Source organism: Actinoplanes flavus (assembly GCF_017592555.1).
GTDB classification, from domain to species: Bacteria; Actinomycetota; Actinomycetes; order Mycobacteriales; family Micromonosporaceae; genus Actinoplanes; species Actinoplanes flavus.
On the sequence record NZ_JAGFNS010000041.1, the window covers coordinates 1 to 57,671 of the forward strand.

Below are 57,671 nucleotides of genomic sequence, written 5' to 3' on the forward strand. Positions count from 1 at the left end.
CCAAGCCTTGATCGCCCTGGCCCGCCGCCTGATCGACGTCATCTGGGCCCTGCTGCGAGACGGCCGTGAGTTCCATCCCTCACCGCCGATCACGCCGTACGCGGCTTGACATGGTCATTGAAACTCCCCCGTACCGAGAACTTCCATCGATGGCGCGAGATCAGCTGATTCGCGGTTGGCGATGGAAGCCCACCCCGGTCCGCGTCCAGCGCGAACCGGGGATGCTCAACCTGGCACGAAAGGATGACCTACCTGATGTCGAGATAGGACCGGGCGGTGGGATCAGCGCTCGCAGTACTGCTTCACGTCGTTGGTGTACGCGAAGCAGAGGTCCCCGGCCGGGGTGCCGTCCATGCCGCCGTTGAGCAGGTCGGCGTCGGTGTTGTCGCCGCTGTCCCGGCCGTCCAGGCGGTCGTCGCCGCCGTTGCCGTACAGCTTGTCCTTACCGGGTCCCCCCGACAGCACGTCGTTGCCGGCGCCGCCGGAGAGCTGGTCGTCACCGTCCCAGCCCAGCAGGCTCTGGTTGCCGTCGTAGCCGTAGAGCCGGTCGTTGCCCTCGCCGCCGTAGGCGATCTCGAAGTCGGCGGCCAGGGTGTCCTGCTCCCGCCCGTTGTTTCCGCCGCTGCCGGCGGTCGCGTGAAGGTTGACGACGACCATGGTGCGGTAGGTCCGGTAGCTCACGGTGTCCTGGCCCGGACCGCCGTAGACCTTGTCCCGGTCGCCGCTGATCCTGGTGTTGTGCATGTCGACGAGGTCGTCGCCGGCCCCGCCGTACACCTGGTCCTTGCCGTTGAACCCGATCAGGTGGTCGTTGCCGGCGCCGCCGTCGAGGTAGTCGTGGCCGGTGTCGCCGCTGACGAAGTCGTTGCCGACGCCGCCGTAGAGCTTGTCGTCCGCGGTGCCGCCGGAGATCCGGTCGTTGCCGCCGCCACCGGCGAGCACGTCCTTGCCGGACTGGCCGTACAGGTAGTCGCCGGAGGCGCCGCCGTAGACGGTGTCCGTGCCGGAGCCGGCCCAGGCGATCAGGCGCAGCACGGTGCGGTTGGTGATCCGGTCCGCCTTGTCGTACGTGAAGACCCGGACCCGCGCCGTCACCACGTCGGTGACACAGGTGACCTTGGTCTTGTCGCCCCGGACCGGCTTGCAGCCCGTGCCCGCCTTGATCGGGTACTTGTCGTCGATGACGACGGCCCGGTCGGTCGTGGTGACGACCACCCGGTTGGCCTTGCCGGACGCGGCCTTGTATTCAACGGTGGTGCCGACCGTCGACGCGACGCCGACCGAGGCGGCCTGCGCCGCCACCGGCGCGGCGAGCACCCCGACGCCGATGCCCGCCAGAAGCGTCATACCGATGCGGAACAGCTGCATGATGGTGCCTTTCATCCCCGTGGGCCGTTGCGGTCGATAGGTGCGATGCACTCGCCGCGACATCGGTTCGCGGTAACCGGTAACGACTGTGTAACGCCCACGTGGACCGTGGTCAACCCTCCGGACGGTGCAGCAGGCCGACCGCGACGGTGTGCACGGCGTCCAGGCAGGCGGCATCGGCGAGCGCGGCACGGCCGCCGGTGACCGTGTACCACTCGTCGGCGTCCTTGTACTGCACGCGCACGGTGACCTGACCGTCGGCGAACTCGGTGCGCAGGGTCAGGTCACCGGTCACCACCCCGACCTCGTCGGTCATCACGCCGCCCGGGCCGGGCACGATGTCGGTGGTTCGGCTCTGCTCGTCGGCCATGTCAGCAGGTCCCCAGCATCTCGGTCAGAGAGGTCCGCTCCTTCTCCGTGACCGTGAGTTTCCAGTAGGACTTCACTTCAATCCAGTCCTGAGCGTACGAGCACCAGCTGCTCCGCTCGGCCGGTTTCCAGGTCGACGGGTCCTGGTCGCCCTTCGACCGGTTGGACGAGGCGGACACCGCGAGAAGCTGCGGGCGGTCCAGATCGTTGGCGAAGTCGCCGCGTTCGTCGTCGGTCCATTTGTCGGCGCCGGAGCGCCAGGCGTTGGCGAGCGGGACCATGTGGTCGATGTCCACCTTGGTGGGCGAGGTCAGTACCACGCCGTCGTACCGGCTGGTCCAGGTGCCGGCCACGACGTTGCAGCCGGAGAGCTTGACCTTGTCGCCGTCCCGTTCCAGCACGGTGTCCCGGACGTCGCAGTTCGCACCGGCGTCGCGCCAGTGCGGGAACCTGTCCCGGCTGTAGCCCTTCATCGAGTGGGGCTCGGCGACGGTCAGCTCGGTCAGCAGATCGGCGGCCTGCCCCACCTGCCCGGACTCGGGGAAGGGTGCGGTGTTGCCGGGGGAGGAGTCGACCACCGTGCAGCCGGTCAGCAGGGCGGCGGTCAGGGTGAGGGGAAACCATCGAAAGGCGTTACTCGGGGGCACGTACCCCAGGGTAAGGGCGACCCCCGCGTGCCGCAGATCGCCGCACGCGGGGGAGTGAACCTCAGCTCGCGCGGTTGACCGCGCTGGTCACCGCTTTGATGGACGCGCTCACGATGTTGGCGTCGATGCCGACGCCCCAGACGGTCACGTCACCCACCTCGCACTCGACGTACGCCGCGGCCTGCGCGTCGCCGCCCGAGGTCAGCGCGTGCTCGTTGTAGTCCAGCACCCGCGCCTTGATCCCCAGCGGGGCGATGGCCTGCACGAACGCGTCGATCGGGCCGTTGCCGACACCGGTCAGCGACCGGCGTTCGGGGCCCAGCGCCACCTGGGCGTCGATCTCGACCTTGCCGTCCACCGTCGCCGTGCTGTAGCCGGCCACCCGGATCGTCGGGTCGGACTGGTGCTCGACCAGGTACTCCTTGGCGAAGTAGTCCCACATCTGCTGCGGGGAGACCTCGCCGCCGTCGGCATCGGTGTGCTGCTGCACCACGCCGGAGAACTCGATCTGCAGCCGCCGCGGCAGATCCAGCTTGTGCTCCTCCTTCATGATGTACGCCACGCCACCCTTGCCGGACTGCGAGTTGACCCGGATGACCGCCTCGTAGGTGCGGCCCACGTCCTTCGGGTCGATCGGCAGGTACGGCACGCCCCACGTGAAGTCGTCGATCGGGGTGCCGGCGTCGGTGGCGTCGGCCTCCAGCGCGGAGAAGCCCTTCTTGATCGCGTCCTGGTGCGAGCCGGAGAAGGCGGTGTAGACCAGATCGCCCGCGTACGGGTGACGCTCGTGCACCGGCAGCTGGTTGCAGTACTCCACGGTGCGCTTGATCTCGTCGATGTTCGAGAAGTCGATCTGCGGGTCGATGCCCTGCGAGAACAGGTTCAGCCCCAGGGTGACCAGGTCGACGTTGCCGGTGCGCTCGCCGTTGCCGAACAGGCAGCCCTCGATCCGGTCGGCGCCGGCCAGCAGGCCCAGCTCGGCGGCCGCCACCGCGGTGCCCCGGTCGTTGTGCGGGTGCAGGCTCAGGATGACGCTGTCGCGCCGCGGCAGGTTGCGGTGCATCCACTCGATCGAGTCGGCGTACACGTTCGGCGTGGCCATCTCCACCGTGGCCGGCAGGTTGATGATCAGCGGCCGGGCCGGGGTCGGGTCGATCACGTCGATCACCGCCGAGCAGATCTCCAGCGCGTAGTCCAGCTCGGTGCCGGTGTACGACTCGGGCGAGTACTCGTAGAAGATCTCGGTGTCCGGGGTGTGGATCTCCGCGTACTTCTGGCAGAGCCGCGCGCCGGTCGTCGCGATGTCGGTGATGCCGTCCCGGTCCAGGCCGAACACCACGCGCCGCTGCAGCGTCGAGGTCGAGTTGTAGAAGTGCACGATCGCGCGCTTGGCGCCGCGGATCGACTCGAAGGTGCGGTCGATCAGGTGCTCCCGGCACTGCACCAGCACCTGGATGGTGACGTCGTCCGGGATCAGGTCCTGCTCGATCAGCTGGCGGACGAAGTCGAAGTCGGTCTGGCTGGCCGCCGGGAAACCGACCTCGATCTCCTTGTAGCCCATCTTCACCAGCAGCATGAACATCCGGCGCTTGCGCTCCGGCGACATCGGGTCGATCAGGGCCTGGTTGCCGTCCCGCAGGTCGACCGCGCACCAGCGCGGCGCCTTCTCGGTGACACGGCCCGGCCACTGGCGGTCGGGCAGCGCGATGGAGAACTGTTTCTGGTACGCCTCGTAGCGCTGGAACGGCATCGGGCTGGGCTGCTGAGGGCCGTAAACGGACATGTGGGACTGCTCCAGTCAGGAAGAAGACGAGCAGGCGGCGTGCGTCACCTCCGCGACGAGGTGCCGACCTGGGATGGGGCCTCGTCGCGGCAGCGAAGGAGAAGGTTCACCTGCCACATGTCGCCAGCCACGTTACGTCAACCGTTTGCGTACGGCCATCCGAACGCCCGGATCGTGGGAAGGGCGACGGTCAGGACGGGGCCAGGACACTCGGCTGGACCACCGGCGGCGGGCTGCTCATACCCATCGGCTGACCGGCCACCTCCGGGCCGGGCAGTTGGAGGGTGGGCGGCCCGGCGACCTGACGGACCAGCTTGAGGACGCCGTACTCGACCCGGGCCGCGGTCAGCAGGCCGTCCGCCGAGTAGCAGTAGATGCCGACGTCCACCGGCGGGTCCAGGGCGGCGCTCACCGAGTCGACGGCGTAGCAGGAGCCCTGCGCGCCGGCCAGCGGCCGCACCGCGGAGACCGCCAGCGGCGCCTTCCGGTCGGTGAAGACGGTCAGCCACTGCCGGAAGAGGCGCTGCACCTTCGGGTCGTACCGGCGTGGCACCTTGTCGCCGCGCTCGGCCACCCGGACGCAGGTGGGGCTCACCGGCTGGGTCGGCGTGGTCAGGCCGCACTGGTAGACGCCGGTCGCCACCTTGATCACCGTGACGCCGGCCGTGCCGCCGAGCGCGCCGAGCGGGATGTCCACCCGCCAGGTGCCGTCGTCGGCGACCGAGGCGACCACGTCGCGCGGGCTGCCGTCGCCGACGTCGAACGTGTACAGGGCGGCGTACCGGCGGTCCAGGGCCAGCGCGGCCAGTCCGGCCAGCTGATCCCGGGCCTCGGGCCCCGGGTCGGCGACCGATGCGGCGGTCTCCGGAACCGCTTCGGGGGCACTCTCACTGCCGCAGCCGGCCAGACCGAACGCCAGCACGGCGACGGTGAACGCGGAGGGAAGGCGCATCGCGACATTCTCGCCCCATACCGTGCGATGCCCCCGGGTACGGCGGCCTGCCGCCCCCGGCGTGTCGCGCCGGCCCGGCCGGATTCTGGGATCGCCTGTCGAGGTGGACGAGTCGCGCGGCTAGGGTGGTGACGATCCGTTTAGCCGAAGGAATGGTTTCGCCGTGGCTCTAGTGGTGCAGAAGTACGGTGGTTCGTCGGTCGCGAACGCCGAGCGCATCAAGCGGGTGGCCGAGCGCATCGTGGCCGCCCGGAAAGCCGGCGACGACGTGGTCGTCGTGGTCTCGGCGATGGGCGACACCACTGACGAGCTGCTCGATCTCGCCAACCAGGTCAGCCCGCTGCCACCCGGCCGCGAGCTGGACATGCTGCTCACCGCCGGCGAGCGGATCTCGATGGCGCTGCTCGCCATGGCGATCCACAACCTGGGCTACGAGGCCCGGTCCTACACCGGCTCCCAAGCCGGCGTGCTGACCACCTCGGTGCACGGCAAGGCGCGGATCATCGACGTCACCCCGGGCCGCCTGCGGACCGCGCTCGACGAGGGCGCCATCGCCATCGTCGCCGGTTTCCAGGGCGTCTCGCAGGACACCAAGGACATCACCACCCTCGGCCGCGGCGGCTCCGACACCACGGCCGTCGCGCTGGCCGCGGCGCTGCACGCCGACGTCTGCGAGATCTACACCGACGTGGACGGCGTCTTCACCGCCGACCCGCGGATCGTGCCGGACGCCAAGCACATCAAGAAGATCACGTACGAGGAGATGCTCGACCTCGCGGCGGGCGGCGCGAAGGTGCTGATGTTGCGATGCGTGGAGTACGCGCGCCGGTTCAGCGTGCCGATCCACGTACGCTCTTCGTACTCGAACAAAGAAGGCACGCTCGTCACCGGCTCGATGGAGGACCCTGACGTGGAGAACGCACTGATCACCGGGGTCGCGCACGAGCGCAGCGACGCGAAGATCACGATCGTCGGCGTGCCCGACGAGCCCGGCGCCGCCGGCCGCATCTTCGAGACGGTCGCCAAGGCCGAGATCAACATCGACATGATCGTGCAGAACGTGTCGACCGAGGGCACCGGCCGCACCGACATCTCGTTCACCCTGCCGAAGGCCGACGGCCAGACCGCGATGAACGCGCTCGACAAGATCAAGGACCAGGTCAAGTTCAAGGGCCTGCTCTTCGACGACCACATCGGCAAGGTCTCGCTGGTCGGCGCCGGCATGCGCTCGCACCCGGGTGTCGCCGCCGAGTTCTTCGCCACCATCGGCGCCGCCGGTGTCAACATCGAGATGATCTCCACCTCGGAGATCCGGGTCTCGGTCGTCTGCCGGGACACCGACCTCGACACCGCGGTGCGCGCCGTGCACGCCGCGTTCGAGCTCGGTGGTAACGAGGAAGCCGTCGTCTACGGCGGTACCGGCCGGTAACCCGGGCGATGGCGCAGCCCACGCTCGCCGTCGTCGGAGCCACCGGCTCCGTCGGGTCCGTCATGCTCGAGCTGCTCTCGTCCCGGCGCAACGTCTGGGGCGAGATCCGGCTCATCGCGTCGGCGCGGTCCGCCGGCAAGACGCTGACCTGCCGCGGCGAGCAGCTCGACGTCCACGAGCTGACCGCCGAGGCGTTCGACGGCGTCGACGTGGCGATGTTCGACGTCCCCGACGCGGTGTCCGGGCACTGGGCGCCGATCGCGGTCTCCCGGGGCGTGACCGTGGTGGACAACTCGTCCGCCTTCCGGATGCGGCCGGACGTTCCGCTCGTGGTGCCCGAGGTCAACCGCGAGGCGGTCCACGACCGCCCGGTCGGCATCGTGTCCAGCGCCAACTGCACGGTGGCCGCGATGATCATCGCGGTGTCGCCGCTGCACGACGAGTACGGTCTCCGCGAACTCGTCCTGGCCTCCTACCAGGCGGCCTCCGGTGCCGGTCAGGCCGGTGTGGACACCCTCCACGACCAGCTCACCAAGGTGGCCGGGGACCGTCTCCTCGGCGGCCGCCCCGGCAACGTGCGGCAGGCCGTCGGCGACGATCTGGGCCCGTTCCCGGCCCCGCTGGCGCTCAACGTGGTGCCCTGGTCCGGTGAGCCGGCCGACCTGGGCTGGTCCTCCGAGGAGCTGAAACTCCGCAACGAGTCCCGCAAGATCCTCAGCCTGCCGGCGCTCAAGGTCTCCGCCACGTGCGTCCGGGTCCCGGTCGTCACCGGCCACTCGATCGCCGTGCACGCCGTCTTCGCCGCCGAGGTGACCGCGGACGGCGCCCGCCAGGTCCTGCGCAACGCCCCCGGCGTCATCCTGGTCGACGACCCGGAGGCCGGCGAGTTCCCGATGCCGATCGACGCGGTCGGCACCGACCCGTCCTGGGTGGGCCGCATCCGCCGGGCGATGGACGATCCTCGCGCCCTGTCGTTCTTCGTCACCGGCGACAACATGCGCAAAGGCGCCGCCCTCAACACCGTCCAGATCGCCGAGCTGATCGCCGCCGAGATCGCCAAGGGCGCCCCCGCGTGACCGGTATCTGCGAGGTGATCATCACGGCGGCCGATCCGGAGTGGCTGGCCGCCTTCACCCGCCGCCTGATCGAGGACCGCCTGGCCGCGTGCGGCCAGCAGATCACCGCGATCCGCTCCCTGTACCGCTGGGACGGCGCCATCCAGGACGACCCCGAGGCCCGGGTGGCCCTGCACACCCGCCTCGACCTGGTCGACCGGATCATCGAGCGCGCCGACGCCGAGCATCCCTACGACGTCCCCTGCGTTCTGGCCCTGCCGATCCTCACGGCCAACCCGGCCTACATCGCCTGGGTCCAGGCCGAAACCCAAACCCCTTAGACCCTTTCCCTGTACGCACAAAGCCGCGACCCCCTGCCGGGTCACGCCTGTGCCGCCCCCGCCGGGCGTAGATCGCCGGGCACGCCCCCTGTTTGTCGTGTCGGGCTTTCGCTGGCGCCGACGGCGTCCGTCAAGCTTCAAGATCGCGAAAGCGAAAGCGGGGTGGAGGCGGCGGCAGGTGGGTGCGGGGCGCCTGGGTGGGCCTGCGGGAGCGGCGACCTCAGCCCGGCGGGCGCGGCACAGGCTTGACCTGGCAGGGGAGCGCGGGGAGCTTCGGGACCGGGTTGCTGCGGTTGTCGGCGGCTGTGCCCGTACCGGAAAAGGGGGGTTTGCCCTGTCGCGGGCCCTGGGTGGGCCCGCGAGCATGGCGACGATCAGGCGGCGGCGTCCAGGTCTGCCCTGGTCAGCAGGGCTCGGAGGGTGATGCCCTCGGCGGCCAGAGCCTGGGTGCCGCCCTCCTGGCGGTCGATCACGCAGAGCGCGTGGTCGACGTGTGCGCCGAGCTTGCGCAGGTCGTTGGTGGAGAGGACGACCTGGCCGCCGGAGGTGACCACGTCCTCGACGATCAGGACGCGGCGGCCGGCCACTTCGGCACCCTCGGCGAGGCGGGCGGTGCCGTACTGCTTGGCCTGCTTGCGGACGAAGGCGGTGGGCAGCTTCGCGTGCCGGGCGAGGGCGGTGACCACCGCGATGCCGCCCATTTCCAGGCCGGCGAGCACCTCGGTGCCTTCGGGAATGAGTACGGCGAGGCGTTCGGCGAGCTGGTCGAGCAGGACCGGGTCGGCCTCGAACTGGTACTTGTCGAAGTATTCGGTGGCGGTCCGGCCGGAGCGGAGGGTGAATTCGCCGGTGAGGCGGCTCACGCTGCGGACCTGGCGGGCGAGGTCGATGGAGTCTGTCACAAGGTCCCAGCTTGTCAGGCCGGTCATGGCGGGTGGACGCCGCCCCTCGTGGTCACCCGTTGGCGTATTCGATCACCGATCCTACGCAACGTATGTCTGTTTGGTGTAGCTTTCGCCTGATTACTGGCTCGCGCCCGGAAGGATAGTTCTGTGACACCCTTCGCGATGCTCTTCCTGCTCGCCCTCGCCGGATCCTCGTGTTTCGCCCTCGGCCGCGCGCTGGGCCGTGGCGAGCGCTACGAGCGCGGTTACCGGGAGGGCTTCCGCGACGGCGAGACCGGCTCGCTCGCCCGCGCCACCCGGCTCATGCAGCTCTCCGATCGCCCGTCGATCGCCCCGGTGGTGGAGTCGATGATCGGGCCCTACGCCGTCCCCCAGCAGATGGCTCTGCGCACGGTCGGACCGCAGCTGGCCCTCTGAGCGTCACCGGCCGGGCTCTTCGGTGAGGGCCCGGCGTCAGCGAACCGCCCCCAGAACGGATCAGGGCCGGCTCTCCGTTTCCGGAGACCGGCCCTTACCTGTTGCAACTCTGGTCGGGGTGGCGGGATTTGAACCCACGGCCTCTTCGTCCCGAACGAAGCGCGCTACCAAGCTGCGCCACACCCCGTCGCTGCGAGATAAATACTAGCGGAGGCCGTCCGGGGTTCCACAACCGGTATCCCCGAAACGGGAAACCGCAGGTCAGCGCGGGATCAGGGTGAGCAGCGAGGCCTCCGGACGGCAGGCGAACCGGATCGGTGCGGTGGGGTGGGTGCCCAGTCCGGCCGAGACGTGCAGGAAGGCGTCCGACCCCGGCCAGCGGTGCAGGCCCTTGGCCATCGAGGTGGGCAGGTCGCAGTTGGTGGTGAGCGCCCCGTAGCCGGGCACGCAGACCTGGCCGCCGTGCGTGTGACCGGCCAGCAGGAGGGCGAACCCGTCGGCGGCCATCCCGTCCAGCACCCGCTTGGCCGGGGTGTGGGTGACGCCGAGGTGCAGGTCGGCGCCGTTGCTGATCGGGCCGGCCACCGAGGGGTAGTCGTCGCGCTCGATGTGCGGATCGTCGACGCCGGCCATCTCGATGGAGCGGCCGCCGGCCTTCACGACGGTGCGGGCGTTGTTGAGGTCGGCCCAGCCGGCGTCCACGAAGCAGGCGCGCAGGTCCTCGGCGGGCAGGTCGACGCCCTGCACGTACTCCCGGTCGGGCAGCAGGTACTGGAGCGGGTTCTTCCAGACCGGGCCGCGGTAGTCGTTGGAGCCGAAGACGAACGCGCCGGGCAGGCCGAGCAGCGGGTCGAGGGCGCGCAGCACGCCGGGGATCGCGTCCGGGTCGGCCATGTTGTCGCCGGTGACCACCACCAGGTCCGGGTCGGCGCCGGCCAGCGCGGCCACCCACTCCTGCTTGCGCCGCTGGCCGGGCATCATGTGCAGGTCGCTCAGGTGCAGGATGCGCAGCGGCTCGGCGTCGGGCTCCAGCACCGGTACGTCGAAGCGCCGGAGCGTGAACATGTTCCGCTCGACGAGTGCGGCATAGGCGAGCGTCGCGCCGCCCAGCGCGGTGAGAGTGGCGGCGGCCGAAATAAGGGAGCGCTTACGCATGCCCGCAAGGGTAGTTTCTCCGTCCATGGGAACGTTGAAAGACCGCCTGAACGATGACCTGCACGCCGCCATGAAGTCCCGGGACGACCTGATCACGTCGACGCTGCGGATGGCTCTGGCCGCGGTCCGGACCGCCGAGGTCGCCGGGAAGGAGGCCCGCGAGCTCACCGACGCCGAGGTGCTGGCGGTGCTGACCAAGGAGGCGAAGAAGCGCCGGGAGGCGGCCACCGCCTTCGCCGACGCCGGCCGGACCGACCAGGCGGCCAAGGAGACGGCCGAGGGCGAGGTGCTGGACCGCTATCTGCCGAAGCAGCTCACCGACGCGGAGATCGCCGATCTGGTGACCCGGGTGCTGGCCGAGGGCGGTTTCACCGGCAAGGCGCAGATGGGCCAGGCCATGAAGGCGGTTCAGGCGGCCGTGGCGGGGCGCGCGGAGGGCGGCCGGGTGGCGGCCGAGGTGCGGCGTCAGCTGGTCTGAGCGGCAAGCAGAACGGGCGGGAGAGTGACTCTCCCGCCCGTTCTCTGTTCCGCGCTAGTTACGCCTCGGTGGTGTGCTGGGGTTCTGGCCGGGAACCTGCGGTTCCTTCTCCTTCTTCCCGTTACTGATCTCCATGACCACCGCGCCGTTCTTGATGGTCCGGCCGGACGGGTTGGTGCCCGCGACGGTGCCCTTCGGGCAGTCCGAGTCGACCTCGGCGCCGGTCGAGACGTGGAAGCCGGCGTCCTCCAGGCGGTTGCGGGCCGACGAGACCGAGTCGCAGGTCACGTCCGGGATCGAGCGCTGCTCACCGAACGCGATCTTGGTGCTGCCCGGCTTCTTGAACTGCACCTTCTCCTTGCCCTCCATGTACTCCTTGACGGTGTACTGGACGGCCGGGTTGATGATGTCGTGGTCCATCTGGTCCTTGTGGTCCGGATAGTCCGGGTTGGCCATGTAGCCCGCGACGACGATCTTCGTGGTGCCGACGATCAGTGAGGCGGTCTTGGACGCGTCGGTGGTGCCGGACTTGCCGAAGACCGGGTGCCCCACGATGCCCTTGGTGGGACCGGCGGTGGCGCCGTTGCAGGCGCCGAGCTGGGCCGAGTCACCGACCGGGCAGCGTGCCGCGTCCAGGGCGGCCCGGGCCACGTCCTTCGGGGTGGCCTGGATGCAGTGCGGCTTGCCGACGTCGATCTTCTCGCCGTCCTGCGTGGTGATCTGCTCGACCGGGGTCGGCTGGCAGTACTTGCCGTCACCGGCGAGCGTCGCGTACGCGTTGGCCATGTCGAGCGGGGTCGAGGCCGAGACGCCGAGGGAGAAGGCGCCCCACTGGCGGGCCGACTCGGGGTCGTTGGCGTACTTCGCGTCCGGGTCCGGAACCCGGAACTGCACGCCGAACCGCTTGGCGACCGCGACCACCTTGTCGGCGCCCACCCGCTCCTGGAGCGGGATGAAGTAGGTGTTGATCGACTTCGCGAAGGCGGACCACATCGTGTAGACGCCCTCACCGCCGCCGCCCGCGTTCTTCGGGCAGTAGTAGCCGCCGCACGAGGCCGGGCCGGAGCCGACCGGATATCCGGAGTGGTAGACCTTCTCCGCCTTGATCGTGTAGCCGAGGGGGTAGCCCGCCTCCAGCGCCGCGATGATCGGGAAGATCTTGAACACCGAGCCGGCCTGGTAACCGGTGATGTCGCCACCACCGCTGAGCAGCGGGTTCGTCGTGTACGGGTGGGTGCCCCGGATGCCCTTGGACCGCTTCTTCGGATCCGAGGACATCTCGTTCTGCGGGTTGTCCGGGTCGTCGAGCTTGTACTTGCGGTTGGTCGCCAGCAGGCGCACCTTGCCGGTGCCCGGCTCGATGCCGGCCAGCAGCAGCGCGTTCTCGCTCTTGTCGGACTGCCGCTTGGCGATCTCCCGGCGGGCGCCGGCCTCACCCTTGAGGTCCATCGTGGTGACGATCCGGTAGCCACCGCTCTTGAGGCGGCGGTCCCGGTCGTACGTGGTGGCGCCGAACGCCTCCTGGCTCAGCCACCAGCGGTGGAAGTAGTCGCAGAAGAAGCCCCAGTGGTTCTTCGCCACCGAGACGCAGCCGCTGCCCACCTGGCGGACCTTGGTGGGGACCTTGGCCTTCTTCGACTCGTCGGCCTGCGCCTGGGTGATGGCGCCCATCTCGACCATGGCCGGGACGATGTAGTTGTCGCGGCGCGCGGTGATCTGCTCGTTGCCGCTCGGCGTGGTGGGGTTGAACGCGCTCGGCGCCTTCACCATGCCGGCGAGCATGCCGGACTCGGCGACGGTCAGGTCCTTGGGCTTCTTGTTGAAGTAGACCTGGCTGGCGGCGTAGACCCCGTAGGCCTGGTTGCCGAAGGGCGCGATGTTGAGGTAGCGCTCCAGGATCTGGTCCTTGGTGAGCTGCTTCTCGATCTGGAGCGCGTACTTCATCTCGGTGACCTTGCGCTTCGGGCTGTCCTCCGTCGCGTCGATCACCTCCTGCGGCTTGGTGGCCGAGTAGGCCAGCGACATCCGCACGTACTGCATGGTGAGCGTGGAGGCGCCCTGCTGCGAGCCGCCCTGGTTGTTGCTCACGAACGCGCGGGCGATGCCCTTGAGGTCGACGCCGTTGTGCTCGTAGAACTTGCGGTCCTCGGCGGCCAGGATCGCGGCCTGCATGTGCTTCGAGATGTCCTTCAGCGGCACGTCGCTGCGGAACTCGTCGTAGAACACGGCGATCTGGGTCTTGCCGTCGGACGCGTACACCCGGGTGATCTGCGGTGAGCTGAACTCTTTGAGCTCACTAGGCAGATTCGCGAACGTCTGACCGCCCGCCTTGGCCGCTAGGCCGGTCATCGCGGCGGCCGGGAACGCCGCCGCCGCCACGACCACGCCGGCCAGCAGGCCGCATATCAGAAGCGAGGTCGCGTTCGTGAAGATGTTGTGATCGCGTCTGCGAAACCAGGAGGACACGCGAGCAGGGTACGCGAACAACGCACGCGCGTGCCCCCCGAGAGAGCCACCCTCGCCCGATACGAGTGTGGCCTGTCCCCCCTGTCGGCGGAGCGATTTCCCACATCTGCACCAAAGATACCCCCGTTCGACCCTGGTAACTCAGCCGAGATGCCCGGAACTACCGGCCTATACGTATTTGAGGGACAACGTTGCGTAATCACCCAACTACAGAGCATGATGGTGCGGCGAGACACGGACGCCGGACCGGCATGGGGGAACAGGGAGCCGCCGGCGTCAGGGGGTGACAGCAAGGGGGGACGTTTACCGTGGGGATGATCAGCGACTGGCCCAGCATGGCGGCGTGTCAGAGTGGCGACCCTGACGCGTTGTTCGTGCAGGGCGCCGAGCAGAACGTGGCGAAAAGGATTTGCCGCAGCTGCCCGGTCCGCTACGAGTGCCTCGCCGACGCCCTGGACAACCGCATCGAGTTCGGCGTCTGGGGAGGCATGACGGAACGGGAGCGGCGGGCTCTGCTCCGCCGGCACCCGCATGTGGCGAGCTGGCGGAAGATGTTCGAGGCCGCACTGCGGGAGAAGGGCGCCGACAAGGTGCTCGTCTCCACCCGCTGATCAGGAGAGTGCGAGTAGAGCTCCGATCGTTCGCAGCCCGTCGACGTCGTGGACGTCGGCGGGCTGCGCCGCGACCGAGCCGGTCGGCACCGACGGGAAGGATCCGGTGAACTCGGCCGCCACCGCGGCCTCCCGCTCCGCCTGCCGCAGCAGCGCGGCGTGGATCCGCAGCACGTCCGCGGTGACCGGATTGTCGCCGGTGTCCGCCAGCCGTTCGGCGGCGGCCTCGCTCGCCTCGGCGGTCAGCCCGCCCGGCTCGGTGGTGTGCATCCGGTTGAGCACCAGCCCGCTGAGCGGCATCCGCTCGGCGACCAGCCGCTCGGCGAAGTAGGCGGCCTCCCGGATCGCGTCCCGCTCCGGGGCCGCGACCAGCAGGAACGCGGTCTGCGGGTCCTGCAGGATCTGGTACGTCTGGTCGGCCCGCTGCCGGAACCCGCCGAACATCGAGTCCAGCGCCGCCACGAAACCGGACAGGTCGGTGAGCAGCTGGGCGCCGAGGATCTTCTGCACGGCCCGGGAGAACAGCCCGAACGAGGCGGTGACCAGGCTGAACATGCTCCGGCCGCCGGATCGTGCCGGGGCCAGCAGCAGCCGCAGCATCCGGCCGTCGAGGAAGCGGGACAGCCGGGCCGGCGCGTCCAGGAAGTCCAGGGCGGACCGGGACGGCGGCGTGTCCACCACGATCAGGTCCCACTCCTCACCGGCGCGCAGCTGGCCCAGCTTCTCCATCGCCATGTACTCCTGCGTGCCGGCGAAGGTCGAGCTCATGGCCTGGTAGAACGGGTTCGCGAAGATCTCGGCGGCGCGTTTCGGCGAGGTGTGCTGCTCGACCACCTCGTCGAAGGTGCGCTTCATGTCCAGCATCATGGCGTGCAGCTCACCGCCGCTGCGCTCGACGTCGATGCCCTTGACCTGGCGAGGGGTGTTGTCCAGCTCGGTCAGGCCCATCGACTGGGCGAGCCGGCGGGCCGGGTCGATGGTGAGCACCACCGTGCGGCGCCCGTGCGTCTCGGCCGCGCGCAGACCGAGCGCGGCGGCCGTGGTGGTCTTCCCCACACCGCCGGCTCCGCAGCAGACCACGATGCGGATGGCCGGATCGGCCAGGAGACCGTCGACGTCGAGCCGTGGAGCGCTCAAATCAGCCACCATTTCAGGGTAGTTCGTCTTGATCGGACGTTCTTCTCGATCAAGCTCGCATGAGGAGTGCGGCCAGTTCGTCGAGAGCCGGGCGGTCGACCCCGTCCGGCAGCAGCGGCAGCTCGACCATCGGCCGGTTCAGCTCGGTCAACTCCATCCGCAGCGACTCCTCCAGCTCCCGCCGGGTGAGGTGGGCCTGCGCCTCGGCGGTGAGCTGACTCACCATCGCCGGCGACGCGGGCAGCCCGGCCGCGGTCAGCCCCCGCTTGATCTCGGCCTTGGTGACCTTCCCCTCGGCCAGCAGCGCCTGCCGCGCCCCGTTCACCACCACCCGGCCGATCGGGATGTGCAGGGCGGACAGTTCGGCGATGGCGTCCAGCGTCTCCTGGACCGGCATCTCCTCCAGCAGCGTGACCACGTGCACGGCGGTCATCGGCGAGCGCAGCAGCGACGCCACACTTTCGCTTTGGGTCTTGATCGGACCGACCTTGACCAGCCGGGCGGTCTCCTCGGTGACGTTGAGGAACCGGCCCACCCGGCCGGTGGGCGGCGCGTCCAGGACCACCGCGTCGTAGAACCGGCGGCCGTCCTGCGACCGGGTGGTGGCCTCCTTCACCTTCCCGGTGAGCAGCACGTCCCGCAGCCCGGGGGCGATGGTGGTGGCGAAGTCGATGGCGCCGACCTTGCGCAGCGCCCGCCCGGCCGCGCCGAGCTTGTAGAACATGTCCAGGTACTCGAGGAGGGCCTCCTCGGCGTCCACCGCCAGCGCCCGCACCTCGCCGCCGCCGGAAGTGGTCGCGACCCGGCGTTCCGAGTACGGCAGGGGGTCCAGCCCGAACAGCTGGGCGATGCCCTGCCGGCCCTCCACCTCGACGAGCAGGGTGCGGCGGCCGCCGGCGGCCAGACCCAGCGCCAGCGCGGCGGCCACCGTGCTCTTGCCGGTGCCGCCCTTGCCGGTCACCACGTGCAGCCGCTCCGGCCAGTTGCGGTGTTCACCCATGCACCCAACGGTACGGCCACCTGTCAGCCGGACACCTCGCACACCAGCCAGCCGGACTTGCGGATCACAGTGAAGCGGAGATCCTGGGCGGCCGCCCGCTCATCCTCGGTCGACATCTCGACCTGTACGTCCACCAGCGCCCGTTTGTCGTCCCGGTCCGCGACGGCCGGCTCGTCCCAGCGGAACACCGGGCCCGGGTAGCCGGCCGCGTACGAGCTGATCTGCCTGATCCGGGTGGCGAGTTTCGCCTCGTCCCGCGATTTGCGGCAGACCAGGTCCTGTGCGGCGGCCGCGTCCTGCTGGGTGTAGACCGCGGTGAGGAACCGGTCGACCGCGGTGGCGGGATCCGGCGCGCCGGGGTTGTCGGCGTCCCGGAGCAGGTAGTACGCGGAGACCGCGCCGCCGCCGCAGAGCGCCAGGGTGGCCACGAAGGCGATCGAGAGGAACACCGTCGGGCGCCGCCGCGGGTCGGTCACCGGGGGCAGATGGGCGGTCGGCGGGCCGACCCAGATCGGCTCGGGCGGGGGCTGGATCTCGGCGGGGGGTGAGTGCTCGTACGCCAGGTAGGCAGGCGGCTGGTGCTGCCACTCGCCGGGCTTCTCGTGCTGGGCGTGCCACGGACCGGACGGGGGCGGCTGCTGCCACACCGACACCGTCGGGTGCTCGGCGGTGTCGGTGCCGGCCGTGTGCGGCGGCTCCGGCACCGGGATCGGCTCCTCCGGCGGGATCGGCATCGGTGGTTCCGGCTCGGGGGTGGGAGGTGGTTCCGGGTGCCCGCCCGGCCCGCTCCAGGGGTCCTGCGTCATGTCATCCTCCGCTCATCGCTCTTGGTGATGGCATGTGTTCAATCCGTGACACAGTCCCGCTCAGCCTAGCCAACCGGCTGGTCGTCCGCGTCCTAAGCTGTGCGCGTATCCGACGTAAGGGAGAGCGCAAGCCATGCAGAAGTGGGAGTACGTGACCGTGCCCCTGCTGGTCCACGCGACCAAGCAGATCCTCGACAACTGGGGCGAGGACGGCTGGGAGCTCGTCCAGGTCGTTCCGGGGCCGAACCCGGAGCAGCTGGTCGCCTACCTGAAGCGGCCCAAGTCGTGAGCAGCCCGGCGCCCGTCGCGGGGGACGGCGCGGTCGACGCGTACGCCCGCCTCGCCGAACTCGGTCTGACGCTGCCGTCGGTGGCCGCGCCGGTGGCGTCGTACGTGCCCGCCGTGCAGTCCGGCAGTCACGTCTACGTCTCCGGGCAACTGCCGTTCGTGGACGGCAAGCTGCCCCAGGCCGGCAAGGTCGGCGCCGAGGTCACCGTCGAGGAGGCGACCGCCCTGGCCCGGATCTGCGCCCTCAACGCGCTCGCCGCCATCGACGCGCTGGTCGGCCTGGGCCGGATCGTCAAGATCGTCAAGGTGGGCGGGTTCGTCGCGTCGGCGCCCGGCTTCACCGCCCAGCCGGCCGTGATCAACGGTGCCTCCGACCTGTTCGCCGCGGTCCTGGGTGAGCAGGGCCGGCACGCCCGCGCCGCCGTCGGCGTGGCCGAACTGCCGCTCGGTGCGCCCGTCGAGGTCGAGGTCATCGCCGAAGTGGCCTGATCTTGCGGTGATTCGGCCGCATTTGCTCACCGAAGGTGACCGGATCGGACATCGTGTCTCGGTCATCGTCGCCGGGCCGACGTACGATTCGGGTCATGCGGGGTGCTGCTCCCGAGTCGGCCGAGGTCGACCGGCTACCGGGTTGGGTGACGTTGCTGCGGGCGCCCAACCCGGGGCCGATGACGCTGGACGGCACCAACACGTGGATCCTGCGGGCGCCCGGCGCCGATGTCGCGGCCGTGGTCGACCCCGGCCCGCTCGACGAGGGGCACCTGCGGCGGATCGCCGAGTTCGGGCCGTTCCAGTTCATTCTGATCACACACGGTCATCACGATCACGTCGAGGGCGCGGACCGGTTGTCCGAACTGCTCGGCGGCACCGCGGTGCTGGCCGCCGACCCGGCGTACTGCCGCAACGGTGACCCGTTGGACCCCTTCGAGTCCCTCGGCGGGAACGGACTCGAAATAAGCGTCGTCGACACTCCGGGGCACACGAGTGATTCGGTGTCCTTTCTCGTCGAGTGTGGGGACGACCGCGCGATGTTCACCGGCGACACCATCCTCGGGCGGGGCACCACGGTGGTCGCCCACCCCGACGGTGACCTCGGGGCATACCTGGACAGTCTGGAACTGCTCAGCGCGTACCCCGAGGTCTTGATGCTGCCCGGCCACGGACCGGCCCGCGCCGACACCGCCGAGCGTGCCCGTTTCTATCTGGACCACCGCCGGGAGCGCCTGGCGCAGGTGGCGGCCGCGATGGCCGCCGGGGCGGAGACGCCCGCGGCCGTGGTCGACCTGGTGTACCCGGACATCGACCCCGGCGTGCGCTTCGCGGCCGAGTGGTCGGCCGCCGCGCAGCTCGACTATCTGCGCCGGAAACGGATGACGCCGTGACCTGCCCGGTGTGCGGAACCGTCCCCGTCCCCGGCGCCCGTTTCTGCCATCACTGCGGCGCCGCGCTCCCGGTGGCCGCGCAGCTCCCGGCGGCCGAGCGGCGCATCGTCACGGTGCTCTTCGGCGATCTCTCCGACTTCACCTCGTTCTCCGAGGACCTCGATCCGGAACGCGTCGGCGCGGTCACCGACCGGGTGCTGGCCGCCCTGGCCGGCGCCGTGAAGACGTTCGGCGGCCACGTCGACAAGCTCACCGGCGACGGCATCATGGCGGTCTTCGGCGCCCCGGTGGCCCATGAGGACGACGCCGAACGGGCCGTCCGGGCCGCGCTCAGCATGCAGCGCGCGGTCCGCCGGGTGCTCGACGACGAGCGCGGCGGCGGCGCCCCGCTCGGCCTGCGGATCGGGCTCAACACCGGCGAGGTGGTCGCCGGCATGCAGGCCGGCATCGAATACACGGTGATCGGCGACACGGTGAACACCGCGGCCCGGCTCGCCGACGCCGCCACCATCGGCGGGGTCTACGCCGGTGAGCGGACCAGCGGCGGCACCCGGCACGTCGCCTCCTGGCGGCAGTTGCGGCCGCTGCGGCTCAAGGGCAAGCGGGAGCCGGTCCCGACGTACGAGCTGCTCGGCCTGCACGACGCCCCCGGCACCCGCTCCGGGCTGGGTGACGAGGCGCCGTTCGTGGGCCGCGAGGCCGAGCTGGGCCGGGTCTCCGGCCGGCTGGCCGAGGCGATCGACACCGGCACCCCGAGGATCCTGGTGATGACCGCCGAGGCGGGCATCGGCAAGTCCCGGTTCGCCGGCGAGGTCAAGCGCCTGGCCTCCGGATACCCCGGGCACGGCGCCCGGGTGCTGCGGGTCCGCTGCCGGGCGTTCGGCGAGCGCCGCCGCTACGCGCCGCTGGCCGACCTGGTGCGCAAGGCGGCCGGCCTGCCCAAGGACGTGGCCACCTCGGTCACCCGTACGGTCGTGGAGGAGCGCCTCCGCAAACTCGCCGGCCGGCTCAACGTGACCCTCGACGTCGACCGGCTGCTCGTGCTGCTGGGTCACGGCGAGGCCCCGGACCGCCCGGTCGGCCCGACCACCCCCGCCGACCGCCCGGCCACCCGGGGGATCGACGCCGAGGCGATCTCGGTGGCGGTCAGCGCCCTGCTCAACGCGCTCGCCGCCGAGGAGCCGCTGGTGGTGATCGTCGACGACCTGCACGACGCCACCGCCACCACGCTCGACGCGATCGGCCTCACCCTCAACCGGCTGGACGGCCCGGTGGTGGCGCTGCTGCTCGGCCGGCCCGAGCTGGTCCGTGCCGCGGGCGCCATGACCCGGCTCGCCGACGCCGAGGTGCACGCCCTGCCCCCGCTGCGCGGCGCCGACGCGTCCCGGCTGCTCACGTCCTATCTGGGCGGTGGCAAGCTGTCCCCGGCGGACGGCGACCGGTTGCTCGCCACCGCCCAGGGCAATCCGTTCTACCTGGCCGAGATGGTCACCCTGCTGATGGAGCGGGGCGCGCTCACCCCGGCGATCGGCGCCAACGCGGCCGGCCGGTGGGAGCTGGCCGCCGGCTCGCTCGGCAGCCGGCTGCTCTCCCGGGACCTGGCCGCCGTCCTGGCCGCCCGTATCGACGCGCTCGCCGTCGAGCCCCGGCTGGTGCTGCGCGACGCCTCGGTCGCCGGGACCACCGTGCCGAGCGGGGTCCTGGAGGCGCTCCAGGAGCGGCGTGCGGCCACCGACGGCGCCGAGCTGGAGCGGGCCGTCGACGAGCTGCTGCAACGCCGCATGCTGCACCGGTCGCGGGGTGGCTACCGGTTCACCACCCCGCTGATGCGCGAGGCGGCGTACGCCGGGATCGGCAAGGGCGACCTGGCCGAGCGGCACGCGTACCTGGCGACGTGGGCGGCGCCGGAGAGTGTGCACCGGCCCGGCCACGACGGCGCGGTCCGGCTCAACCTGTCCGACGGCGAGCGGGACGCGTTCATCGCCACCCACGCCGAGCATGCCGTCGAGCTGGCCGACGCGGTCCGGCTGCGCCCCGACGCGGCCGCCCGGGAGGTGGCCCCGCTGGGTGTCGCGGCGCTCGGCCGGATGGCCCGGCGCGCGCTGGCCGACATCGAGCCGGCCGCCGCCCTGGAGTACGGCGAACGCGCCACCGCCCTGGCCAAGGGCGACCTGCCGCTGCCCGACCAGCTGGTGCAGGCCCGCGCGCTGCTGCGGCTGAACCGGGCCGAGGAGGCGCTCGCCCAGGGCGAGAAGATCGCGGTGAGCGCGGCCGGGGAGCCGGTCTGCCGGGCCGAGGCGATGATCGTGGTCGGCCGGGCGTACGAGGCCCTCGGTGACACCGCCCGGGCCATCGCCGCCTGGCAGGAGGCCCTCGACGTGGCCACCGAGGCGCAGTTGCTGCCGGAGCGGGCCAACGCGATGCGCCGGCTCGGCATGGCGGACTTCCTGAACGGCCGGCTCAGCCAGGCGAGCAGCCGGTTCGCGGCGGCGTACCAGGTCACGCTCGCGGCCGGGGACCGGCACGGGCAGGCCTGGGCGTTGCAGAGCCTGGCCTGGGTGACCACCACCCGGGGCGACTTCGCCGGCACCGACGCGGTGCTGGGCCGGGCCGCGCGGCTCTTCGCCGAGCTCGGCGACCCGGTCGGGCGGGCCTGGTTGCGCGGCACCACGGCGTTCGCCCGGCTGCTGGCCGGCCGGTTGCAGGAGGCGCGGCGGCTGGCCCGGCTGTTCCTGCCGTTCGGCGGCCGGGTCGGCGAGGGCTGGGCGGTCGGCACCCTGCGCGTGGTCGAGGCGTACGCGGCCGCCGAACTCGGCGATCTCGGTGCGGCCGACGGGCAGGCGCGCCGGGCGTACCGGGAGTTTCTCGAGGTCTCCGACGACTGGGGCTGCGGGCTGGCGCTCGTGGTGCGCGGCGCCGTCGCCCGCGGGCTGAACGAGCCGGAGCACGCCAACGACCTGCTCACCGACGCTCTGGGCTACGCCGACAAGACCGGGCACCCGCTGCTGCTCGGCATGGCCGGGACACTGCGCGGGTTCGTCGCCCTGCAACGCGGCGACCTGGAGACCGCCGAGGCCGACGCGCGCCGGGTGATGGTGGCCGTCGAGCCGCACAACCCGCTCGCGCCGGCCCAGGTCGGGCCGCGGGTGCTGCTGGCCGAGGCACGGAAGCGGGCCGGGGACGCGGCGACCGCGATCGGGCTGCTGGCGCCGATCGCCAGTGACACGTCGGCGCCGTCGCTGCTGTTCTCCCGGCGGCACGCGCTCGCCTCGTACGCCTCGGCCCTGCTCGCCGACGGCCGGGTGGACACCGCGCTGACCTGGATCGAGCGGGCCGCCGCGGCGCCCGCCGAGGACGTCCGCAGTGGCGTGATCGCCTCGATGGTCCGGGCCCGGGTGCTGGCCGCCGCGGACCGGTGCGAGGAGGCGCGGGCGGCGGCCGACGAGGCGGTCCGATTGGCATACTCGACCGAGCAGGCGAGCGAGCGGGCGCCCGCTGAGGAACTACGCGAAACGCTCGCTTCGACCGTCGTCGAGGAAACTGTCGCCTACGCGTCTGACGTGCCCGGATGATCTCCGCGGCGGCTGGCGTATTTTCTATTCCGTGACGGAGACTCCGCCCGGTGCCCTGCCGGTGCCATACGTGCCCGGCATGTCCGGCTTGTCGGTCATGGCCCGTGGCGGTTATGCCACTGTGTACCGCGCCACCCAGGACTCCGTCGGCCGCGAGGTCGCCATCAAGGTGGAGAACCGGACCCTCGACAGCGCCCGTGACCAGGCCCGCTTCCTGCGGGAGGCGCGTGCGGCCGGCCGGATGTCGTCGCACCCGCACGTGGTCGACCTCTTCGACGTCGGGGTCACGGTCGACCAGCATCCTTACCTGATCATGGAGCTCTGCGACGGGTCGTACCTCGACCGGATGCGCGTCTCCCCGCTCAACGCCGCCGAGGCCCGCGACGTCGGCATCAAGATCGCCGACGCGCTGGTGCACTCGCACGCCAACGGCGTCCTGCACCGCGACGTGAAACCGGCCAACATCCTCTACTCGGAGTTCAACGCGGCCGTGCTCGCCGACTTCGGCCTGGCCGTGCTCGGCGAGATGCGCGACTCGGCGGTCACCCTCGAGGTGCTCACCCCGGCCTACGCCCCGCCGGAGATGTTCCGGCACGACAACCCCTCCGGCGCCGCCGACGTCTACGCGCTCTGCGCCACCCTCTACGCGGTGATGAGTGGCCGGCCACCGCGCTGGGAGTCCAACCGCAGCCCCAGCATCCTCACCCTGATGGACCTGTTCCACCAGCCGATCCCCGACCTGCCCGGGGTGCCGCGGGCGCTCACCAACGTGCTCCGCTTCGGCATGGACAACGACCCGTCCGCCCGGCCCACCGCGGAGCAGCTGCGCGACCTGCTCAACAACCTGCACCTGGACCCGAGCGTCCCGCAGCCGCCACCGGCCGTCTACCGTCCGGCCGCGGTCAACAACGTGCCGCCGCCGCGTCCGCGCCCGATCCCGCCGGCCACCCCCACTCTGGACGAAACCCCCACGGTCCATAACAATCCGGCTCGCAAGGGCTTCTTCAGCAAGTGGTTCTTCGGCAACTGAAGACCCATTTCTCGTACGCGTCGGGAAAGGCTCTCGGAGTTCACCGCGAGCCTCTGCCGGGTCGCGCCTCTGCCGCGCCCGCCGGGCTGAGCTGCCACGAGACCTACTCGAAGCACTCCTGAACGGTCAGCTGGAGCGCCAGCGAGTTGACCTTCCGGCTGTCACCGTCGATCTGGATCCGGTAGGCGACCTGGCGGTTTCCGGGCGCCTGGGCCATCACCCGGCCGGTGTCCGCCAGGAACTGCTCGTCCACGGCCTTCGGGTAGGCGCGGCGGACCTCGTCGAGCGTGCTTCCGACCCTGATGCCCTCCGGCGTGGCGACGCCCGTCGGGCCGGGGATGACGGCGAGGCCATCGCTCTCCTGGTACCAGACCCAGCCACTCTCCGACGGGGAGCCCTGTAGACGGAACTCGGGAACGCAGTTCTCGTTCACCTCCCGCCACTCCGCGACCACGGCGGCGGACTGCTTGACGATCTGACCCGTCGCGAGGGCCTCGGCGCGGGTCATCCCCAGCTCGAGAGTGCCCAGCCCGTCCGGCCCGAGAATCGGCGACGCGGCCGTGATCGGGGTGTTCGGCTCCGACGTCGTGGTGGGCCCCGCCGCGCCGACCGGGGCCGCGACGCCACCGACCTGCGCCGGGCTCGCCGCGCATCCGGTGACGGTGAGGGTGAAGCCGAGGATCGCACCCAGGAACGGAACCGTACGTCGCATCGCTGTCGCTTCTTTCATCACAAGCTCTGTCGTTCTGTCATGAGGTGCGATGCGACGGTCCGGCCTCTGGTTCGTGGATCTTGGTAACGGCTGGATAACGGCTATTCGGGGTCGAGGACCGCCAGGAGCTCGCCGGTGTCGACCTCGGCGCCGGGCTGGACCGGCAGGGAGGCGACGACGCCCGCGGCGGGCGCGTGCACCGGATGCTCCAGCTTCATCGCCTCCAGGGTGAGCAACAATTCACCGGCGCGGACCCGCTGGCCGGGCACCACCAGGACCCGGCGGACGGCACCGGGCAGCGGCGCGATCAGCGAGCTCTCGGCGGCCTCCGGCGTGGGCAGCGGGAAACGGGAGATCTCACGCAGGGCGACCGAGCCCTCGGGACTGTCGACGTAGGAGACGTCGCCGGCCCGGTGCACGTGGACCGCGAACCGGATGCCCTGCACGTTGAGGATCACCCGGTCACTGTCGGCGTGGACCACCACGATGTTCGGGTGCTCGTCGGCGACCGGGGCCTGGCCCAGCCCGGCCAGGTCCAGTTCCTCCGGGTCCACCGCGCGGACCCACCAGCCGGCCAGGCCACCCCGGCGGTTCATCCGGTAACCGACCTCGACCGGGCCGGTGGGGCCGTCGTACACCGCGGTCTGTGACCCGGACGGGACGTTGCGCCAGCCGGACGGCAGCGAGCCGAGAACCGGTGCGGCGGCGCGCCGGGCGGCGGCGCCGGCCAGGGCGGCGGCCAGGCAGGAGAGACGGACCGCGTCCACTGAGGAGAGCAGCGGGGCGAACACCTCGGGGTGCCGGTCCAGGAAGCCGGTGTCCACTTCGCCGGCCCGGAACGCGTCGTGCCGCAACACCCGGACCAGCAGGTCCCGATTGGAGACGACGCCGTGCAGGTGGGCGCGGGCCAGGGCGGAGGCGAGCATCCGGGCGGCCTCCTGACGGCTCGGCGCCCAGGAGATCAGCTTGGCCAGCATCGGGTCGTGGTGCATGCCGATCACCGAACCGTCGGTGACGCCGGCGTCCAGGCGCAGGCCGGGCTGCGGCAGGGGGCGGAACTGGCCGGCCACGTCCGGGACGGCGAACCGGTGCAGGGTGCCGGAGGCGGGCAGCCAGGCGTACGCCGGGTCCTCGGCGCAGATCCGCACCTCGATGGCGTGCCCGCGGATCGCCGGCGGACCGGGCATCGGCACGTTGCCGCCCTCGGCCACCAGCAGCTGGAGGCGGACCAGGTCGTAGCCGGAGACGCACTCGGTGACCGCGTGGTCGGCCTGGAGGGTGGGGGTCAGCTCGAGGAACCAGAAGTCCCCTTCGGAGTCGAGCAGGAACTCGACCGCGCCGGCGCCCACGAAACCCAGCGCCCGGACCGCGACGATCGCGGCCCGGCACAGGTCCTCACGCAGGCTCACGTCGACGGCCGGGGACGGGGTCTCCTCCACGATCTTCTGGTAGCGGCGCTGCACCGAGCACTCGCGTTCCCCGAACGGGACCACGGCGCCCTGGGCGTCGGCCAGGATCGGGACCTCGATGTGGCGGGCGTTGCTGACGTACGGCTCGCAGAACACGTCCCCGCCGACCTCACGCCGGGTGGAGGCGACCGCCTCGGCGAGGGTGGTGGCGTCCCGGACCACCCGCATGCCGTGCCCGCCGGTGCCGGTGGCCGGCTTGATCAGCACCGGGAAGCCGGGCACGGTCTCCGGGTCGGTGTAGGTCGGCAGGACCGGCACCTGCGCCTCGGCGACCAGGTTCTTCGTCTCGATCTTGGCGGCCAGGGTACGGAGTGTGGCCGGTGGCGGCCCCACCCAGATCATCCCGGCGTCCACCACGGCCTGCGCGAACTCCGGGTCCTCGGCGAGCGTCCCGATGCCCGGGTGCACGGCGTTGGCCCCGGCCCGCTGGGCGGCCGCGAGCAGCGCCCCGGTCGCCAGGTACGTGGCCGACGGCGTGCTGCCCGGCAGATGTACCGCGTAGTCGGCCTCGGCCACGTGCGGCGCGTCGGCGTCCGGGTCGGAGTAGACGGCGACCGTCTCGATGCCGACCAGCCGGCAGGTGGCGAACACCCGGCGGGCGACTTCTCCGCGGTCGGCCACCAGAAGTCGTCGGATCACTGGTCCACCTTTCAAGATCGGAACACGCCGACGTGACCGGCCCCCACGACGGCCGCGCTGTGCACCACGGAGAGGCAGAGCCCGAGGACCGTACGGGTGTCGCGCGGATCGATGACGCCGTCGTCGACCGGGGCGGTGGCGCCGGCCGTGGGCCAGCTGAATCGGAAGCGCGGTTCGTCGGTGCGCTCGGGAACGATCCCGCCGACGGTGAGCACCAGGTGCGGCACTGTGGACCGGGCGATGGCGTGCCCCATCGGGGCGTCGTGCCGGCTCTCCTGGTCGCCGCCGGCCGTACCCGGATGACCCAGGAACAGCAGTGGGGTGGCCGTCGCGTTGGCCAGGTGCAGGAAGTGCACCGCCTTCTGCGCCTCGGCGGCCGAGCAGGACCGGTTCGGGGCGGCGAGCACCCCGAGCGGATACCCGTGCAGCTCACCCCAGCCGGCCACGATGGCGGCGCCGTGACCGGGTTTGAACTCGTCGAAGTCGCTGTCGTCGAGGATCCGCGCGAACACCTCGCGTGGCTCGAAGCCGGCCGGATCGACGGCGGCCAGGGTGAGCAGATCCTCGTCACCGTGCCGGGGCGGGGCCGGGCGGTGGGTACGCGGAGCCGGCCCCTGCTTGCGCCAGTTGAGCCGCCGTACGCACTGCCGGGCCAGCCGCAGCCCGTCCCGCTCGTCGACGGCGGTCTGGTCGGCGGGGTCGGCCGGCGCCACCGGGGAGTGCCCGTTGACGCCGCCGCTGACCGGCCCGCGGACCGTGATCGTGTAGTCGGAGAGAGCCGGCAGGTAGGCGGCGTCCCCGGTGGTGGCGCCGAAGACCACGCAGATCGACGGCACCCGTTCCGGGGGGAAGAGCCCGCCGGCGGTGCCGGTCTCGCCGGTCGACTCGATCAGGTTGATCAGCGGCAGGCGGTTGGCCGTGGCGATCGTGGTGGCCCGGCGGATCTTGTCGGCGGTGTACGGGTTGACCGCACCCTCGGCCACCGTCGGATCGTTCGCCACCACGGCGCACTCGACGCCCTCGATCACGCCGATCCCGGTGACCACGCTCCCGCCGACCGGATACTCCGTGCCCAGGGCCGCGACCGGGCACAGCTCGAGGAACGGGCTGTCCTGGTCGAGCAGCATCTCGATGCGTTCCCGGGGCAGCAGCTTGCCGCGCGCGTGGTGCCGGGTGACGTTCTTCTCGCCGCCGCCGGCACGTGCCTCGTCGAGCGCCTGCTCCAACTCGGCGAGCAGTTCCAGGGTGGTGCTGCGGCCCTGCAGGTAGGCGGGATCACGCGGGTCCAGCGTGGTGCCGAGCACGGTCATCCCGCCACGCCCCTGCCTGCCTTCAAAGCCGCGCCCTTCCCCGTGCCCGCCGTGCCCTCTCGACCACCTCCGTAACGAGTGGCCGTACGGATGCGACACGCAGAGGCCGGCGAGCACGACCAAGGGGCTGTCCGGCGGGACAGCCCCTTGGGATCGGGTGGCGTCAGACGCGAGCGCGGCGGGCCAGGCGCTCCGGGTCCAGGATGATTACGGACTTGCCGTCCAGCCGGAGCCAGGCACGCGAGGCGAAGTCGGCGAGCGCCTTGTTGACCGTCTCGCGGGAGGCGCCGACCAGCTGGGCCAGCTCCTCCTGGGTGAGGTCGTGGGTGACCCGCAGGACGCCGCCGTCCCGGGTGCCGAAGCGGCCCGCCATCTGGAGCAGGTTCTTCGCGACCCGGCCGGGCACGTCGGTGAAGATCAGGTCGGCGAGCGCGTCGTTGGTGCGCCGCAGCCGGCGGGCCAGCACGCGGAGCAGCTGCTCGGCGATCTCCGGCCGGTTGTTGAGCCACGGGCGCAGCGACGACTTCTTCAGTCGCGCCAGGCGGCTGTCGGTCACCGCGGTCGCCGTCGCGGTGCGCGGGCCGGGGTCGAAGAGCGAGAGCTCACCGAGCATGTCGGACGGGCCCATGATGGAGACGAGGTTCTGCCGCCCGTCCGCCGCCCGGCGACCGAGCTTGATCTTTCCGGACAGAACGATATACAGACTGTCGCCGGCTTCGCCCTCGTTGAAGACCACGTCGCCCTTGCGGACTTCGATCGTGTCCATCTCCTTGGCGAGCGCCTCGGCGGCTTCCGGGTCTACACCCTGAAAGATTCCGCTCCGGGCCAGTACCTCATCCATCGCCGCACCTTTCGAAAACGCGCAACGTCTGCGCTCGATCAGTCTAGGCGCATGCGGGCGGGAAACGGGCGGCCACCCCTTGATCCAGATACTGGACGGTAACCAGAAATGCCGTGACCGCTCATGACAATTCAGCGGTCCGGGCATATCAGGACAGGCCTTTCGTCGGTCGATCCCGCTTGCCGGCTGACGGTATCGTCCCCGTCGATGAATTCGCACCCCCCATCCCCCGGTAAGAAGCGCTCCGTCCTACTTGCGACGGTTGCTGTGATAAGTGGCGCTTTGAGCGGTTGTAGCCAGGAAAGTGACACTCCGGTCTGGAGTGCGCCGACGTCCGCCTCGGCCAAGCCCCCGATCGAGGAATCGGCCGAGATCGAGTCGATCACCCTCTCGGCCACCGGCGACATCATCATGGGCGACGCCCCGAACAAGCTGCCCGCCAACGACGGCGAGGGCTTCTTCGACGCCGTCAGGAGCTCGCTCAAGTCGGATCTCGTCATGGGCAACCTCGAGCAGCCGCTCACCGGCGACACCGGCACCTCCAAGTGCGGCACCCCGAAGCGGGACAACTGCTACGCCTTCCGGTCCCCGCCGGCCTACGCCGAGCACCTGAAGGAGGCCGGATTCCAGCTGCTCAACACGGCCAACAACCACTCCAAGGACTACGGCCCCCAGGGATACCGCAACACCGTGGAGGCGCTGGAGGCGGCCGGGCTGGAGCACACCGGGGCCGAGGACGAGATCACCGTCGTCGAGGTCGAGGGGATCCGGGTCGCGGTGGTGGGCTTCTCGCCGTACGCGGGGGCGAACAACGTGAACGACCTGGACGCCGCCGCCGCCGTGGTGGCCGAGGCCCGCGAGCAGGCCGACCTGGTCGTGGTGCAGGTGCACATGGGCGCCGAGGGATCGGACAAGGCGCACGTGAAGCCGGGCAACGAGATCTACTTCGGAGAGAACCGGGGCAACCCGGTCAAGTTCAGCCGCACCGTGATCGACGCCGGCGCCGACCTGGTGATCGGGCACGGGCCGCACGTGCTGCGCGGCATGGAGTTCTACAAGGGCAAGCTCATCGCGTACAGCCTGGGCAACTTCGCCGGTGGCGGGCGCACCCTGTCCCGCGACGGCGACCTCAAGTACTCCGGCATCCTGCACGTCTCGCTCACCCGGGACGGGAAGTACGTGGGCGGCAAGTTCGTCTCCACCTATCTGAACGACGCCGGTGTGCCGTCCCGCAACAAGGGCGACGACCGCAGCCGCAAGATGGTGGCCCAGCTGTCCGCGGCCGACTTCGGTGACACCGCCGCCGTCATCGCCGCGGACGGGAGCATCAAGCCGCCGGCGTGACCGACGTACTCTTTACCGGTGACCCGACCCCGCGCAGCGACTGCCGTGCTTTCACGCTTCGCGGGGGAGACGCCGCTGGGCCGCAAGCGCCGGGCCCGGAAGATGGCACGGGAGCTCGCCGAGACCCATCCCGACGCGCACTGCGAGCTGGATTTCACCAACCCGCTCGAGCTGGCCGTCGCGACCATCCTGTCCGCACAGACCACCGACGTGCGGGTCAACCAGGTCACCCCGGAGCTGTTCCGCCGCTACCGCTCGGCCGCCGACTACGCGGCGGCCGACCGGGAGCAGATGGAGACGCTGCTGCGACCCACCGGCTTCTTCCGGGCCAAGACCAACTCGCTGATCCGGCTCGGCCAGGCGCTGTTGGAGCACCATGACGGGCAGATCCCCGGCAAGCTGGACCAGCTGGTGAAGCTGCCCGGCATCGGCCGCAAGACCGCCAACGTGATCCTGGGCAACGCGTTCGGCGTGCCCGGCATCACCGTCGACACCCACTTCCGGCGGCTGACCAACCGGTTCGGCTGGGTCGACGAGCAGGACGAGGTGAAGATCGAGTTCCTGGTCGCCGACCTGATCGAGAAGCGCGACTGGACGATGCTGTCGCACCGGGTGATCTTCCATGGGCGGCGGGTGTGCCATGCGCGTACCCCGGCTTGTGGAGCCTGCACCCTGAAGGCGATGTGCCCGTCCTACGGGACCGGCCCGACCGAGGCCGCTCCGGCGGCGAAGCTGCTGAAGGGCCCGCGGGCGCGTGAGCTGGCGGTGGCCGCCGGTGTCGATCCCGGCCTGGTCCCGGCCGCGGCGGTCCTGGCCCCGGAGGAGCCGTGAGACCGCTCGTCCCGTTGATCGTCGCCGCCCTGGCGCTGTCCGCCTGCACCACCACCGCCGAGCCCGATGAACCGGATATAGCGTCTCCTTTCGCGACCTGTTCCTCTCTCGGGGGCGGCGGCAGCCCATCAGCCGACATTCCGGATATCGCGCTCCCGTGCTTCACCGGCGGAGCCGAAATGAAGCTGCGTGACCTGCGCGGACCCGCGGTGATCAACCTCTGGGCGTCGTGGTGCGGCCCGTGCCGCGAGGAACTGCCGGTCATCCAGGGCCTCGCCGACCGCGCCGACGGCCGGTTCACCGTCGTCGGCGTCGACATCGGCGACGACCGGGCCGCCGCCGCCGACTTCGCCGCCAGCCGCGGTGTCGACTTCCCGACCCTGTACGACCGGGAGAAACGGCTCCTGGACGAACTCGGGCTGGCCGCACTGCCCGCGACCGTCTTCATCGATGCCGACGGGGGGATGTACGTGCACCGGGCCGCCATGGACGTCGACCAGTTGATCGAACAGATGAAGAAACACACGGGCGTTACGGTGTCCCGATGAGCCGCGGTGAGGTGCTGGGACGGCCGGACGGACTACCCGGATGGTTCGATCCGCTGCTGACCAGGGTCGCCGAATGCCGTACCGAGGACTTCACCACCCTGCGCCGCCCCGTCGGGAAAGGCGGCCGGTCCAGCGCCGTGCTGGTCCTGATCGGCGAGGGCGACGACGGCCGCCCCGACCTGCTGGTCCTGCAACGGGCCGCGACCATGCGCAACCACGCCGGGCAGCCGGCCTTCCCGGGCGGCGCCACCGATCCGGACGACGCCCACGCCCCGGCCACCGCGCTGCGCGAAGCCCAGGAGGAGGTCGGCCTCGACCCGTTCTCGGCCGAGGTGCTGGCGCTGCTGCCCGAGCTGTGGATCCCGGTCAGCGGCTTCGTCGTCACCCCGGTGCTCGCCTGGTGGCGCAAGCCGCATGCGGTGCATCCACTCCAGCCGGCCGAGGTGGCGCATGTCGCGCGGCTGCCGATCAGTGAACTCGCCGACCCCGCGAACCGTATCCGGGTGCGTCATCCGAGTGGCTGGATCGGGCCCGCCTTCCAGGTCCGTGGGCTACTCGTCTGGGGTTTCACGGCGGGAGTGATCGCGGCGATGCTGGAGATGGCCGGCTGGGCGGTCCCGTGGGAGCCGGGGCGCGTCGTCGAGCTGCCGGATGCCAGCGCGCCGGTTCCGGCCGCTCGCGGCGGGGCGCCGGACGAGGTGGTGCCGTGAGATGGACCCCGACTTCTACGCTGAGTGAGTGCCCGTGGTCGATGTCATCCTGATCGTGCTCATGGTGCTGTTCGCGATCAGCGGATACCGCCAGGGCTTCACCATCGGTGCGCTGTCGCTCGGTGGCTTCTTCAGCGGCGTCCTGATCGGTCTCCAGCTCGGGCCGCTGATCGCCCGCCAGTTCGACAACGGGACGGTCCGGCTGGTCGTCGCCCTCGGCGTCATCCTGGTGCTGGCCGTGCTCGGGCAGACCCTGGCCGGTTGGCTCGGCACCAACCTGCGGCAGGTCATCCAGAGCCGCCCCATGCAGTACCTCGACGACGCCGGCGGAGCGCTCGTCTCGATCGTCGCCGTGCTGCTGGCCGCCTGGCTGGTGGCCGTGCCGTTCCAGTCCACCCCGTTCCCGGCGATCAACCGGGAGGTCCGCGGCAGCGCCATCCTCGGCGGCATCAACGAGCTGATGCCCGAGCAGGTGCAGGCGCTCTCCTCCGGGCTGCGCGACACCCTCGACACCAACGGCTTCCCGGACGTGTTCGGCGGCTTCGCCCGGACCCAGGCCCGCGAGGTCCCGGCGCCCGACCCGGCGCTCGCCGGCTCCAAGGTGGTGCAGGAGTCCAAAGCCTCGGTCCTCAAGATCCTCGGCTCGGCGCCCAGCTGCTCCCGCCGCATCGAGGGCACCGGCTTCGTCTACGCCAAAGAGCGCGTCATGACGAACGCGCACGTGGTCGCCGGCACCCGCGAGGTCGTCGTGGAGAGCGGCGGCCGCCAGATCGAGGGCAAGGTCGTCGTCTACGACCCCAAGCGCGACCTGGCCGTCCTCTACGTGCCCGGCCTCAAGGCGCCGGTCATGCCGTTCGTCGCCAAGGAGGCGGCGAGCGGCGCCAACGCCATCGTGCTCGGCTACCCGCAGGACGGCCCGTACAACGCCCAGTCCGCCCGGGTCCGCGACGTCAGCCGCATCACCGGCCCGGACATCTACGAGTCCGGCGACGTGACCCGCGAGATCTACACGATCAAATCCCTGGTCCGCAGCGGCAACTCGGGCGGCCCCCTGATCGACCCGAACGGCGACGTCCTCGGCGTCATCTTCGCGGCCGCCGCCGACGACAAATACGTCGGCTTCGCCCTGACAGCCGACGAGGCCGCCTCGGTGGCCCAGGCCGGTCGCACAGGCACCCGAGGCGTCCGCACAGGCGAGTGCGCATAACCCCTTCCCCGGTACGCCCACCCGCCCCGTAGCCCCCAGCACCAACCTGCCACGCCCCCTTGGCCCGCCCCCACCCACCCGGAGCCCGCCCCGCGCGGCCGGCACCACAAGGTCCGCCCCATGCGGTCGGCACCACACGGCCCGCCCGTGCGGCCGGCACCACACAGCCCACCGGATCCGGCTGGCCCCCAAAGCTGTCTGGTGTGCTCCGAACAGCTCTGAGAGCCAGCTGGGAAGATCCACTCCACGGGACTCGTCCTGGCCGCGGGACGGTCACGCTGAGCGGGGCGGCGGCGTGACGGGCACAACCGCAAAACGCCGCCGGTGTCGAGGCAAGTGATTTCCCGACGCCAGCGGGGTGTGCTGGCGGCGGGAAATCACCTGCCTCGACACCGGTTACAAGGCGTTTTGCCGCGGAGCGAAGCGGAGCAATTAGGCCCAGCTCAGGCGCTGTCGGCGGCGAAGCGGCGGATGGTTATCGCGGCCGCGATCGCGGAGAGCACGAACAGCAGGATGGCGATCCAGCGGGCGACCGGGACGCCGGTGTGGGTGGGTTCGGTGGGCGCCGCCCAACCGCCCGCGTTCTCGCCCGAGGTCGCGGTGGTGGAGTGGGGCTGGGTGCTGGCTTCGGGGGCCGACTGGGCCTGGCCGGAGACCGGCGCGCTGCCGAAGCGGGCGACACCGGCGGGTGGGGTGGTGTCGAGCGGGTTGCCGGGCACCTGCGGAACGTCCGCGGTGAGCGCGGCGACCGGGTCGACGAGGCCGAAGCCGAACTCCGGGTCGCGGCCCGGGTCGCCGCGGTCCTTGGCGGTTTTGATGATCCGGTTGACCACCTCGCCGGCGGGCATGTCCGGCCAGCGGGAGCGGATCAGTGCCGCGGTGGCGGCCACCATCGGGGCGGCGAAGCTGGTGCCCTGGACTTTCCAGTAGCCGCCGGGCCGGGCGCCGACGAGCTCGTTGGCCGGGGCGGTGACCACGGTCTCCTTGCCGGTGATGGAACCGGACCACAGGCCTTCGCCGTCCCGGTCGAGCCCGCCTACGGCGATCACGCCGGGTTCCCTGGCCGGATACCACACCCCGGAGCGCGGGGTGGTGGCCGTGGCGGTGCCTGTCGCGTTGCCGGTGCAGGCGATCACCACGACGTCTTTGGCGAACGCGTAGTCGATCGCGGCGGACAGGATGGCGCTGGATCCGCTGCCGCCGAGGGACAGGTTGACCACCTTGGCGCCGTGGTCGACCGCCCACCGCACGCCCTTCGCCACGATCAGGGCGTCGTCGTAGCGGTTCTCCTCGTCCAGCACCCGGACCGGAAGGATCTTGGACTTCGGGGCGATGCCGACGACGCCCTGTGGGTCGTCGGAGCGGCCGGCGATCAGCGCCGACACCGAGGTGCCGTGCCCGACCGGGTCGCTCTCGCCGTCGCCCTTCTTGTCGACCAGGTCGAGCCCGGGCAGCACCTGACCCTCCAGGTCGGTGTGGTGGGCGTCCACCCCGGAGTCGATCACCGCGACGGTGACGCCGGCGCCGTCCGAGTAGTTCCACGCCTCGGCCAGGTTGAGCGCCTGCAACTGCCACTGGTCGGCGCGCACCGTGTCTCCGGCGGTGTCGACGGGCTCGGCCAGGATGCCGGCGCCGTGGCCGACCGGAATCGGGGCGGTGGACTCGACGACGGCTGCCGGGCCGAAGGCGATCAGGCCCGCCAGCGCCGAGGCGCTGAGCCGTCGGCTCAGCACCGGCCACCGCCATCGGGTGCCACCCATCGCGGCCTGTCCGGCCGGGACACGATGCTCACACTGCTCACGGGTCGGCGTCGCCATTCTGAGACGGGTCAGTCGGACGGTCAGTCGATGGAGGGAGATTACTCTCCCACAGCGGCGTGTCGCTGCGGTCCTTCGTGGCTAATCGCACCGAGAGTCTGTCGATTTTTCGCCATCGCGAAAAGGTGGCCGGTGTGCCAGCTGAATCAGGCGGACGCCCTCACGCCGCGTGATCAGCCGACCACGCCCGGGTGGCAGGTTCGCCGGCCGGACGTTGCCGATGAGCGCCCCCTCGTCCGGTGCCCCGGACATCACGAGACCCGGCGCGGAGAGTTCGCGCAGCCGCTGGATCACCGGCTCGAACAGGGCCCGCCCCGCGCCACCGGACCGGCGGGTCAGCACCAGGTGCAGACCGATGTCCCGGGCCTGGGGAAGGTATTCCAGCAGCGGCAGCAGCGGGTTGGTCGGCCCGGCCACCACCAGGTCGTAGTCGTCGACCAGGACGAACAGCTCCGGACCGGTCCACCAGGACCGGTCGCGCAGCTCGCGGGCGGTCACGTCGGGGCCGGGCAGCCGGCGTTGCATGTACCCGGCGGCGGACAGGATCAGATCGGTGGTCTGCTGAGCCTGCATGCCGTACCCGATCCGGTGTTCCGACTCGGGCAGATCCATCAGGCTGCGCCGGTAGTCGACCAGGATGATCCGGGCCTCCTCCGGCCGGAACCGTCTGGTGATCGAGGTGGCCAGCGCCCGCAGGAACGACGACTTGCCGGCCTCCGCGTCACCGAAGAGCAGGAAGTGCGGGTCGGACGCGAAGTCGATCTCGACGGGCCGCAGGTCGGCCTCGGAGATGCCGATCGGCAGCCGCAGGCCGGTGCCACCCTCGACGGGCAGGTCGCTGTACGGAACCGACGCCGGCAACAGGCGCACCCGCGGCGCGAGCGGCCCCTCCCAGGCCGCCGCCACCGCCTTGACCAGGCCGGCGGTGTCCCCGAGCGTGCTCACCTCGGGCCGGACGGTGAGCAGGTGCAGGCCCCGGTTGCGGTCGGTGGGGTGCTCGATCATGCCGCGGCCGGGCGTCTGGTCCGGCACCGCCTGCGCGGCCCGCCGGTTGACGACCGAGTCGGACGGGTCGCCGAGCCGCAGTTCCAGCCGGGAGCCGAAGAGATCCCGGACGGCCGGCCGGAAGTCCATCCACCGGGAGGCCGCCGCCACCAGGTGGATCCCGTACGACAGGCCGCGGGTGGCCAGGTCGGTCAGGACCGGTTCCAGTTCCTCGTACTCCTTGCGGACCGTGGCCCAGCCGTCGACCACCAGGAACACGTCGCCGAACGGGTCGGAACCGCCGGCCCGCCGGCTCCGGTACGCCGCCATCGAGTCCACCCCGAGTTCGGCGAACCGGGCTTCCCGCTGGGCCAGCAGGCTCACCATCTCGCCGACCGAACGCCGGACACCCTCCGCGTCCAGCCGACCGAACACCCCGCCCACGTGCGGCAGGTCCCGCAGCGTGCCGAGGGAGCCGCCGCCGAAGTCCAGGCAGTACACCTGCACCTCGGCCGGCGTGTGGGTCAGCGCCAGTCCGCAGATCAGGGTCCGCAGCGCGGTCGACTTGCCGCTCTGGGTGCCGCCGACCACCGCGACGTGCCCGGCGGCGCCGGCCAGCTGCAGCCACATCACGTCACGCATCTGCTCACGGGGCTTGTCGACGACCGCGATCGGCACCTGGAGGCGACCGTGCAGCGCCGGGTTGGTGAAGGCCAGCCCGCGACCCGGGGCCACCCCGACCGGGCCGAGCAGCTCGTCCAGCACCTGGGACACGTCGAGCGGTGGCAGCCACACCCGGTGTGCCGGTGGACCGTGCCCGACCAGCCGGTCGACGACCACGTCGGCCAGTGTCGGGTCCGACGGATCGACGGCCGGTTTCGGCTTGGGCGCGGTGACCGGCAGCGCCATGTGCTGTGTGGTCCACGGCAGCACCCGCAGGTCGGCGCGATCGGGCGTGCCGCCGCCCCCGAACGCCTGGCGGATCGGCCCGCCCACGTAGGCCGCCTTGAACCGGACCAGCGGCTCGGTGCCGAACTTCATGTAGGCGTGACCGGGCGAGCGGGGCAGCTCGTGCGCGTCCGGCACGCCGAGCACCGCCCGTGACTCCAGCGCGGTGTTGGTCCGCAGGCTGATCCGGTACGACAGGTGGGTGTCCAGCCCGCGCAGCCGCCCGTCCTCCAGCCGCTGACTGGCCAGCATCAGGTGGACGCCCAGCGACCGGCCGAGCCGCCCGATCTGCAGGAACAGCTCGATGAACTCGGGCTTCGCGTTCAGCAGTTCGGTGAACTCGTCGACGATCACGAACAGGGTCGGCAGCGGGGGCAGCGGGGCGCCACCGGCCCGGGCGCGGTCGTAGTCGTACAGTCCCGCGTAGTTGCCCGCCTTGGCCAGCACGTTCTGACGCCGGGCCATCTCGCCCTCCAGGGCGTCGGCCATCCGGTCCACCAGGGGCAGCGCGTGCTCCAGGTTGGTGACGACCGCGGCGGTGTGCTGCAGCCGGTCCATCGCCGCGAACGCCGCGCCACCCTTGAAGTCGATCAGGATGAAGTTGAGCATCTCGGGCGAGTGGGTCGCGGCGAGTGCCAGCACCAGCGTCCGCAGCAGCTCCGACTTGCCCGCGCCGGTGGCGCCGATGAGCAGGCCGTGCGGGCCCATGCCGTCCTGGGCGGACTCCTTGATGTCCAGCTCGACCGGCAGCCCGTCCTCGCTCACGCCGATCGGCACCCGCAGCCGGTCGCGCGGCGAGCGGGCCGGCCAGCCGTGCGCCACCGAGTAGTTCTCCGGGTCGGCGATGCCGAGCAGCTCGGGCAGCCCGGTCTGGGCCGACGCGGTGGGGGCTCCGGTCGGATCGGGGGCGCTGGCCAGCCGCAACGGCGCCAACCGCCGGGCCACCGCCTCGGCCTCCGCGACGGTCAGGCCGTCCGCCCGGCCCACCTCGCCTTCGTGATCCATCGTGTAGGTGCCGAGCATCCCGTCCGACCGGACCTCCAGCACCAGCGCCGACCGGTCCAGCAGCCGGGGCGGCGCGGTGTCCAGGTCGAGCACGGTCAGCCCGTCCAACGCGTCGTCGAGCCGGGTGTTCGCCGGCTCGGCGCCGTCCACCACCACCAGGACGTGCGGCACGGTGCCGGCGCTCTCCCCGGGATGGAACCGCGGCCGCGAACCGATCACCTCGTCCAGCAGCTCGGCCAGCCGGGGCTCGTCACCGGCCACCAGCCGGACCGGCCCCAGCGCGTCCAGCTGGCTCGGATGCTGGGCGTGCGGCAGCCACTTGATCCACTCCCACCAGCCGCGCGCCTCCTGGCCGGCGCAGACCGCGATCACCAGCTCATCCGGCCCGTGGAACACCGCGAGCTGGGTCAGCACCGCCCGGACCAGGGCGCGCGGACCCTCCGCGCCAGGCGCGTCACCGCGGATGTAGACCCGGGAGAACCCGCGCAGCGACATCGCCACCGGCAGGTCGGGCACCACCGAGTACGCGTCCAGGAACCGGCGCAGCGCGCCCGCCGTCATCGGCTCCAGCTCGTCCAGCGGCCGGGCGACCGGCGGCACCAGCGGGGTGGCCAGCGTCTGCGGGCCCACGCCGACACGGACCACGCCGAAGTCCGGGTCCCCGCCGCGCCGCTCCCACAACCGGTGGCTGCCCACCGTCGACCAGAGCCGCTCCGGATCGGGATGGCGGTAGAGCAGGCCGGTCCGTTGCCGCTGGGCGCTGTCCCGCGCCCGCTTGCGCAGCGCCGCGAGATGGCGAAGGTACTCCCGGCGGGCGGACATCATCTCCGCCTTGCGCGGCGCTCCCGAGGCCCCGAACGAGGTGGTCAGCATGGCCAGCGAGGAGACGCCGAAGAGGCCGCCGATCACATACGAATACGCCCCGCCGCGGCCCTGCCCCATCATCATCGCCATGGCCAGCGTGCCGCCCAGCATGGGCAGTGCCATCAGCCACTGCTGCCAGCGGGCCGCCACCTGCTCCGGGATCTCCGGCGGCGGTTCGACGGTCAGCGGATCGGACGGAATCTCCGGCGCCGGCCTGCGGGCCGCACGCCTGACCATCACGGTGCCCACATCCGCTCCCTCGACCGGTGAACCAGCCCCGGCCATCTCGGGACTTCACGACCGGCCCATGCTAGGTAAAGTTCCGTCGATCCCGCAGCCTCGACCACGGTTGCTGTGGACGAACGGAAGGAATTCCTGGTGAGCGTCGGTCTAGCCCGTGTGACGATCAGCGCACCGCACCGTCGGGTCGACGTGGCACTTCCCGAGCAGGTTCCACTGGCCGAGCTGCTGCCCGAGGTGCTCCGGCACGCCGGCGAGGGTCTCGCCGACGAGGGCGAGAAGCACGGCGGGTGGGTGCTCCGGCGAGGCGACGGTGTCGCTCTCGCCACAGCTCAGGGCCTCCAACCCCAGGGGGTACGCGACGGCGAGGTGCTGCACCTCGTCCCGGCCGGCGACGAGTGGCCCGAGCTGGAGTACGACGACGTCGTCGAGGCCATCGCCGAGGGCGCCCGCCGCCGGGGCGGTGTCTGGACCCCGGCCGCCACCCGGACAGCGACCCTGGCGGCGGCCGCCGTCCCGCTCGCGCTCGGCCTGCCCGCCCTGCTGCTCAGCGGGCCGGACGGGGAGTTCGCCGGGATCGCCGGGCTCGGCGTGGCGCTGCTGCTGGCGTTCACCGGCACCATCGCGTCCCGGGCGTACGGCGACGGCCGTGCCGGGATCGCCCTCGGCGGGTACGCGTTGCCGTACGCCTTCGCCGGAGGCGCGATTCTGATCACCTCCGGCGACGGTGGCGGTGTGTTCACCGCGCTGCCCTGGCTCGGCGGACCGGAACTGCTCGCCGGATCGGTCGCCGTCCTGCTCGTGTCGGCGCTGGCCGGGGCCGGTGTGGCGGCCGGGGCACGGTTCTTCACAGCCGGCGTGACGGTCGGCCTGCTGGGCGCGCTCACCGCCGCCACCGGGCTGTTCACCGACGCGGCCGGTGGCGCCGCGGTGCTGATCTCGGTGCTGGTCTGCGGGATCGGGGTGCTGCCGCTGCTCGCCGTCCGGTTCGGGCGGGCCCCGCTGCCGCCGGTCAGCCTGCCGCCCGGCGTCGAGTCGGCGGTTCCGGACGGCCAGTCCCGCCCCGGGGCCGACACGGTCCGTCAGCGACCGCAGCGTGCGGTCGTGTTCGCGGCGGTCGAGCGTACCGATGAACTGCTTGCCGGAATGCTCCTCGGCCATGCCGTCCTGGCGGCCGGCGCCTACGCCGTGCTCGCCACCGCGGGCACCCTCTCCGCACGCATCCTGCTCGCGGTCAGCGCGGCGGCGCTGCTGCTGCGCGCCCGCCTCTTCGTCACCTGGCGGCACCGGGTGCCGGTGCTGGTCGCCGGCCTCGCCGGTGGCGCCGCACTCGGCGCCGACCTGCTCACCGGCGCCGGCGACGCCCTGCCCGCGGTGATCGCGGGAGCCGTCCTGGTCGCGCTGATCACGGTGGGGGCCGGAGCCCGGTACGCGAGCCGCCCACCGTCGCCCTACCTGGGCCGTGCCGCCGACTGGCTGGACGCCCTCACGGTGGTCTCGGTGATCCCGGTGGCCTGCGCGGTGACCGGCCTCTACGGCGCGGTGTCCGGTCTGGGCTGACGCCCGTGTGAGCTATCTCTCCCGGGTCCGCCGGCTGGGACACCCGGCAATACGACCGCACCTGCGGGGCGGGCCCCACAGGTGCGGTCGGTCAGCGGTCTCGCGGGAGCGATCGATCAGTGCTCGCCTTCGCCCTCGGCGGCCTCGGCGGCCTCGGCGCGCTTGAAGGAGGCCCGGATCTCGGCCTCCGCCTCGATCCGGCCGGTCCAGGTCGCGCCCTCGACCGACTTGCCCGGCTCCAGGTCCTTGTAGACCGTGAAGAAGTGCTGGATCTCCATCCGGTCGAACTCGCCCAGGTGGTGGATGTCGCGCAGGTGCTCCTGACGCGGGTCCTCGTAGGGAACGCAGAGCACCTTGTCGTCGCGGCCGTGCTCGTCGGTCATCCGGTACATGCCGATCGCGCGGGCCCGGACCAGACAACCGGGGAAGGTCGGCTCCTGGATCAGCACGAGCGCGTCCAGCGGGTCGCCGTCCTGCCCGAGGGTGCCCTCGATGTAGCCGTAGTCCGCGGGATACTGTGTCGCGGTGAAGAGGGTCCGGTCCAACCGGATACGTCCGGTCTTGTGGTCCACCTCGTACTTGTTGCGCTGCCCCTTGGGGATCTCAACCAGAACGTCGAAATCCATTATTCGCTCCCCTTTTGCTTGCCCGCTTGAATAGACCGGTCCGCCGGGCAGGGAAGCGGGGGTTGGATGCAGGGCCCGCAGGATCCGCGCGCGACGGTGTGCCGGATGTCGCTAGTCTCCCCTAAGTCTGACGCCACGGGTGAGGAGGGGCGTGTGACGAGGCAAGATTCACATGACGGTCCGGAGGGACGCGGCGTGTCGGATGCACAGCCCGGCCCCGAAGAGGGTAATGGATCCGCGGACCCGTCCGGGGCATCTCCGGCATATCCGGATAAATCGGGCGTGACCGATCCGTCGTCCGCTTCCGCGGCCCCCTCGGCCGGCCGCGCCGTCGTCCCGCCCGCGGGCCCCGGCGCCCGGATGCCGTTCCCCTGGCAGCAGGAGGACGCGTCCGCCCCCGGCCGCGCCCCGGCCACGCCACCGAACGTCACCCCGGCCGGACCGCCCTCGCCCGGCGTCCCCCCATCCACCGCGCCGCAGACTCCCGGCCCGGCCTCCCCACCGCCCGCGCCGACTCCAGGTCAGGCTTTCCTGCCTTCCGCGTCGGTTCCGGGTCAGGCTTCCCCATTGCCCGCGCCGACTCCGGGTCAGGTTTTCCCGCCTTCCGCGTCGGCTTCGGGTCAGGCTTCCTCGCCGCCCGTGCCAACTCCGGGTCAAGCTTTCCCGCCTTCCGTGCCAACTCCGGGTCAGGCTTTCCCGCCTTCCGTGCCGGCTTCGGGCCAGACTTTCTCGCCTTCCGCGCCGCTTCCCGGCCGGGCGAGCGTTCCGCAAACACCGGTCGCCGGCCCGTCGCCCGCCGGATCGGCATCCACCTCCGGGAGCGCATCGATCCCCCAGGCATCTGCGCCCGGCCAGGAATCCGGCCGGTCACCCGCAAACCCACACCCATTCGGTACGCCCGGACAGCCGCCCACGCCACAAGGCCCCGCCGCCGGTCGGACGCCGGACATGGGTCACCCTTCCGTACCGGGTCAGGCGCCTACATCTGCGCAGGCCCAAGCGCACGGTCAGCCTCTTACGCCCGGACAGACGGCCGGCACAGCTACCCCGGGCGGTCCGGGAACCGGACAGATGGCCGGTCCTCCGGCCTCGATGGCCGACCTAACCGCTTTCCTGCCCGGAGCCGCGGCCGGCCGAATACCCGCCTCGCCCGAACCCGGGCGGAAAATCGACTCGCAGTCGCAGTCGCAGTCGCAGTCGCAGTCGCAGTCGCAGTCGCAGTCGTCGGGGGCGGGCCGGCCCGTGCAGGCGTCGCCTTCGGGCCCGGCGGTCGGTCCGCGGACGCCATCGGTCGCGCCGATGGGTGCCGTGCAGATGCCGTCGACCGCACAGACGGGACAAGCTGTGCCGCCGGGGCAGCCTGTGCAGATGCCTTCGGGCGTGCAGCCGGGGCAGGCCGTGCCGCCGGGGCAGTCCGCGCAGATGCCTTCGGGTACGCAGATGGGGCAGGCCGTGCCGACGGGGCAGTCCGCGCAGATGCCTTCGGGTACGCAGATGGGGCAGGCCGTGCCGCCGGGGCAGCCAGCGCAGATGCCTTCGGGCGGACAGATGAGACAAGCCGGGCCGGTGGCGCAGGCCGGGCATGTTGAGCTGCCCGGGTATGTCGGGTCAGGCGCACCGGCGGAACCGGCCGGGGCGGGAAGCGTTCCGGGTCCCGAGGCCGCGCCGCCAGGGTCGATGTCGCCGAACTTCGTCCCCGGGACTCAACCGACGCATCCGGGTGTTCCTACGGCCGCGGTGCCGGGGCGAGCGCCTTCCGTGGCACCGGAACTCGGGCCGACCGCGCCGGATGGCCGTGGTGAGGCCGCGGTGGCGGGTGGGCGAGTTCCCACGGCGCCGTCCGGCGAGTACCCGCCCAGCGGCCCGGGACCGATCGGGAACTGGCCGGGCCACCGCCCCGACCAGGCCACGGACCGGCCAGGCCAGGATTCGCCGGCGCAGCCCCAGGCCGGGGCGGACCACGGCGGCCTCCCGCAGGCAGGCTCGACGCCAGGCCGGCCGGACCGTGCCGCGGTCCCGCGGGATGAGGGCGCGGGTCAACCCGGAGAACCGGCCGTGCGCGGTGCCTGGGCGGCCGGGCCGCCCGTGCACGGTGGGCCGGCGAGTCTTGCTTCGGATGATGCGCGAACGGTGAATTCGGACCGCGGCGGCGTTCCGAACCGGCCGACCGACCTTGGGCAGGCCGGGGCGCCGAGACGTCCCGCTGATCTGAGTCAGGTCGCCGGATCAGACCGTCCCGGCAGTGGACAGCCCGGTACTCATGGACGTTCCGCCGGCTCCGCCCAGGTCGGCGCCTCGGACCGGACCGGCGATCCCCGTCAGCTCGGTGTCTCGGGTCAGGCTGCTGATTCCCGTCTGCCCGGCGTCTCGGACCGGCCCGGTGATCCCCGTCGGCTCGGTGTCTCGGGTCAGGCTGCTGATCCTCGTCAGCTCGGTGTCTCGGGTCAGGCTGCTGATCCTCGTCAGCTCGGTGTCTCGGGTCAGGCCGCCGATCCCCGTCAGCCTGGTGTCCCCAGTCAGCCCGGAGATCACCATTTGCCTGGTGATCTTCGTCTGCCCGGCGACCCGAGTCAGTCTGTCGACTCCCGTCAGCCGGCCAATCCGGCTCAGCCTGGAGAGCACCGTCTGCCTGGCGATCTCCGTTTGCCCGGCGATCCCCGTCAGCCCGGCGGCTCGGGGCAGTCTCCCGATCCCCGTCAGCACAGTGGGCAGGGGAAGGCCGTGGTGCCGGGCCGATCTGAGGCCGGCCATGCTGCTGTTCCGGGCGGGCCTGGGGCCGGTCATGTTGTGCCGGGCGGGCCTGGGGCCGGTCATGCTGCTGTTCCGGGCGGGTCTGGGGCCGGTCATGCTGCTGTTCCGGGCGGGTCTGGGGCCGGTCATGCTGCTGTTCCGGGCGGGTCTGGGGCCGGTCATGCTGCTGTGCCCGGTCGGCCGGGCGATGGGCAAGGCGCGGACCCGGGGAAGACCGCTGACTTCGGGCGGCCGCTCGACCCGGGACGGACCGCTGACCTCGGGCGGGCACTCGAACCAGGACGGCCGGCCGATCCCGGACGGGCGCCCGGTCTGAGGACAACTGCCGCTTCGGGCCAGGACGACGATCCGGGGCGTACCGCCAACCTGGGGCAGATCGTGAGCCGGACCGCTGCTCCGGGCCGTTCCGTGGATCCGGACCGGACCGCGAGCCTCGGCCTGCCCGCCGGCGGGATCCCACCCCTGCCGGGCGCACCCGGTGGAACCCAACCTCGCGACGGCGGACCGGCGGTTAGTGGACCGGCCGGTGGGCCGGCGACCAGCGGACCGGCGACCAGCGGACCGGCCGGCGGACCGGCGACCAGCGGACCGGCCCGCGGACCCGTGGGCGGCGGGGCCTGGGCCGGTGGAGTGAGCGCACCGGCGGATCCGGGTGGCTACGGGCGCGCCTCCGTGCCGTTGAACACCGCCTCGGTGGGTGCACCGCCGCGAGGAGCGCAAGCACCGCATCAGCCCGGCGCGGGCGTTACGGCCGGGACCGGCGACGGCATCGCTCCGGACCAGGCGGTTCCTCGCAGATCCCGTACGAAAATGGTGTCCGCTCTTGTGATCTTGACGCTGGTGGCGGGGGCGGCGGCAGTGGGTCTCGTGGTGCGGCCCGGGCCGGTCGACGAATGGCTCGGCGCCGAACCGGCCACCGCGCCCACGACGGCGGCGCCCACTCCGGAGCCGACGCCGACGCCGGTGCTGCTGGCGGCCGACGTGGACGGCTCCGCACCGGACCCGGCGGCCGTCAAGGCGGCGCTGGATCCGCTGGTCGACGCACCGGCGCTGGGTTCCACCGTGCACGTTCAGGTGGTCGACGCGGCGACCGGGACGCTGCTGTACGAGCGGAACGCCGACAAGATGACCACCCCGGCCTCGACGACGAAGGTGCTGACCGCGGCGACCGTGCTGGCCGCGCGCGGGCCGGCGCACCGGCTGGAGACCCGCGTGGTGGCGGGGAGCCGGCCCGGCGAGGTGGTGATCATCGGCGGCGGTGACCCGACGCTGGCGGTCGAGGAGGACGACAAGGACCTCTTCCCGGGGGCGGCCCGCCTGGACGATCTGGCGGCGCAGGTGAAGAAGGCGCTCGGCGGTACGAAGCCGACCCGGGTGACGGTGGACACCTCCCTGTTCACCGGGCCGGAGACAGCACCCGGCTGGGGTAGCGGGGACATCGCGGACGGGCAGGTGGCCCGGATCCAGCCGCTGATGGTCAACGCGGGGCGGATCGAGCCGGTGCACAACGAGTACGGCGGGGATCCGCGGCACTCGGATCCGGCACTGGCGACCGGCAAGCTGTTCGCCAAGATGATCGGCGTTCCGGCGTCGGCGGTGGCGAAGGGGAAGGCGCCGGAGACGGCGGCCGTCGACCCGTCGCCGTCGGCGGCGGCCTCGGCGACGATCGCCCCGGGTGACGAGCTGGGCAAGGTCGAGTCGCCGCCGATGGTGCAGATCGTCGACTGGATGTTGCAGATGAGCGACAACGTGGTGGCGGAGGCGCTGGGCCGGCAGGTCGCGCTGGCGGCCGGCGCGGAGCCGAGCTTCAAGGGCGCGGCCACCGCGATGACGGACCAGCTGACCGAGCTGGGCCTGCCCGCCGAGCTGGCCGTCCTCAATGACGCGAGCGGCCTGTCCAACCGCAACACCATCGCCCCGGAGCTGCTGGTCAAGACGCTGACGCTGGCCGCCGGCGCGGATCAGCCGGCGCTCAGCAACATCTTCAACGGCCTGCCGGTGGCCGGCTGGTCCGGCACCCTGGAGACGCGGTTCGCCACGCCGAGCGCCAACGAGACCGCGCAGGGCGTCGTCCGGGCCAAGACCGGGTCGCTGAGCGGGGTGAACACGCTGGCCGGGGTGCTGGTCACCCGGGAGCGGCGGGTGCTGGCCTTCGCGATCATGGCGAAGGGCGGGGCGAACGCGATCACGGCCCGGGCCGCGCTGGACGACATCGCCGCCCGGTTGGTCGCCTGCGGCTGCTGATCCGGGGTTTCACCGGAGTGCGCTCTGGAGCCGCGCGGGTACGGTGGGCTGCATGGCGCAGTTCGTTGACTGGGATCTGGCCGCCGCGACCGCGGGCGCGCTGTCGAAGACGGGCCCCGCGGTCTCCTACGAGGAGGCCACCCAGGTGGTGTCCGAGCTGCGGACGCTGACCGACGAGGCGGCCGTGCACGTGGCGGCCTACACCGGCCTGATCGCGCAGACCGACGTGCCGCCGGTCCGTGTGGTGGACCGGCGGGACTGGGCCCGGGTGAACATCGCCGGTCTCCAGAAGGTCATCGGCCCGCTGGTCAGCCGGCTCTCCGGGGACCGGGAGCCCAGCCCGTTCGCCGACGCGATCGGCTCCCGGGTGACCGGCGTGCAGGCCGGCACGGTGCTGGCCTACCTGTCCGGCCGCGTCCTCGGCCAGTACGAGGTGTTCTCCGGCGAGCCCGGCCAGCTGCTGCTCAACGCGCCCAACATCGTCGAGGTGGAGCGCAAGATCGGCGCCGACCCGCGGGACTTCCGGCTCTGGGTCTGCCTGCACGAGGTCACCCACCGCACCCAGTTCACCGCGGTGCCGTGGATGCGTGGCTATTTCCTCGGCGAGGTGCAGGCGTTCGTCGACGCGTCGCAGGGCGGCGAGCACATCCTGGAGCGGCTGCGCCGGGGCGTGGCGACCCTGTCCGAGGCGCTGCGCGACGAGGAGAGCCGGGTCTCGATGCTGGACGTCGTCCAGACTCCCGCCCAGCGGGCCGTGCTGGACCGGCTGACCGCGCTGATGACGCTGCTGGAGGGGCACGCCGAGTTCGTCATGGACGGTGTCGGCCCCGAGGTGATCCCGACGGTCGAGTCGATCCGGGCGAAGTTCAACCGCCGCCGGGAGAGCGGCAACCCGCTGGAGAAGGCGGTGCGCCGGGTGCTCGGCATCGAGGTCAAGATGCGGCAGTACGCGGAGGGCCGCAAGTTCGTGCACGGTGTCGTCGAGCGGGTCGGCATGGCCGGCTTCAACAAGATCTTCGAGTCGCCGCTCACCCTGCCCCGTCTGGAGGAGCTGGGCGACCCGGACGCCTGGGTCACCCGGGTGCACGGCTGACATGGCCCGGATCCCGCCGCCGGTGGCGGCCGTCCGCACCGCCGTGCGCCGGGGGCTGGCCGATCTGCCGGGTGACGCCCTGGTTCTGGTGGCCTGCTCGGGCGGGGCGGATTCGCTGGCGCTCGCGTCGGCGGCCCAGTTCGTGGGCCGCCGGGTGGGCCTGGTCACGGTCGATCACGGGTTGCAGGAGGGCTCGGATCGGCGGGCCCGGTCGGTGGCCGCCTGGGCGCGGGACGCCGGCTTCGACCCGGTGCGGATCGCCACGGTGTCGGTGGCCGGCCTGCCGGGCGGCCCGGAGGCGGCCGCCCGCACGGCGCGGTACGACGCGTTGACCACCGCCGCCGCCGACCTGGGGGCGGCCGCCGTGCTGCTCGGTCACACCCGCGACGACCAGGCCGAGACGGTGCTGCTGGCGCTGGCCCGCGGGGCCGGCCCTCGTGGACTGTCCGGGATGCCCGGCCGGCGGGGGATCTTCCGGCGGCCGCTGCTGGACGTGGCCCGGGCGGACACCCGCAAGGCCTGCGCCGCCCTGGGCCTGGCCCCGTGGGAGGACCCGCACAACACCGACCCGGCGTACGCCCGGTCCCGGGTGCGTTCCGCGGTGCTGCCGGTGCTGGTCGACGCGCTGGGTGCGGGCGTGCTGGGCAACCTCGCGCGGACCGCGTCCCTGCTGGCGGCGGACAACGAGGCGCTGGACGAACTCGCCGGTGCCGCCCTGGAGTCGGCCCGGTCGCCGGGCGGGTTGTCGGTGCGGGCTCTCGCCGCTCAGCGGGCGGCGATCCGGGGGCGGGTGCTGCACCGCTGGGCGCGGGAGCTGGGGGCGCCGGGGGCGGCGCTGGCCTTCGGGCACGTGGTCGCGATGGACGCCCTGGTGACCGACTGGCACGGTCAGGGCCCGGTGCATCTGCCCGCCGGAATAGGTGTGGCTCGCCACAGGGACGACCTCGTACGGGTGGTTCCGGCCCATATCAAGTGAGGCGTCCCGTTCGGAAAGTGGCCCCGTTGGCCGAACGGTAACTTCCATACGGCAGGCTAGGCCCATGGCTGATGGCTCTTGGTACGACACCGACATCGACCACGTGATCATCTCGGAGCAACAGATCCGGGACAAGATCGACGAACTTGCCAAGCAGGTGTCGGTGGACCACACCGACGCCGACGGTGGCATCCTCCTGGTCTGTGTGCTGAAGGGTGCGGTCATGTTCATGGCCGATTTCGCCCGCGCGCTGGGGAAGCACGGTCCGTCGACCGAGATGGAGTTCATGGCCGTCTCGTCGTACGGGCAGGGCACCACCTCCTCGGGCGTGGTGCGCATCCTCAAGGACCTGGACCGGGACATCACCGGCCGGCACGTGCTCGTCGTCGAGGACATCGTGGACTCCGGTCTGACCCTCTCCTGGCTCATGAAGTACCTGGAGTCGCGGCAGCCGGCCAGCGTCGAGGTGGTGGCCCTGTTCCGCAAGCCGGACGCGGTCAAGGTGCAGGTTCCGGTGCGGTATGTGGGCTTCGACATCCCCAGCGAGTTCGTCGTGGGGTACGGACTGGACTTCTCCGAGCGCTACCGGGAGTTGCCGTACGTGGGGGTCTTGAAGCCCGAGGTGTACGCCCGTAGCTGAACCGCTTTCTCAGCGTGTTCTCAGTATTGGTCGTTATGGGCGGTTTTGCACACGAACCGCCCTGACTTCCCCACCGATACCCAGCCTTCGCGCTACCGCCTCACGGGTTCGTCGACGGCACCTACGGTGTACGGTCGAGTGACCAATGGCGTAGTCGTCACAAGCGCCGGAGGGGCCGCCCACCACGCGGCGACGTTGAGGTGACCAGGACGCCGATCAGGAGGGTCCGGGCGCTTGGCGCCCGACAACAGTATGGAACGTACGCGTTTCTTCCGCCGCCCGGTGGTCTGGATCATTCTGGTGATCATCGGCGTAGTGGCGCTGAGCTCTTTCTTCACCAGTGGTCCGAGCTACCAGAGGGTAGACACTTCGGTCGCGCTTGAGCGTCTGAACCAGCCCGGGATCAAGAAGGTCGTCCAGAAGGACAAGGAGCAGACGCTCCAGATCGATCTCGAAAAAGACGAGACGTTCAACAACAAGTCGACCGACAAGATCGAGACCCAGTATCCGTACGAGCTCACCGACGAGATCTGGAACCAGGTCGACCAGGCGAAGGACCAGGGCCGGATCTCCGGCACCGTCAACGCCACGGTCTCCGGTGACAACATTCTCCTCAGCATTCTGATCAACCTGCTGCCGATCGCGATCCTCGTGGTCCTGCTGCTGCTCTTCATGTCGCAGATGCAGGGTGGCGGTTCGCGGGTGCTCAACTTCGGCAAGTCCAAGGCGAAGATGATCACCAAGGACACGCCGAAGACCACGTTCGCCGACGTGGCCGGTGCTGACGAGGCGGTCGAGGAGCTCCAGGAGATCAAGGACTTCCTCCAGAACCCGACGAAGTACCAAGCCCTCGGCGCCAAGATCCCGAAGGGTGTGCTGCTGTTCGGCTCCCCGGGTACGGGCAAGACGCTGCTGGCCCGGGCCGTCGCGGGTGAGGCCGGAGTGCCGTTCTACTCCATCTCCGGCTCGGACTTCGTGGAGATGTTCGTCGGTGTCGGCGCCAGCCGGGTCCGCGACCTCTTCGAACAGGCCAAGTCGAACGCTCCGGCGATCGTCTTCGTCGACGAGATCGACGCCGTCGGCCGGCACCGTGGCGCCGGCATGGGCGGCGGCCACGACGAGCGCGAGCAGACCCTCAACCAGCTGCTGGTCGAGATGGACGGCTTCGACACCAAGGGCGGCGTCATCCTGATCGCCGCGACCAACCGGCCCGACATCCTGGACCCGGCCCTGCTGCGTCCCGGCCGTTTCGACCGGCAGATCCCGGTCGACAACCCGGACATGGAGGGTCGCAAGGCGATCCTGCGGGTGCACGCCAAGGGCAAGCCGTTCACGCCCGACGTCGACCTCGACTCGGTGGCCCGCCGCACGCCCGGCTTCTCCGGCGCCGACCTGGCCAACGTGATCAACGAGGCCGCGCTGCTGACCGCCCGGCACGACAAGCGGGCGATCGGCAACGACTACCTCGAAGAGGCGATCGACCGGGTCATCGCCGGCCCCGAGCGCCGCACCCGGGCGATGAGCGACAAGGAAAAGAAGATCACCGCGTACCACGAGGGTGGACACGCGCTGGTGGCCTACGCCCTGCCGCACTCGGCCCCGGTGCACAAGGTGACGATCCTGCCGCGTGGCCGCTCGCTGGGTCACACGCTGGTCCTGCCGACCGAGGACAAGTACACGCAGACCCGCGCCGAGATGATCGACACCCTGGCGTACGCGCTGGGTGGCCGGGCCGCCGAGGAGCTCGTCTTCCACGAGCCCACCACCGGCGCCGGCAACGACATCGAGAAGGCCACCAACCTGGCCAAGGCCATGGTCACCCAGTACGGCATGAGCTCCAAGCTGGGTGCCGTCAAGTACGGCACCACCGGCGACGAGCCGTTCATGGGCCGCAGCATGGGCCACGACAAGGCGTATTCGGACGCGGTCGCCGCCGACATCGACGCCGAGGTCCGGGCCCTGATCGAGCTGGCCCACGACGAGGCCTGGGAGATCCTGGTCGAATACCGCGACGTGCTCGACAACATGGTGCTTGAGTTGATGGAGAAGGAGACCATCACTCAGGAGGACATGAACCGGATCTGTGCCCGGGTGGCGAAGCGCCCGCCGATGTCGCCGTTCAACGGCTTCGGCAAGCGCCTGCCCTCCGAGGCGCCGCCGGTGCTCACCCCCGCCGAGCGGGAGAAGCTGAAGGCGCAGGCCGAGGCGGACGGGCAGATCGCGGTCGGCCAGAACCCGAACGCGAACGGTGCGGAAGGCAGCAACTAGTGAACCCTTTTCAATCTGGCATCGAGCCTGAGGATGCCGGGCCGTTGGCAAGCGCCGGCGACAGCGGGCCTCGCCACATTGAAAAGGGTTCAATCAGCACGCAGGACGAACTCGACTATCTCGCCGCCCGCCTGGTCGACGGCAAGCTCACCGGCACCCCGGTGGAGCAGGCCGTCGACCTCGGGCGGATCGAGAAGGCGGTCCGGGAGATCCTCATCGCCGTCGGTGAGGACCCGGACCGGGACGGTCTCCAGCGCACCCCGGCCCGGGTGGCCCGCGCCTACGCGGAGCTGTTCGCCGGCCTGCGGGTCGACCCGGCCACCGTGCTCACCACCAGCTTCGAGGCGGACCACGAGGAACTCGTCCTGGTCCGCGACATCGAGGTGCAGAGCATGTGCGAGCACCACCTGCTGCCGTTCAAGGGCGTGGCGCACATCGGCTACATTCCCGGCACCGACGGGCGCATCACCGGCCTGTCGAAACTGGCCCGCCTCGTCGAGGTGTTCGCCCGCCGCCCCCAGGTGCAGGAGCGCCTCACGTCGCAGATAGCCGACCTGCTGATGACACAGCTCGGCGCCCGCGGCGCGATAGTCGTCCTGGAGTGCGAACACCTCTGCATGGAGATGCGCGGCATCCGCAAGGCCGGCGCCCGGACCGTCACCTCGGCGGTGCGCGGCGGCTTCCAGACCGACGGCAAGGTGCGGGCCGAGGCGATGGCCCTGATCAACGCTAGATGACGTTGCGGTACTGATCCGCCGAGTCGATCGCCGCATGCGTGAGCTGCACGGCCTCGTCCAGGCGGGTCCGCGCCTGCTCCAGATGCGCGATCGCGGCCGCGGCCGCCGGATGGAACGAGCCGACCGCGGTCATCCGCATCCGGGCCAGCGCCTCGTCCAGCTGATCCGACACGGCCCGGATGCCGCCGACCGCCTGCCGGGCGCCGTCCACCGTGGCCGCCACGTTGACCTTGACTTCCTCGACGTTCGCCATGCCCTAATTGAACAACGCTTCCAGGCCGGTGCCCGCACAGGTGAGCAGGACCGGCGTCAGGCAGGCGATGAGCCCGGCCACCGGCGTGCGATCCACCTTCGCCCCCTCACCGCCGTAGACGAATCCGATCGTCGCCCACCCCATCCCGAACGCCAGCAGCGGCATGCTCAGCCCGCACAGCAGCGCGTAGGTCGACGACGAACCCGGCGGGGCGACCAGGAACAGCAGCACCTGCACGATCAGCACGGCGGCCGCGAACGGGCCGTAGATCAGCAGGTTGCGCGCCCACGGCCGCGCCGGCCCGGCCGGAGCCGGCCCGATGAAGGCATGATCCGCGGCGTCCGCGGTGACGCGCGCCTGCCGCAGCGCCGTCAGCACGGCGGGCGGTCCACCGGCCACGCTGTCCATCGCCGCCGCCTGCTCGGCGGGTTGCGGCGTCAGATCCCTCTCCGGTACGCGGAAATCGCGCGCCAGACGAGCCCGTTGCGGGGCCAGGCGCGCCCGGACCGACGTCAGCTCCTGCCGTGCGGCCGCCACCGTCGCCGCATGCTCACCCGCCGACGAACTGGCCGCCCGGCGCAGCGCGTCCAGCTCCCGGGCCGCCTCCAGATAGTCCGCCCACGGCCCCGGCGCCGGCGGCCCCGCCTGCACCGGGATCACTCCGTGCTGTTCCGCCTGGTCGGTCACGGCGCGTCACTCTCCGGCGCTACGAAAGGGACCACGGTCACCGTGCGATCGGTCTGCCGGTCGTGCAGCAGCGCCCGGTTCTCCCGTGGCTGCCAGTCCACCGGACGGCCCAGCATCAGCGACACGTCCGACTGCGGAACGTTCAGGAACAGCAGACCGGCCACATCCTCCCGGCCCATGCTGCCGCCGGTCTCCTCGTTGAACCGGCGCACCCCGCGCCACCAGGACAGCAGATGCACGCCGCGGCTCGGGCCCTCCCGCAACAGCCGCCGCAGACCGGTCAGGCTGCCCGGCGGCGCCGCGTCCAGCCCGAACACCACCCGGTAACCGGGCCGCTCCGGATCCAGCTCGGCGGCCAGCCCGGCGGCGTCCACCACCGTCACCTCCTGCCGGTGCCCGATCTCGGCGGCCAGCTCGGCGGCCAGCTCGTCACCCTCGGCCACCATCGAGGCGATCACGAACCGGGTGGTCCGCGGCGGATGGCAGGCGGCCAGACTCCGGGCCGCCGCGTCCAGCACCTCGGCCCCGGTCGTCTGCGAACCCAGGATCGCCAGATGCCGGCCCGGCGACGAGTCCAGCGGGAACGCGGCCGACGACAACGCCACGTCGATCACCCGGCCGACCAGCGCCGCCGGGCGCGCCACCCGGCCCGCCAGCGCCGCCCGGTACGTCGGGTCGTCGGCCAGATGCTGATGCGCGTACCCCGCGAACACCCGCGGCGGCTGGGCCTGCAGGTCGCGGGCACCCCACAACCGGTGCCGCAGATCGCTCAGCAGCGTCTGATCGGCGTGCGGGTCGGGGAACCGGACCACCCGCTCGTGCCCTCGCGTGGCGCCCCGCGGCCCGCCCAGACCACCGGCCGTGTTCACCACGGCGCTGCCCATCGGCAGGCCGGCCGCCGCGTCGTTCGTCGGCTCCAGCACGTCCCCGCCGCCCGGCAGCGCGATCCGCACCGGGAACTGGCCGAAGATCGAGTCGCGTTTTGCGTACAGCGCTTCGACACCGAGCACCGTCTGGCTCGCCAGGACCAGATGAATCCCGTACGACCGGCCCTTGCGCGCCAGCGACTCGAGCAGCGCCACCGCCTCGGCCGCCATCGGATCGTTGCCGGCCAGCAGCACCTGGAACTCGTCGATCACACACAGGACCCGGGGCAGCGGACCGCCCCGGCCCTCCTCGGCGGCGACCGCCCGCAGATCGGCGAACCGCGACACCCCGGCCCGCTTGTAGGCCAGCGACCGGCGGCCCATCTCGGCGTCCAGCTCGCGGAGGACGGCCAGACCGTACTCCCGGTCCGACTCGACACCGACCGCGCGGGCGTGCGGCAGCCATGTCCGGTCCCGCTGGGTCGGGACGAACTCGGCGAACGACACGCCCTCCTTGAAGTCCAGCAGGTAGAGCGCCAGCTCGTCCGGGCTGTAACGGGCGCCCAGCCCGTACAGGACATTGATCAGAAAGGCCGTCTTGCCGGCGCCGGACCGGCCGCCCAGCATCCAGTGCGGGGTCAGGTCGTTGAACCGCAGCACCAGCGGCACGTCACCGTGATGGCCCACCACGGTCTCCACACCGGCCGCCGCGTCCTGCGACCACAACTCCTCGTCCGGCAGCAGGTCGGAGAGGGTGACCCGGGACGCCTCCGCCGAATCGGCCGCCAGCTCCCGGCACACCGCGTCGACCAGGCGCGGCGGCGGATCCTCGTCCAGGAACACCGGCGCGTTCAGCCACGTCGTCTGCGGCGCCGACCCGAACGTCCCGCCCGGCGGGTCGCCGACGATCGCATACGGGTTACGCACCGAGATGGCCGTCGTCCGCGGCAGCGGCGCCTGCGTCGTCTCCGCGGTCAGCGGCGGCGGCGGCCAGCCCGCCACGATCAGATGCAGCCCGGAATCCGGGCCCTGCTGAGCCAGCGCCGCGATCCGCCGCAGCTCCTCGCCCTCGGTCAGCTCCGGCAGACTCGCGATCACCACGAGCAGGCTGCGGTCCCGCCGACCCCGCCGGCCACCGGACCGGGCCGGGCGCAGCCACTTCTCCGCCTCGGACAGCACGTCCCGCAGACCCTGCCGATCGGTCGCCGGCGGTGACATCAGGCCCGCGTCGGACAACTCCTCGAACGGCGCGAACACCGCACCGCCACCGACCCCGTCCACCGCACGCACCAGCAGCGAACCCGGCGGGGCGGCCGCCAGCAGACGCAACAGCAGCGACCGCAGCAGGCCGAACACCCGCGGATCGGTGGCCGTCGCGTCGATCGTCAGATGCCCGGTGCCCAACAACGGCACCACGGCCGGAAAGCGCACGTCATCGAGCGGCTGCGCCAGCCCCACCCGGACGAACCGCGGTATCCCGTCCCCACCCAGCGGCGCGACCGGCGACAACGCGTCAAGCGTCGAACCCAGCCAGCCCGGCGCCAACCGCGCCGCCGCCGCCCGCAGCCGGTCGGCCAGACGATGCTGCTCACGCGGGTCGGCGGCGGCCGGAGCGTACGCCTCCAACGCGACAGCGGCCGCATCCGCCGCCGCCACAGCCTGCCGGTGCAGAGCAGCGGCCTGCCGGACCCGCAGAGTCGAATCAGCCACTGCCGTCACCTCCTGTCCGCGCCATAAAACCTATCCCAGACCCGCCCGGTCACCGCGTTGCGTCCCCGGTGCGACTTTCGTGCCGGACCGGTCCCGACCAGTCCATTCAGGACCACCTACGAAACGGTGCGTGTCGGCTTGAACCCGAAGCGTGCACCAGCGGTATTCGTAGCCACACGATCCGCGCGGGACGACAGCGAGGGGAGGCCGCGGTGGACCACACGCAGAGGCACGGTGAGCACGCCCGATCCACCCACACGGTGGAATCCGGCGACACCGCCGACTACATCGCGTCCGCCGGCACCGGCGCCGACGGGCTGGTCCGCATCGAACTCGACGGCGCCGGGCGACTGTGGGACGTCGTACTCGACCCGCAGGTCACCGAACTCACCGTCGACGAACTGCGAACCGCCCTGTTCGACGCGATCACCGAGGCGCAGGCCGGCATGGAGACGGAACACCGGACGGCGTACGAGGACGCCGTCGCCGACGTCAACACCGCGGCCGAACGCCGCTTCGCCGAGATCTCCGCGGCCCTGCACGACCTCTCCCGGCGGGCGGCCGACCGATGAGCCGGCCCGGGTTCTCGTGCCACCACCGGGACGGATCGGGGGCGGCGACATGAGCAGCGTACGGATGAGGCTGGACCCGGAAGCGGTGGCGTCGTCCGGACGCGCCCTGGCCGGCATCGCGCAGCGGATGGCCGACGACGTCGCAGTCCTGGAGACCACCGTCACCGGCCCCGGCAACCCCTGGGGCGACGACGAGAGCGGCGGCGTCTTCGCCATCGCCTACCAGGCCGTCCTCGGGCACGCCCTCCAGGCGCTCGGCTCCCACGTCCAGCAGATGGGCGAGGCCGCGCTCACCCTCACCGAACAGGCCCGGGCCGTCGCCGCCACCGACGCCGCGGCCGCGGCCGCGCTGAGGGCCGAGTCATGACCATCGAACTGCCTCCGGAACTCACCGAGCCGCTCGAATGGCTCGGCCTCAGCTGGCCGCAAGCCGACGAGGACCGCCTCTACACCGACGGCATGGCCTGGATCCAGCACGGCACCCGCCTGCGCCTGCACGCCGCCGACGCGGACGCGGCCGCCCGCCGGGTCTGGCTGGAGAACGAGGGCGCCACCGTCGAAGCCTTCGAACAGTGGTGGAACGGCGACGACGGCCCCGGCCGCCACCTCGCCGACGCGGCCACCGCCGTCGAACTGATCGGCGCCGGCCTCATCGCCATGTCCGGCGTCACGGTCGCCCTCAAGACCGCCTACCTGGCCCAGCTCACCCTGCTCGCCTTCCAGGTCGGCCAGGCCATCGCCACCGCCGCCGTCTCGGCCGGCGCCACCCTCGCCGAGATCCCGCTCTTCGTCGCCGCCAGCCGGATCGCCTGCCGCCAGCTCGTCCACAAGGCGCTCCAGGTGGTCGAGGGCGAGATCGCCCACTCGTTCACCCGGGCCGCCGAACTGCTCCGCACGGCCGGCACCAAGGCCGCCGCCCAGCACGCTGGCCAACTCGCCAAGCACTTCGGACAGAACTCCGAATTCCACCGCCTCATGCGCGAGGTCGAACGAGCCGACGTCCGCAGCCCCCTCGACGGCGCGAACTTCTACTCCGGCAAGGACAGCGCCGGAACACCCATGCGGGTGTACGCCGAGAAGCACACCGACGGTGTGACCTCGGTGACGCTCGAACAGACGCCGGGTGGCGCCAGGTTCGACGACATGCTCCTCTATGAGGACGGGTCCCCGATTCGCAACAAGCAGGCCGACAACGTCTGGGGGCGGCTTTCCGAGAGGTACGCCGAAGACGCGCAGGGAGCGGTGACGGCCTGGGCACACGAGCCGCGCGTCAACAGCATCTGGAACATCGTGGAGAAGCCGGCCTTGGAGCGGAATCCGGCAGTGACGAGGATAGGTGTCATCGACCCCGAGGCGTGATGTCGGATGGAGGCCCGGATGGGGGTGGAGGAGATCCGCAGCCAGGCGGCGCGGACCGACACCGGTGTGGTCCTGCGAAGCGTCGACCGGGAGACGATGCGGGCCGACTACCGGGGCCACAGCATGGTCCTGCCGGTCGACCGCGGAATCGGCTCCTACGGCGTCTACCTGCCCCGTGTGCCCGTCTGGGACGACGGCGAACCGATCGCCGCGGACGACCTCGCCGTCATCCGGGAGGCGGTCGTCGAGGTCCTGGAGCACTGGGGCACCCAGACCGAGTTCATCACCCTGCCCGAGTGGAACCCGTAGAGGCTCTGTGGACGAACTACTGTCTTATGTATGCAACGCAGTGAGCCGGGCGCCGGTGGGGCCGGATACGAGGGGGATGTCACGGTGACGCCCCCGGAGCGTCCTCGTGCCCGTCTGCAAAGCCGCCGGGCCCGCCTGTGGCTCGCCCTGGGCGGCGGCATCATGGCCCTCCTCTGCCTGGGAGGCGCCGGCGTCGTCTTCGTCCTCTTCAACGACGCCACCGAGATCAACCGTAGCGAGCCGGACATCGTCGCCGACGCCTTCCTGATCGCCTATCTCGTGAACAGAGACGATCAGCAGGCGCAGCTCTACACCTGTGATTCCCCGGACCTGCAAGCGATCAAGGGCCTCCGCGATGAG

At 71.5% G+C, this 57,671-nt stretch carries 50 protein-coding genes, 1 tRNA gene and 1 pseudogene (1 of these 52 running past the window's edge); 29 read left to right on the plus strand and 23 right to left on the minus strand.

The features are described 5' to 3' along the window. Nucleotides 1-282 precede the first annotated feature (282 nt). The 5 genes and pseudogenes from J5X75_RS39120 to J5X75_RS39140 form a co-directional block, all read right to left on the minus strand. On the minus strand, nt 283-1,368 hold the full coding sequence (locus J5X75_RS39120) for a calcium-binding protein (RefSeq protein ID WP_208472776.1): 1,086 nt from the start codon (nt 1,366-1,368) through the stop codon (nt 283-285). Nucleotides 1,369-1,480: 112 nt separating this feature from the next. Continuing rightward, nucleotides 1,481-1,723: pseudogene (locus J5X75_RS39125) on the minus strand (hypothetical protein); the annotation flags it as partial. 16 nt (nt 1,724-1,739) lie between these two features. Continuing rightward, nucleotides 1,740-2,384 (minus strand): HNH endonuclease family protein, encoded by a 645-nt coding sequence (locus J5X75_RS39130; protein WP_208472778.1) that lies wholly within the window; start codon nt 2,382-2,384, stop codon nt 1,740-1,742. 61 nt (nt 2,385-2,445) lie between these two features. Then, nucleotides 2,446-4,167: a 2-isopropylmalate synthase gene (gene leuA, locus J5X75_RS39135; protein ID WP_208472779.1), complete on the minus strand. Its 1,722-nt coding sequence runs from the start codon at nt 4,165-4,167 to the stop codon at nt 2,446-2,448. A gap of 190 nt (nt 4,168-4,357) precedes the next feature. Next, a complete protein-coding gene (locus J5X75_RS39140) occupies nt 4,358-5,119 on the minus strand; it encodes a hypothetical protein (protein WP_208472780.1) in 762 nt (253 codons plus the stop codon). A 163-nt stretch (nt 5,120-5,282) separates the two neighbouring features. Between J5X75_RS39140 and J5X75_RS39145 the strand changes: the two genes are divergently transcribed. From J5X75_RS39145 to cutA, 3 genes are read left to right on the plus strand one after another with little or no spacing between them, the layout of a single operon-like run. Further along, nucleotides 5,283-6,548 carry an aspartate kinase gene (locus J5X75_RS39145; RefSeq protein WP_208472781.1) on the plus strand — a complete coding sequence of 422 codons (1,266 nt, stop codon included), beginning with the start codon at nt 5,283-5,285 and terminating at the stop codon, nt 6,546-6,548. An 8-nt stretch (nt 6,549-6,556) separates the two neighbouring features. Next, on the plus strand, nt 6,557-7,624 hold the full coding sequence (locus tag J5X75_RS39150) for an aspartate-semialdehyde dehydrogenase (RefSeq protein WP_208472782.1): 1,068 nt from the start codon (nt 6,557-6,559) through the stop codon (nt 7,622-7,624). Beyond that, nucleotides 7,621-7,944 (plus strand): divalent-cation tolerance protein CutA, encoded by a 324-nt coding sequence (cutA, locus tag J5X75_RS39155; protein ID WP_208472783.1) that lies wholly within the window; start codon nt 7,621-7,623, stop codon nt 7,942-7,944. The genes J5X75_RS39150 and cutA overlap by 4 nt, the downstream gene beginning before the upstream one ends. A 374-nt stretch (nt 7,945-8,318) precedes the next feature. Here cutA and pyrE read toward each other — a convergent pair whose 3' ends face one another. Further along, entirely contained in the window at nt 8,319-8,846 is a 528-nt protein-coding gene (gene pyrE / locus J5X75_RS39160) for an orotate phosphoribosyltransferase (protein WP_208472784.1), read from the minus strand. Between the two features lie 150 nt (nt 8,847-8,996). Here pyrE and J5X75_RS39165 point away from each other — a divergent pair, with 150 nt between their 5' ends. Continuing rightward, nucleotides 8,997-9,266: a hypothetical protein gene (locus J5X75_RS39165; protein WP_183224301.1), complete on the plus strand. Its 270-nt coding sequence runs from the start codon at nt 8,997-8,999 to the stop codon at nt 9,264-9,266. A gap of 110 nt (nt 9,267-9,376) precedes the next feature. On the opposite strand, the gene J5X75_RS39170 is transcribed toward J5X75_RS39165, so the two are convergent. Together J5X75_RS39170 and J5X75_RS39175 are read right to left on the minus strand one after the other, a co-directional pair. Next, nucleotides 9,377-9,453, minus strand: a tRNA-Pro gene (locus J5X75_RS39170). A 74-nt stretch (nt 9,454-9,527) separates the two neighbouring features. Then, a complete protein-coding gene (locus J5X75_RS39175) occupies nt 9,528-10,421 on the minus strand; it encodes a metallophosphoesterase (RefSeq protein WP_208472785.1) in 894 nt (297 codons plus the stop codon). Nucleotides 10,422-10,446: 25 nt separating this feature from the next. Here J5X75_RS39175 and J5X75_RS39180 point away from each other — a divergent pair, with 25 nt between their 5' ends. Further along, on the plus strand, nt 10,447-10,899 hold the full coding sequence (locus tag J5X75_RS39180) for a GatB/YqeY domain-containing protein (protein WP_208472786.1): 453 nt from the start codon (nt 10,447-10,449) through the stop codon (nt 10,897-10,899). Between the two features lie 54 nt (nt 10,900-10,953). On the opposite strand, the gene J5X75_RS39185 is transcribed toward J5X75_RS39180, so the two are convergent. After that, a complete protein-coding gene (locus J5X75_RS39185; RefSeq protein ID WP_208472787.1) occupies nt 10,954-13,365 on the minus strand; it encodes a transglycosylase domain-containing protein in 2,412 nt (803 codons plus the stop codon). Between the two features lie 308 nt (nt 13,366-13,673). Between J5X75_RS39185 and J5X75_RS39190 the strand changes: the two genes are divergently transcribed. Beyond that, nucleotides 13,674-13,976, plus strand: coding sequence for a WhiB family transcriptional regulator (locus J5X75_RS39190; protein ID WP_041832981.1), 303 nt, complete (start codon nt 13,674-13,676; stop codon nt 13,974-13,976). On the opposite strand, the gene bagB is transcribed toward J5X75_RS39190, so the two are convergent. From bagB to J5X75_RS39205, 3 genes are read right to left on the minus strand one after another with little or no spacing between them, the layout of a single operon-like run. Next, nucleotides 13,977-15,125 carry an ArsA family ATPase gene (gene bagB, locus J5X75_RS39195; RefSeq protein ID WP_208472788.1) on the minus strand — a complete coding sequence of 383 codons (1,149 nt, stop codon included), beginning with the start codon at nt 15,123-15,125 and terminating at the stop codon, nt 13,977-13,979. Between the two features lie 37 nt (nt 15,126-15,162). After that, entirely contained in the window at nt 15,163-16,113 is a 951-nt protein-coding gene (bagA, locus tag J5X75_RS39200) for an ATPase BagA (RefSeq protein WP_208472789.1), read from the minus strand. Nucleotides 16,114-16,136: 23 nt separating this feature from the next. After that, nucleotides 16,137-16,919: an Rv0361 family membrane protein gene (locus J5X75_RS39205; protein ID WP_208472790.1), complete on the minus strand. Its 783-nt coding sequence runs from the start codon at nt 16,917-16,919 to the stop codon at nt 16,137-16,139. Nucleotides 16,920-17,052: 133 nt separating this feature from the next. On the opposite strand from J5X75_RS39205, the gene sp36 reads away from it, so the two are divergent. From sp36 to J5X75_RS39230, 5 genes are all read left to right on the plus strand, one after another. Then, nucleotides 17,053-17,208 (plus strand): Sp36 family protein, encoded by a 156-nt coding sequence (gene sp36 / locus J5X75_RS39210; protein ID WP_093619400.1) that lies wholly within the window; start codon nt 17,053-17,055, stop codon nt 17,206-17,208. Then, nucleotides 17,205-17,696 (plus strand): RidA family protein, encoded by a 492-nt coding sequence (locus tag J5X75_RS39215; protein WP_208472791.1) that lies wholly within the window; start codon nt 17,205-17,207, stop codon nt 17,694-17,696. Before sp36 ends, J5X75_RS39215 begins: the two co-directional genes overlap by 4 nt. Nucleotides 17,697-17,791: 95 nt before the next feature. Beyond that, a complete protein-coding gene (locus J5X75_RS39220) occupies nt 17,792-18,589 on the plus strand; it encodes an MBL fold metallo-hydrolase (protein WP_208472792.1) in 798 nt (265 codons plus the stop codon). Next, nucleotides 18,586-22,161, plus strand: a complete 3,576-nt coding sequence (locus tag J5X75_RS39225; protein ID WP_208472793.1) for an adenylate/guanylate cyclase domain-containing protein — start codon at nt 18,586-18,588, stop codon at nt 22,159-22,161. Before J5X75_RS39220 ends, J5X75_RS39225 begins: the two co-directional genes overlap by 4 nt. Before the next feature lie 31 nt (nt 22,162-22,192). Next, complete coding sequence (locus J5X75_RS39230; RefSeq protein WP_208472794.1) at nt 22,193-23,191, plus strand: serine/threonine-protein kinase; 999 nt, start codon at nt 22,193-22,195, stop codon at nt 23,189-23,191. Between the two features lie 103 nt (nt 23,192-23,294). Here the strand turns inward: J5X75_RS39230 and J5X75_RS39235 are convergent, their stop codons facing one another. From J5X75_RS39235 to J5X75_RS39250, 4 genes are all read right to left on the minus strand, one after another. Next, complete coding sequence (locus tag J5X75_RS39235) at nt 23,295-23,903, minus strand: hypothetical protein (RefSeq protein WP_208472795.1); 609 nt, start codon at nt 23,901-23,903, stop codon at nt 23,295-23,297. Between the two features lie 101 nt (nt 23,904-24,004). Continuing rightward, a complete protein-coding gene (locus J5X75_RS39240; RefSeq protein WP_208472796.1) occupies nt 24,005-26,011 on the minus strand; it encodes an ATP-binding protein in 2,007 nt (668 codons plus the stop codon). 11 nt (nt 26,012-26,022) lie between these two features. Next, on the minus strand, nt 26,023-27,321 hold the full coding sequence (locus J5X75_RS39245) for a carboxyl transferase domain-containing protein (RefSeq protein WP_208472797.1): 1,299 nt from the start codon (nt 27,319-27,321) through the stop codon (nt 26,023-26,025). Between the two features lie 163 nt (nt 27,322-27,484). Next, nucleotides 27,485-28,162, minus strand: coding sequence for a Crp/Fnr family transcriptional regulator (locus tag J5X75_RS39250; RefSeq protein ID WP_014447921.1), 678 nt, complete (start codon nt 28,160-28,162; stop codon nt 27,485-27,487). 207 nt (nt 28,163-28,369) lie between these two features. Here J5X75_RS39250 and J5X75_RS39255 point away from each other — a divergent pair, with 207 nt between their 5' ends. Genes J5X75_RS39255 through J5X75_RS39275 form a run of 5 tightly spaced genes read left to right on the plus strand, consistent with a single transcriptional unit; the run spans nt 28,370 to nt 32,802 of the window. Beyond that, a complete protein-coding gene (locus tag J5X75_RS39255) occupies nt 28,370-29,506 on the plus strand; it encodes a CapA family protein (protein WP_208472798.1) in 1,137 nt (378 codons plus the stop codon). Nucleotides 29,507-29,551: 45 nt separating this feature from the next. Next, nucleotides 29,552-30,337 (plus strand): endonuclease III, encoded by a 786-nt coding sequence (gene nth, locus J5X75_RS39260; RefSeq protein WP_307798560.1) that lies wholly within the window; start codon nt 29,552-29,554, stop codon nt 30,335-30,337. Further along, nucleotides 30,334-30,885, plus strand: coding sequence for a TlpA family protein disulfide reductase (locus J5X75_RS39265; protein WP_208472799.1), 552 nt, complete (start codon nt 30,334-30,336; stop codon nt 30,883-30,885). Before nth ends, J5X75_RS39265 begins: the two co-directional genes overlap by 4 nt. Beyond that, complete coding sequence (locus J5X75_RS39270; RefSeq protein ID WP_208472800.1) at nt 30,882-31,595, plus strand: NUDIX hydrolase; 714 nt, start codon at nt 30,882-30,884, stop codon at nt 31,593-31,595. The genes J5X75_RS39265 and J5X75_RS39270 overlap by 4 nt, the downstream gene beginning before the upstream one ends. Nucleotides 31,596-31,623: 28 nt before the next feature. Next, nucleotides 31,624-32,802 (plus strand): MarP family serine protease, encoded by a 1,179-nt coding sequence (locus J5X75_RS39275; protein WP_208472801.1) that lies wholly within the window; start codon nt 31,624-31,626, stop codon nt 32,800-32,802. A gap of 443 nt (nt 32,803-33,245) precedes the next feature. Here J5X75_RS39275 and mycP read toward each other — a convergent pair whose 3' ends face one another. Beyond that, a complete protein-coding gene (mycP, locus tag J5X75_RS39280; protein ID WP_238490777.1) occupies nt 33,246-34,562 on the minus strand; it encodes a type VII secretion-associated serine protease mycosin in 1,317 nt (438 codons plus the stop codon). Nucleotides 34,563-34,700: 138 nt separating this feature from the next. Then, nucleotides 34,701-38,669: a type VII secretion protein EccCa gene (eccCa, locus tag J5X75_RS39285; RefSeq protein ID WP_208472803.1), complete on the minus strand. Its 3,969-nt coding sequence runs from the start codon at nt 38,667-38,669 to the stop codon at nt 34,701-34,703. A 129-nt stretch (nt 38,670-38,798) separates the two neighbouring features. Between eccCa and eccD the strand changes: the two genes are divergently transcribed. Further along, on the plus strand, nt 38,799-40,220 hold the full coding sequence (eccD, locus tag J5X75_RS39290; RefSeq protein ID WP_208472804.1) for a type VII secretion integral membrane protein EccD: 1,422 nt from the start codon (nt 38,799-38,801) through the stop codon (nt 40,218-40,220). A gap of 116 nt (nt 40,221-40,336) precedes the next feature. On the opposite strand, the gene J5X75_RS39295 is transcribed toward eccD, so the two are convergent. Together J5X75_RS39295 and J5X75_RS45080 are read right to left on the minus strand one after the other, a co-directional pair. Beyond that, entirely contained in the window at nt 40,337-40,846 is a 510-nt protein-coding gene (locus tag J5X75_RS39295) for an inorganic diphosphatase (RefSeq protein ID WP_183224342.1), read from the minus strand. Between the two features lie 2,226 nt (nt 40,847-43,072). Continuing rightward, complete coding sequence (locus J5X75_RS45080) at nt 43,073-43,549, minus strand: hypothetical protein (protein ID WP_238490766.1); 477 nt, start codon at nt 43,547-43,549, stop codon at nt 43,073-43,075. Nucleotides 43,550-43,595: 46 nt separating this feature from the next. Between J5X75_RS45080 and J5X75_RS45085 the strand changes: the two genes are divergently transcribed. The 7 genes from J5X75_RS45085 (at nt 43,596) to folE (ending at nt 51,555) form a co-directional block, all read left to right on the plus strand. Then, nucleotides 43,596-43,913, plus strand: coding sequence for a hypothetical protein (locus J5X75_RS45085; protein WP_238490767.1), 318 nt, complete (start codon nt 43,596-43,598; stop codon nt 43,911-43,913). A gap of 494 nt (nt 43,914-44,407) precedes the next feature. Continuing rightward, on the plus strand, nt 44,408-45,841 hold the full coding sequence (dacB, locus tag J5X75_RS45090) for a D-alanyl-D-alanine carboxypeptidase/D-alanyl-D-alanine endopeptidase (RefSeq protein WP_238490768.1): 1,434 nt from the start codon (nt 44,408-44,410) through the stop codon (nt 45,839-45,841). A gap of 52 nt (nt 45,842-45,893) precedes the next feature. Beyond that, nucleotides 45,894-46,934, plus strand: coding sequence for an Rv3626c family coenzyme F420 biosynthesis-associated protein (locus tag J5X75_RS39305; protein WP_208472806.1), 1,041 nt, complete (start codon nt 45,894-45,896; stop codon nt 46,932-46,934). Nucleotide 46,935: 1 nt separating this feature from the next. Then, a complete protein-coding gene (gene tilS / locus J5X75_RS39310; protein ID WP_208472807.1) occupies nt 46,936-47,910 on the plus strand; it encodes a tRNA lysidine(34) synthetase TilS in 975 nt (324 codons plus the stop codon). Nucleotides 47,911-47,974: 64 nt separating this feature from the next. After that, nucleotides 47,975-48,550, plus strand: coding sequence for a hypoxanthine phosphoribosyltransferase (gene hpt / locus J5X75_RS39315; protein ID WP_208472808.1), 576 nt, complete (start codon nt 47,975-47,977; stop codon nt 48,548-48,550). A gap of 252 nt (nt 48,551-48,802) precedes the next feature. Next, complete coding sequence (ftsH, locus tag J5X75_RS39320; protein ID WP_208472809.1) at nt 48,803-50,818, plus strand: ATP-dependent zinc metalloprotease FtsH; 2,016 nt, start codon at nt 48,803-48,805, stop codon at nt 50,816-50,818. A 77-nt stretch (nt 50,819-50,895) separates the two neighbouring features. Then, nucleotides 50,896-51,555 (plus strand): GTP cyclohydrolase I FolE, encoded by a 660-nt coding sequence (gene folE / locus J5X75_RS39325; RefSeq protein WP_208472829.1) that lies wholly within the window; start codon nt 50,896-50,898, stop codon nt 51,553-51,555. Here folE and J5X75_RS39330 read toward each other — a convergent pair. From J5X75_RS39330 to J5X75_RS39340, 3 genes are read right to left on the minus strand one after another with little or no spacing between them, the layout of a single operon-like run. After that, nucleotides 51,548-51,808: a hypothetical protein gene (locus J5X75_RS39330; protein WP_208472810.1), complete on the minus strand. Its 261-nt coding sequence runs from the start codon at nt 51,806-51,808 to the stop codon at nt 51,548-51,550. The genes folE and J5X75_RS39330 overlap by 8 nt on opposite strands. 3 nt (nt 51,809-51,811) lie before the next feature. After that, complete coding sequence (locus J5X75_RS39335; RefSeq protein WP_208472811.1) at nt 51,812-52,495, minus strand: hypothetical protein; 684 nt, start codon at nt 52,493-52,495, stop codon at nt 51,812-51,814. Then, complete coding sequence (locus tag J5X75_RS39340) at nt 52,492-55,080, minus strand: FtsK/SpoIIIE domain-containing protein (protein ID WP_208472812.1); 2,589 nt, start codon at nt 55,078-55,080, stop codon at nt 52,492-52,494. The genes J5X75_RS39335 and J5X75_RS39340 overlap by 4 nt, the downstream gene beginning before the upstream one ends. Nucleotides 55,081-55,283: 203 nt before the next feature. On the opposite strand from J5X75_RS39340, the gene J5X75_RS39345 reads away from it, so the two are divergent. From J5X75_RS39345 to J5X75_RS39365, 5 genes are all read left to right on the plus strand, one after another. After that, nucleotides 55,284-55,643, plus strand: coding sequence for a YbaB/EbfC family nucleoid-associated protein (locus tag J5X75_RS39345; protein ID WP_208472813.1), 360 nt, complete (start codon nt 55,284-55,286; stop codon nt 55,641-55,643). Between the two features lie 64 nt (nt 55,644-55,707). Beyond that, nucleotides 55,708-56,010 carry a hypothetical protein gene (locus J5X75_RS39350; protein ID WP_208472814.1) on the plus strand — a complete coding sequence of 101 codons (303 nt, stop codon included), beginning with the start codon at nt 55,708-55,710 and terminating at the stop codon, nt 56,008-56,010. After that, nucleotides 56,007-57,002 (plus strand): WXG100-like domain-containing protein, encoded by a 996-nt coding sequence (locus J5X75_RS39355; protein ID WP_208472815.1) that lies wholly within the window; start codon nt 56,007-56,009, stop codon nt 57,000-57,002. Before J5X75_RS39350 ends, J5X75_RS39355 begins: the two co-directional genes overlap by 4 nt. An 18-nt stretch (nt 57,003-57,020) precedes the next feature. After that, a complete protein-coding gene (locus J5X75_RS39360; RefSeq protein ID WP_208472816.1) occupies nt 57,021-57,311 on the plus strand; it encodes a hypothetical protein in 291 nt (96 codons plus the stop codon). A gap of 30 nt (nt 57,312-57,341) precedes the next feature. Next, on the plus strand, nt 57,342-57,671 hold the 5' portion of the coding sequence (locus tag J5X75_RS39365; protein WP_208472817.1) for a hypothetical protein. The gene runs 222 nt beyond the window's last position; only the first 330 of its 552 coding nucleotides appear in the window; its start codon is at nt 57,342-57,344; its stop codon lies off the right edge, out of view.

What these genes read in the sequence shown, in the direction of transcription:
- J5X75_RS39120 (WP_208472776.1), bottom strand. Translation starts at nt 1,368, where the DNA reads ATGCAGCTGTTCCGCATCGGTATGACGCTTCTGGCGGGCATCGGCGTC.
- leuA (WP_208472779.1), bottom strand. Translation starts at nt 4,167, where the DNA reads ATGTCCGTTTACGGCCCTCAGCAGCCCAGCCCGATGCCGTTCCAGCGC.
- J5X75_RS39140 (WP_208472780.1), bottom strand. Translation starts at nt 5,119, where the DNA reads ATGCGCCTTCCCTCCGCGTTCACCGTCGCCGTGCTGGCGTTCGGTCTG.
- J5X75_RS39150 (WP_208472782.1), top strand. Translation starts at nt 6,557, where the DNA reads ATGGCGCAGCCCACGCTCGCCGTCGTCGGAGCCACCGGCTCCGTCGGG.
- J5X75_RS39175 (WP_208472785.1), bottom strand. Translation starts at nt 10,421, where the DNA reads ATGCGTAAGCGCTCCCTTATTTCGGCCGCCGCCACTCTCACCGCGCTG.
- J5X75_RS39180 (WP_208472786.1), top strand. Translation starts at nt 10,447, where the DNA reads ATGGGAACGTTGAAAGACCGCCTGAACGATGACCTGCACGCCGCCATG.
- bagB (WP_208472788.1), bottom strand. Translation starts at nt 15,125, where the DNA reads ATGGTGGCTGATTTGAGCGCTCCACGGCTCGACGTCGACGGTCTCCTG.
- bagA (WP_208472789.1), bottom strand. Translation starts at nt 16,113, where the DNA reads ATGGGTGAACACCGCAACTGGCCGGAGCGGCTGCACGTGGTGACCGGC.
- J5X75_RS39205 (WP_208472790.1), bottom strand. Translation starts at nt 16,919, where the DNA reads ATGACGCAGGACCCCTGGAGCGGGCCGGGCGGGCACCCGGAACCACCT.
- sp36 (WP_093619400.1), top strand. Translation starts at nt 17,053, where the DNA reads ATGCAGAAGTGGGAGTACGTGACCGTGCCCCTGCTGGTCCACGCGACC.
- J5X75_RS39220 (WP_208472792.1), top strand. Translation starts at nt 17,792, where the DNA reads ATGCGGGGTGCTGCTCCCGAGTCGGCCGAGGTCGACCGGCTACCGGGT.
- J5X75_RS39235 (WP_208472795.1), bottom strand. Translation starts at nt 23,903, where the DNA reads ATGCGACGTACGGTTCCGTTCCTGGGTGCGATCCTCGGCTTCACCCTC.
- J5X75_RS39245 (WP_208472797.1), bottom strand. Translation starts at nt 27,321, where the DNA reads ATGACCGTGCTCGGCACCACGCTGGACCCGCGTGATCCCGCCTACCTG.
- J5X75_RS39250 (WP_014447921.1), bottom strand. Translation starts at nt 28,162, where the DNA reads ATGGATGAGGTACTGGCCCGGAGCGGAATCTTTCAGGGTGTAGACCCG.
- J5X75_RS39255 (WP_208472798.1), top strand. Translation starts at nt 28,370, where the DNA reads ATGAATTCGCACCCCCCATCCCCCGGTAAGAAGCGCTCCGTCCTACTT.
- J5X75_RS39270 (WP_208472800.1), top strand. Translation starts at nt 30,882, where the DNA reads ATGAGCCGCGGTGAGGTGCTGGGACGGCCGGACGGACTACCCGGATGG.
- mycP (WP_238490777.1), bottom strand. Translation starts at nt 34,562, where the DNA reads ATGGGTGGCACCCGATGGCGGTGGCCGGTGCTGAGCCGACGGCTCAGC.
- J5X75_RS39295 (WP_183224342.1), bottom strand. Translation starts at nt 40,846, where the DNA reads ATGGATTTCGACGTTCTGGTTGAGATCCCCAAGGGGCAGCGCAACAAG.
- J5X75_RS45085 (WP_238490767.1), top strand. Translation starts at nt 43,596, where the DNA reads ATGCTGCTGTTCCGGGCGGGCCTGGGGCCGGTCATGTTGTGCCGGGCG.
- dacB (WP_238490768.1), top strand. Translation starts at nt 44,408, where the DNA reads ATGGTGTCCGCTCTTGTGATCTTGACGCTGGTGGCGGGGGCGGCGGCA.
- J5X75_RS39305 (WP_208472806.1), top strand. Translation starts at nt 45,894, where the DNA reads ATGGCGCAGTTCGTTGACTGGGATCTGGCCGCCGCGACCGCGGGCGCG.
- tilS (WP_208472807.1), top strand. Translation starts at nt 46,936, where the DNA reads ATGGCCCGGATCCCGCCGCCGGTGGCGGCCGTCCGCACCGCCGTGCGC.
- hpt (WP_208472808.1), top strand. Translation starts at nt 47,975, where the DNA reads ATGGCTGATGGCTCTTGGTACGACACCGACATCGACCACGTGATCATC.
- ftsH (WP_208472809.1), top strand. Translation starts at nt 48,803, where the DNA reads ATGGAACGTACGCGTTTCTTCCGCCGCCCGGTGGTCTGGATCATTCTG.
- J5X75_RS39330 (WP_208472810.1), bottom strand. Translation starts at nt 51,808, where the DNA reads ATGGCGAACGTCGAGGAAGTCAAGGTCAACGTGGCGGCCACGGTGGAC.
- J5X75_RS39350 (WP_208472814.1), top strand. Translation starts at nt 55,708, where the DNA reads ATGAGGCTGGACCCGGAAGCGGTGGCGTCGTCCGGACGCGCCCTGGCC.
- J5X75_RS39355 (WP_208472815.1), top strand. Translation starts at nt 56,007, where the DNA reads ATGACCATCGAACTGCCTCCGGAACTCACCGAGCCGCTCGAATGGCTC.
- J5X75_RS39360 (WP_208472816.1), top strand. Translation starts at nt 57,021, where the DNA reads ATGGGGGTGGAGGAGATCCGCAGCCAGGCGGCGCGGACCGACACCGGT.